Source organism: Sneathiella glossodoripedis JCM 23214 (assembly GCF_000616095.1).
GTDB classification, from domain to species: Bacteria; Pseudomonadota; Alphaproteobacteria; order Sneathiellales; family Sneathiellaceae; genus Sneathiella; species Sneathiella glossodoripedis.
The window spans coordinates 230,685-288,355 of the sequence record NZ_BAMS01000001.1; the positions used below are offsets into that span (position 1 = coordinate 230,685).

Annotated in this window: 57 protein-coding genes and 7 pseudogenes (2 of these 64 cut by a window edge); 31 read left to right on the plus strand and 33 right to left on the minus strand. The window is 46.2% G+C overall.

Features of this window, described 5'->3' with window-relative positions:
- The 19 genes and pseudogenes from JCM23214_RS01135 to fumC form a co-directional block, all read left to right on the plus strand.
- On the plus strand, positions 1 to 247 hold the 3' end of the coding sequence (locus JCM23214_RS01135) for an amidohydrolase (RefSeq protein ID WP_051548070.1). The gene continues 1,343 nt to the left of window position 1, outside the view; 247 of the gene's 1,590 nt are visible here — the last part of the coding sequence; its start codon lies off the left edge, out of view; its stop codon occupies positions 245 to 247.
- Positions 244 to 600, plus strand: a complete 357-nt coding sequence (locus JCM23214_RS18480; RefSeq protein WP_025897074.1) for a CobW family GTP-binding protein — start codon at positions 244 to 246, stop codon at positions 598 to 600. The genes JCM23214_RS01135 and JCM23214_RS18480 overlap by 4 nt, the downstream gene beginning before the upstream one ends.
- A gap of 38 nt (positions 601 to 638) precedes the next feature.
- On the plus strand, positions 639 to 1,193 hold the full coding sequence (locus tag JCM23214_RS21895; RefSeq protein ID WP_148301734.1) for a GTP-binding protein: 555 nt from the start codon (positions 639 to 641) through the stop codon (positions 1,191 to 1,193).
- A gap of 170 nt (positions 1,194 to 1,363) precedes the next feature.
- The gene (locus JCM23214_RS01150; RefSeq protein WP_025897077.1) at positions 1,364 to 1,954 is read left to right on the plus strand and encodes an ANTAR domain-containing response regulator; all 591 of its coding nucleotides are present in this window, start codon (positions 1,364 to 1,366) and stop codon (positions 1,952 to 1,954) included.
- A 58-nt stretch (positions 1,955 to 2,012) separates the two neighbouring features.
- Positions 2,013 to 3,211, plus strand: a pseudogene (locus JCM23214_RS18485) (CmpA/NrtA family ABC transporter substrate-binding protein).
- A gap of 326 nt (positions 3,212 to 3,537) precedes the next feature.
- The gene (locus JCM23214_RS01160; RefSeq protein WP_439646370.1) at positions 3,538 to 4,899 is read left to right on the plus strand and encodes a CmpA/NrtA family ABC transporter substrate-binding protein; all 1,362 of its coding nucleotides are present in this window, start codon (positions 3,538 to 3,540) and stop codon (positions 4,897 to 4,899) included.
- A 58-nt stretch (positions 4,900 to 4,957) separates the two neighbouring features.
- The gene (locus tag JCM23214_RS01165; protein WP_025897081.1) at positions 4,958 to 6,037 is read left to right on the plus strand and encodes an ABC transporter permease; all 1,080 of its coding nucleotides are present in this window, start codon (positions 4,958 to 4,960) and stop codon (positions 6,035 to 6,037) included.
- Positions 6,038 to 6,046: 9 nt separating this feature from the next.
- Positions 6,047 to 7,819, plus strand: coding sequence for an ABC transporter ATP-binding protein (locus JCM23214_RS01170; RefSeq protein ID WP_025897084.1), 1,773 nt, complete (start codon positions 6,047 to 6,049; stop codon positions 7,817 to 7,819).
- The gene (gene nirB, locus JCM23214_RS01175; RefSeq protein WP_025897085.1) at positions 7,816 to 10,263 is read left to right on the plus strand and encodes a nitrite reductase large subunit NirB; all 2,448 of its coding nucleotides are present in this window, start codon (positions 7,816 to 7,818) and stop codon (positions 10,261 to 10,263) included. The genes JCM23214_RS01170 and nirB overlap by 4 nt, the downstream gene beginning before the upstream one ends.
- Positions 10,260 to 10,604: a nitrite reductase small subunit NirD gene (gene nirD / locus JCM23214_RS01180; protein WP_025897087.1), complete on the plus strand. Its 345-nt coding sequence runs from the start codon at positions 10,260 to 10,262 to the stop codon at positions 10,602 to 10,604. Before nirB ends, nirD begins: the two co-directional genes overlap by 4 nt.
- Positions 10,601 to 13,258 (plus strand): nitrate reductase, encoded by a 2,658-nt coding sequence (locus tag JCM23214_RS01185; protein ID WP_025897088.1) that lies wholly within the window; start codon positions 10,601 to 10,603, stop codon positions 13,256 to 13,258. Before nirD ends, JCM23214_RS01185 begins: the two co-directional genes overlap by 4 nt.
- A gap of 250 nt (positions 13,259 to 13,508) precedes the next feature.
- Positions 13,509 to 14,012: a YHS domain-containing (seleno)protein gene (locus JCM23214_RS01190; RefSeq protein WP_025897089.1), complete on the plus strand. Its 504-nt coding sequence runs from the start codon at positions 13,509 to 13,511 to the stop codon at positions 14,010 to 14,012.
- A 78-nt stretch (positions 14,013 to 14,090) separates the two neighbouring features.
- A complete protein-coding gene (locus tag JCM23214_RS01195; RefSeq protein ID WP_025897090.1) occupies positions 14,091 to 14,387 on the plus strand; it encodes a BufA1 family periplasmic bufferin-type metallophore in 297 nt (98 codons plus the stop codon).
- A gap of 2 nt (positions 14,388 to 14,389) precedes the next feature.
- Positions 14,390 to 15,280 (plus strand): MNIO family bufferin maturase, encoded by an 891-nt coding sequence (gene bufB / locus JCM23214_RS01200; RefSeq protein ID WP_199899191.1) that lies wholly within the window; start codon positions 14,390 to 14,392, stop codon positions 15,278 to 15,280.
- Positions 15,280 to 16,020, plus strand: a complete 741-nt coding sequence (locus JCM23214_RS18490) for an HvfC/BufC family peptide modification chaperone (protein WP_025897092.1) — start codon at positions 15,280 to 15,282, stop codon at positions 16,018 to 16,020. Before bufB ends, JCM23214_RS18490 begins: the two co-directional genes overlap by 1 nt.
- Positions 16,017 to 16,499, plus strand: coding sequence for a DoxX family protein (locus JCM23214_RS01210; RefSeq protein WP_025897093.1), 483 nt, complete (start codon positions 16,017 to 16,019; stop codon positions 16,497 to 16,499). Before JCM23214_RS18490 ends, JCM23214_RS01210 begins: the two co-directional genes overlap by 4 nt.
- Positions 16,500 to 16,629: 130 nt before the next feature.
- Positions 16,630 to 17,079: a cache domain-containing protein gene (locus JCM23214_RS01215; protein ID WP_025897095.1), complete on the plus strand. Its 450-nt coding sequence runs from the start codon at positions 16,630 to 16,632 to the stop codon at positions 17,077 to 17,079.
- Between the two features lie 217 nt (positions 17,080 to 17,296).
- A complete protein-coding gene (locus JCM23214_RS01220) occupies positions 17,297 to 17,698 on the plus strand; it encodes a DCC1-like thiol-disulfide oxidoreductase family protein (RefSeq protein ID WP_025897096.1) in 402 nt (133 codons plus the stop codon).
- A 130-nt stretch (positions 17,699 to 17,828) separates the two neighbouring features.
- Positions 17,829 to 19,226 (plus strand): class II fumarate hydratase, encoded by a 1,398-nt coding sequence (gene fumC / locus JCM23214_RS01225; protein ID WP_025897097.1) that lies wholly within the window; start codon positions 17,829 to 17,831, stop codon positions 19,224 to 19,226.
- Positions 19,227 to 19,248: 22 nt separating this feature from the next.
- On the opposite strand, the pseudogene JCM23214_RS23645 reads toward fumC, so the two are convergent.
- The 5 genes and pseudogenes from JCM23214_RS23645 to JCM23214_RS01250 form a co-directional block, all read right to left on the minus strand.
- Positions 19,249 to 21,698, minus strand: a pseudogene (locus tag JCM23214_RS23645) (GcvT family protein).
- Positions 21,699 to 21,709: 11 nt separating this feature from the next.
- Positions 21,710 to 22,585 (minus strand): choline/ethanolamine kinase family protein, encoded by an 876-nt coding sequence (locus JCM23214_RS01235; protein WP_199899194.1) that lies wholly within the window; start codon positions 22,583 to 22,585, stop codon positions 21,710 to 21,712.
- A 9-nt stretch (positions 22,586 to 22,594) separates the two neighbouring features.
- Positions 22,595 to 24,616, minus strand: coding sequence for an ABC transporter permease (locus JCM23214_RS01240; RefSeq protein WP_025897099.1), 2,022 nt, complete (start codon positions 24,614 to 24,616; stop codon positions 22,595 to 22,597).
- Entirely contained in the window at positions 24,613 to 25,641 is a 1,029-nt protein-coding gene (locus JCM23214_RS01245; protein ID WP_025897100.1) for a quaternary amine ABC transporter ATP-binding protein, read from the minus strand. Before JCM23214_RS01245 ends, JCM23214_RS01240 begins: the two co-directional genes overlap by 4 nt.
- A gap of 64 nt (positions 25,642 to 25,705) precedes the next feature.
- Entirely contained in the window at positions 25,706 to 26,650 is a 945-nt protein-coding gene (locus tag JCM23214_RS01250; RefSeq protein WP_025897101.1) for an ABC transporter substrate-binding protein, read from the minus strand.
- A 191-nt stretch (positions 26,651 to 26,841) separates the two neighbouring features.
- On the opposite strand from JCM23214_RS01250, the gene JCM23214_RS01255 reads away from it, so the two are divergent.
- Complete coding sequence (locus JCM23214_RS01255) at positions 26,842 to 27,639, plus strand: DeoR/GlpR family DNA-binding transcription regulator (RefSeq protein ID WP_199899195.1); 798 nt, start codon at positions 26,842 to 26,844, stop codon at positions 27,637 to 27,639.
- Positions 27,640 to 27,753: 114 nt separating this feature from the next.
- On the opposite strand, the gene JCM23214_RS01260 is transcribed toward JCM23214_RS01255, so the two are convergent.
- The 5 genes and pseudogenes from JCM23214_RS01260 to JCM23214_RS23650 form a co-directional block, all read right to left on the minus strand.
- Positions 27,754 to 28,770, minus strand: a complete 1,017-nt coding sequence (locus JCM23214_RS01260) for an ABC transporter ATP-binding protein (protein WP_025897104.1) — start codon at positions 28,768 to 28,770, stop codon at positions 27,754 to 27,756.
- Positions 28,767 to 29,744 carry an ABC transporter ATP-binding protein gene (locus JCM23214_RS01265; protein WP_025897106.1) on the minus strand — a complete coding sequence of 326 codons (978 nt, stop codon included), beginning with the start codon at positions 29,742 to 29,744 and terminating at the stop codon, positions 28,767 to 28,769. Before JCM23214_RS01265 ends, JCM23214_RS01260 begins: the two co-directional genes overlap by 4 nt.
- A pseudogene (locus JCM23214_RS18500) lies at positions 29,741 to 30,620 on the minus strand (ABC transporter permease). Before JCM23214_RS18500 ends, JCM23214_RS01265 begins: the two are co-directional and overlap by 4 nt.
- Positions 30,620 to 31,591 carry an ABC transporter permease gene (locus tag JCM23214_RS01275; RefSeq protein WP_025897107.1) on the minus strand — a complete coding sequence of 324 codons (972 nt, stop codon included), beginning with the start codon at positions 31,589 to 31,591 and terminating at the stop codon, positions 30,620 to 30,622. The pseudogene JCM23214_RS18500 and the gene JCM23214_RS01275 overlap by 1 nt, the downstream one beginning before the upstream one ends.
- Positions 31,592 to 31,648: 57 nt before the next feature.
- Positions 31,649 to 33,237: pseudogene (locus tag JCM23214_RS23650) on the minus strand (ABC transporter substrate-binding protein).
- A gap of 202 nt (positions 33,238 to 33,439) precedes the next feature.
- Between JCM23214_RS23650 and JCM23214_RS01285 the strand changes: the two are divergent.
- The 8 genes from JCM23214_RS01285 (at position 33,440) to JCM23214_RS01315 (ending at position 38,645) form a co-directional block, all read left to right on the plus strand.
- Entirely contained in the window at positions 33,440 to 33,928 is a 489-nt protein-coding gene (locus JCM23214_RS01285; RefSeq protein WP_199899198.1) for a MarR family winged helix-turn-helix transcriptional regulator, read from the plus strand.
- Between the two features lie 9 nt (positions 33,929 to 33,937).
- Positions 33,938 to 34,579, plus strand: a complete 642-nt coding sequence (locus JCM23214_RS18510) for a creatininase family protein (protein WP_199899199.1) — start codon at positions 33,938 to 33,940, stop codon at positions 34,577 to 34,579.
- A gap of 73 nt (positions 34,580 to 34,652) precedes the next feature.
- A complete protein-coding gene (locus tag JCM23214_RS23660) occupies positions 34,653 to 35,039 on the plus strand; it encodes a ketopantoate reductase family protein (RefSeq protein ID WP_025897110.1) in 387 nt (128 codons plus the stop codon).
- The gene (locus tag JCM23214_RS23665; protein ID WP_025897112.1) at positions 35,024 to 35,443 is read left to right on the plus strand and encodes a ketopantoate reductase family protein; all 420 of its coding nucleotides are present in this window, start codon (positions 35,024 to 35,026) and stop codon (positions 35,441 to 35,443) included. Before JCM23214_RS23660 ends, JCM23214_RS23665 begins: the two co-directional genes overlap by 16 nt.
- A gap of 38 nt (positions 35,444 to 35,481) precedes the next feature.
- The gene (locus JCM23214_RS26375) at positions 35,482 to 35,688 is read left to right on the plus strand and encodes a ketopantoate reductase family protein (protein WP_369405884.1); all 207 of its coding nucleotides are present in this window, start codon (positions 35,482 to 35,484) and stop codon (positions 35,686 to 35,688) included.
- Between the two features lies 1 nt (position 35,689).
- Positions 35,690 to 36,427 carry an SDR family NAD(P)-dependent oxidoreductase gene (locus tag JCM23214_RS01305; RefSeq protein ID WP_199899200.1) on the plus strand — a complete coding sequence of 246 codons (738 nt, stop codon included), beginning with the start codon at positions 35,690 to 35,692 and terminating at the stop codon, positions 36,425 to 36,427.
- On the plus strand, positions 36,424 to 37,821 hold the full coding sequence (locus JCM23214_RS01310; protein ID WP_025897114.1) for a dipeptidase: 1,398 nt from the start codon (positions 36,424 to 36,426) through the stop codon (positions 37,819 to 37,821). Before JCM23214_RS01305 ends, JCM23214_RS01310 begins: the two co-directional genes overlap by 4 nt.
- A gap of 2 nt (positions 37,822 to 37,823) precedes the next feature.
- The gene (locus tag JCM23214_RS01315; protein ID WP_025897116.1) at positions 37,824 to 38,645 is read left to right on the plus strand and encodes a DMT family transporter; all 822 of its coding nucleotides are present in this window, start codon (positions 37,824 to 37,826) and stop codon (positions 38,643 to 38,645) included.
- 87 nt (positions 38,646 to 38,732) lie between these two features.
- On the opposite strand, the pseudogene JCM23214_RS23675 reads toward JCM23214_RS01315, so the two are convergent.
- The 7 genes and pseudogenes from JCM23214_RS23675 to JCM23214_RS01345 all read right to left on the minus strand — a co-directional run bounded on the left by JCM23214_RS23675 (position 38,733) and on the right by JCM23214_RS01345 (position 44,181).
- Positions 38,733 to 39,229: pseudogene (locus JCM23214_RS23675) on the minus strand (fumarylacetoacetate hydrolase family protein).
- Positions 39,169 to 39,522: a DUF2437 domain-containing protein gene (locus JCM23214_RS23680; RefSeq protein WP_199899202.1), complete on the minus strand. Its 354-nt coding sequence runs from the start codon at positions 39,520 to 39,522 to the stop codon at positions 39,169 to 39,171. The pseudogene JCM23214_RS23675 and the gene JCM23214_RS23680 overlap by 61 nt, the downstream one beginning before the upstream one ends.
- A gap of 136 nt (positions 39,523 to 39,658) precedes the next feature.
- Positions 39,659 to 40,917, minus strand: a pseudogene (locus JCM23214_RS18525) (TRAP transporter large permease).
- A complete protein-coding gene (locus JCM23214_RS01330) occupies positions 40,914 to 41,453 on the minus strand; it encodes a TRAP transporter small permease (protein ID WP_025897117.1) in 540 nt (179 codons plus the stop codon). The pseudogene JCM23214_RS18525 and the gene JCM23214_RS01330 overlap by 4 nt, the downstream one beginning before the upstream one ends.
- A gap of 60 nt (positions 41,454 to 41,513) precedes the next feature.
- Positions 41,514 to 42,497: a TRAP transporter substrate-binding protein gene (locus JCM23214_RS01335; protein ID WP_025897119.1), complete on the minus strand. Its 984-nt coding sequence runs from the start codon at positions 42,495 to 42,497 to the stop codon at positions 41,514 to 41,516.
- Positions 42,498 to 42,533: 36 nt separating this feature from the next.
- Positions 42,534 to 43,097: a 3-hydroxyanthranilate 3,4-dioxygenase gene (locus tag JCM23214_RS01340; RefSeq protein ID WP_025897120.1), complete on the minus strand. Its 564-nt coding sequence runs from the start codon at positions 43,095 to 43,097 to the stop codon at positions 42,534 to 42,536.
- Positions 43,098 to 43,227: 130 nt separating this feature from the next.
- On the minus strand, positions 43,228 to 44,181 hold the full coding sequence (locus JCM23214_RS01345; protein WP_025897121.1) for a dihydrodipicolinate synthase family protein: 954 nt from the start codon (positions 44,179 to 44,181) through the stop codon (positions 43,228 to 43,230).
- A gap of 171 nt (positions 44,182 to 44,352) precedes the next feature.
- Here JCM23214_RS01345 and JCM23214_RS01350 point away from each other — a divergent pair, with 171 nt between their 5' ends.
- From JCM23214_RS01350 to JCM23214_RS18530, 3 genes and pseudogenes are all read left to right on the plus strand, one after another.
- Positions 44,353 to 45,135 (plus strand): aspartate dehydrogenase, encoded by a 783-nt coding sequence (locus JCM23214_RS01350; RefSeq protein WP_025897122.1) that lies wholly within the window; start codon positions 44,353 to 44,355, stop codon positions 45,133 to 45,135.
- A gap of 10 nt (positions 45,136 to 45,145) precedes the next feature.
- Positions 45,146 to 46,126, plus strand: a complete 981-nt coding sequence (locus JCM23214_RS01355; RefSeq protein WP_025897123.1) for a LysR substrate-binding domain-containing protein — start codon at positions 45,146 to 45,148, stop codon at positions 46,124 to 46,126.
- A gap of 112 nt (positions 46,127 to 46,238) precedes the next feature.
- A pseudogene (locus JCM23214_RS18530) lies at positions 46,239 to 47,674 on the plus strand (NAD-dependent succinate-semialdehyde dehydrogenase).
- A gap of 287 nt (positions 47,675 to 47,961) precedes the next feature.
- Here the strand turns inward: JCM23214_RS18530 and JCM23214_RS01365 are convergent.
- The 16 genes from JCM23214_RS01365 to JCM23214_RS01460 all read right to left on the minus strand — a co-directional run.
- On the minus strand, positions 47,962 to 48,762 hold the full coding sequence (locus JCM23214_RS01365; RefSeq protein ID WP_148301735.1) for a hypothetical protein: 801 nt from the start codon (positions 48,760 to 48,762) through the stop codon (positions 47,962 to 47,964).
- Between the two features lie 123 nt (positions 48,763 to 48,885).
- The gene (locus JCM23214_RS01370; RefSeq protein ID WP_025897126.1) at positions 48,886 to 49,194 is read right to left on the minus strand and encodes a hypothetical protein; all 309 of its coding nucleotides are present in this window, start codon (positions 49,192 to 49,194) and stop codon (positions 48,886 to 48,888) included.
- 1 nt (position 49,195) lies between these two features.
- Positions 49,196 to 49,426 (minus strand): toxin-activating lysine-acyltransferase, encoded by a 231-nt coding sequence (locus JCM23214_RS01375; RefSeq protein WP_025897127.1) that lies wholly within the window; start codon positions 49,424 to 49,426, stop codon positions 49,196 to 49,198.
- Positions 49,427 to 49,996: a hypothetical protein gene (locus JCM23214_RS01380; RefSeq protein ID WP_025897128.1), complete on the minus strand. Its 570-nt coding sequence runs from the start codon at positions 49,994 to 49,996 to the stop codon at positions 49,427 to 49,429.
- Positions 49,997 to 50,119: 123 nt separating this feature from the next.
- Entirely contained in the window at positions 50,120 to 50,773 is a 654-nt protein-coding gene (locus tag JCM23214_RS01385) for a hypothetical protein (protein ID WP_025897129.1), read from the minus strand.
- 4 nt (positions 50,774 to 50,777) lie between these two features.
- A complete protein-coding gene (locus JCM23214_RS01390; RefSeq protein ID WP_267879365.1) occupies positions 50,778 to 51,011 on the minus strand; it encodes a toxin-activating lysine-acyltransferase in 234 nt (77 codons plus the stop codon).
- Positions 51,012 to 51,589: 578 nt separating this feature from the next.
- A complete protein-coding gene (gene yiaA, locus JCM23214_RS18535; protein ID WP_025897131.1) occupies positions 51,590 to 52,069 on the minus strand; it encodes an inner membrane protein YiaA in 480 nt (159 codons plus the stop codon).
- Between the two features lie 54 nt (positions 52,070 to 52,123).
- Positions 52,124 to 52,858, minus strand: coding sequence for an esterase/lipase family protein (locus JCM23214_RS18540; protein WP_025897132.1), 735 nt, complete (start codon positions 52,856 to 52,858; stop codon positions 52,124 to 52,126).
- Positions 52,859 to 52,877: 19 nt separating this feature from the next.
- Positions 52,878 to 53,615, minus strand: coding sequence for a sterol desaturase family protein (locus JCM23214_RS01410; protein WP_025897133.1), 738 nt, complete (start codon positions 53,613 to 53,615; stop codon positions 52,878 to 52,880).
- An 85-nt stretch (positions 53,616 to 53,700) separates the two neighbouring features.
- Positions 53,701 to 55,011, minus strand: a complete 1,311-nt coding sequence (locus JCM23214_RS01415) for an MFS transporter (RefSeq protein WP_025897134.1) — start codon at positions 55,009 to 55,011, stop codon at positions 53,701 to 53,703.
- A 20-nt stretch (positions 55,012 to 55,031) separates the two neighbouring features.
- Entirely contained in the window at positions 55,032 to 55,487 is a 456-nt protein-coding gene (locus JCM23214_RS01420; protein ID WP_084264491.1) for a lysophospholipid acyltransferase family protein, read from the minus strand.
- A gap of 258 nt (positions 55,488 to 55,745) precedes the next feature.
- Complete coding sequence (locus JCM23214_RS01430; protein WP_025897137.1) at positions 55,746 to 56,327, minus strand: TetR/AcrR family transcriptional regulator; 582 nt, start codon at positions 56,325 to 56,327, stop codon at positions 55,746 to 55,748.
- A gap of 10 nt (positions 56,328 to 56,337) precedes the next feature.
- Positions 56,338 to 56,526 (minus strand): hypothetical protein, encoded by a 189-nt coding sequence (locus tag JCM23214_RS01435; RefSeq protein ID WP_025897139.1) that lies wholly within the window; start codon positions 56,524 to 56,526, stop codon positions 56,338 to 56,340.
- Positions 56,519 to 56,830, minus strand: coding sequence for a hypothetical protein (locus JCM23214_RS01440; protein ID WP_025897141.1), 312 nt, complete (start codon positions 56,828 to 56,830; stop codon positions 56,519 to 56,521). The genes JCM23214_RS01435 and JCM23214_RS01440 overlap by 8 nt, the downstream gene beginning before the upstream one ends.
- 538 nt (positions 56,831 to 57,368) lie before the next feature.
- Positions 57,369 to 57,593, minus strand: coding sequence for a hypothetical protein (locus JCM23214_RS01455; protein WP_025897145.1), 225 nt, complete (start codon positions 57,591 to 57,593; stop codon positions 57,369 to 57,371).
- Between the two features lie 36 nt (positions 57,594 to 57,629).
- Positions 57,630 to 57,671, minus strand: the 3' end of a protein-coding gene (locus tag JCM23214_RS01460; RefSeq protein ID WP_084264493.1) for a DUF2145 domain-containing protein. Its footprint extends 783 nt past the window's final position; the window shows 42 of its 825 coding nt (coding positions 784-825); the start codon falls outside the window, past its right edge — the gene reads right to left on this strand; the stop codon is at positions 57,630 to 57,632.

The window sequence follows — 57,671 nt, forward strand, 5'->3', positions numbered from 1 at the left end:
TCAGACGGAATCCGGTCGAACGTTAGGTGAGTATGAAAAAATCTCTGTTGGCGAAGCTCTGTACGCAATTACAATGGGCGCCGCTCAAACCCTGCAGGTCGATGATCGGGTTGGATCAATTGAAATTGGCAAATGGGCGGATTTTTCAATTCTGGAAGACGACCCAGAGTCGGTGGACCCTATGAAATTGAAAGATATTCCAATTTGGGGAACAGTAGTCGCAGGCAGAAAGTTCAAAATTCAATGAGTGAGAGCAAACACCCACTTCCAGTGACTGTAATTTCCGGGTTCCTTGGAAGTGGAAAAACGACTTTGGTAAACAGATTACTCAAATCCACGACAAATGAGCGTCTTCTCGTCTTGGTAAATGATTTTGGAGATATCGCAATTGACCAAGATCTGATTATGGCTGAAGAAGATGGCATGATTTCTCTGGCCAATGGATGTGTCTGCTGTAGCATGGGCGGGGAATTATATGAAGCGTTTGACAGAATTCTCTCAATCTCTCCACCACCTGATCATCTGGTAATTGAGGCGAGCGGCGTGGCAGAGCCTCAAAAATTGCCAATTTTGCTCGAGCTGAACCAGATCTGGAATTAAGAACCATCCTCACCGTTGCAGATGTGCTGAACCTTAAAGTGACCTTGAAAGACCCACATATAAAGGATGTCGTGATTAATCAATTTCAAGCATCCGACCTCATTTTAATGAGCAAATCACAACTTTCAGATAAAGAAAAGCAGCAAAGAACATTGAACCTGATCAATGAGATTGCGCCAGAAAAACCGGTAGTGGACTTGGCCGATACCCCAAATGTGAAAGAGCTGCTACTGAACTTTTATCCTACAACAGATCGATCCAGTGATAATTGCGACCATCATGATCACCACCAAATTTTCCGGTCTTGGTCCATAAAATTTGATACATCCCTGGCAACCGCCGATGTAAAAACTCTTTTCAGCCAGCTACCAAGTCAAATTTTGCGAGCAAAAGGTTTATTCAGATGCCGTAACGATGGCCTACTTTATGAAATACACCGCGTGGGCGTTCGTGTGGACATTCAGAGAAAGATAGAAAATGAAAATTCCGGCGACGCCGCAAAATTTGTCATCATCGGTTTAAATCAGTCCGATTTCGAGAAAACGACCAATATCTTGAAAGCAATCTTCAAAAGCTGTCACGTCAACCCTTAACCCTGCGAAGCGGCAGCATTTGATATATTTATTCTGAGACCTCTCGCAATTATTCGAGATTGATCTGGCTGCATAAACGCATACAACAAAATCCGGTATAGTCAGACGCTAACATAAAATTGATAAATTATTGCGTTGCACAATTTATTTTGCAAATGCACAATATCAACATGTCGGCGAAAGATATAAAAATACTGGTAATTGACGAAAACCGCGTACGGGCTACCATCATTCAGGATGGCCTGAATGAAGCTGGTCATTCCAGTGTCACCGTTCTTTCAGAAATTAAAGGGGTCGCAAGCCAGATTGAAACTCTGGATCCGGACGTGATTATAATCGATCTGGAAAACCCCAATCGCGATATGCTGGAAGCGATGTTTGCGTTATCCAAAAGCGTCAAGCGACCAATCGCAATGTTTGTAGACAATTCTGATCAGCAATCCATTGAAGCCGCTGTAGAGGCGGGGGTTTCCTCGTACATCGTTGATGGACTGCGCCAAGACCGGGTGAAACCGATCATGGATATGGCGATCACTCGTTATCGTGCTTTTTCCAAAATGGAACGTGAGTTGGAGATTGCAAGAAACGAACTTGCAGAGCGCAAAACCATTGATCGCGCTAAATCCATTTTGATGCGATCAAAAGGCATTAGTGAGGAGCAGGCCTACAGCCTTATGCGCACAGCTGCGATGAACCGCAGTCAGAAAATCTATGAAATTGCCGATAGTATAATAATGGCGTCCTCACTGCTGCAGGAATAGGAGACAATTAATGGAAACCTCAAACCCAGTGACTGTTTGCGCAGGTTTTCTTGCTCTGATGGATGCGGCCATTCTTATCACTGCAAAAGAAAAGGGCTTTGCACTTAACGAAGGCATTGACCTTCAATTGGTCAAAGAAAGTTCCTGGGCCAACATAAGAGACCGTATGGCAATCGGGCATTTTGACGTAGCCATATGCTCGCGCCTATGCCAATTGCATCCGCGCTGGATTTAATGCCCCTTCCCCTAAAAATACTGGCACCAATGGCACTAGGGTTAGGCGGAAATGCCGTAACACTTGCAAGCTCTTTGGCAAAAGAATTATCCAGCCCAATTCCCGTCGCAGAGCTAACTGCAAAAGAAGCTGGAGACGGCCTTCTTCGCTTGATCAAGAAACGCAATACTCAGGGAAAACGCCGTTTGATATTTGGTGTTGTTCACCCTTTTTCCGGTCATAACTACGAACTCAGATACTGGCTGTCAGCCTGCGGCATCCAACCCGACAGGGATGTAGAAATAGTTGTTATACCACCATCTTTAATGCCGGACGCCTTAGCATCGGGTATGTTGGATGGGTTTTGTGTGGGAGAACCCTGGAACAGTGTCGCAATTGAAAACGGTACTGGCGTTCTTTTGACAACAAAGTCCAGAATATGGCGAAATAGTCCAGAAAAAGTATTGGGCGTAAACGAAACATTCGCCACTGAAAATCCGGTTATCTTAAATGCGTTGATCCGTGCGCTTTATAAAGCAGCAACATGGTGCAATAACACTGAAAATACAAAAGCACTGGCGGAACTGCTGTCATCCAAAAACTATATTGGCGTACCTGCGGAAATAATCGAAAATTCGCTGCAAGGAAAATTTAAAACTGCAGCGGGAAATTTCACCCTGATTGAGGATTTCTTTATTCCTCATAACCGGGCCGCCACCTTCCCCTGGTTAAGCCATGCCTTGTGGTTTTACAGCCAGATGGTCCGCTGGGGCCATGTAAAATGGTCTTCAAAACATCTGAAACAAATTCACTCCTGTTACAGACCAGACTTATATCGTTCTGCGCTCTCGAACCTGCAGGCACCTTTGCCATCTGCAAACTCTAAAGTAGAAGGCGCTCTTAAAGAGGAGCAGTTCGTCGGTTCAATGCAGGGTCAGCTTGCTTTGGGGCCTGACGGCTTTTTCGATGGGGAGATATTTGATCCAGACGATCTTGAAGACTACATCAAACGTCAAATTTCCATTCACGAAGCCCATCCCTGAATATTGCGGCGCACAAAAATTATGCAGCTGCTCAACAAATAAGCCGATCGAGCTCATCTTCTAAAATCGATAAAAAATCGTAACCATTTGAAAATATAAATAAATTTAAAATATCAACATTTGGCACACTGTTTGCAAAATTAGCTTCATGGATATTTAAGTGCCCAAGGATGGGTACACCGGCAAAGCTGCCATGCTGCTTCGCAGATCAATGACGATCAGGCGAGGACGCATTGCAGTTTTTTTTTGGTCAATCTTGAACACGGGAAATCAACATGAAGCTCAAGAATAGTGCGCTAAAATATACAAGACGCGTCATTTTGGCGATGAGTGCAACCCTTCTGATGTCATCCACAACTTTTTCAGTCTCCAGCGCAGAATTTCTGGATGTGGAAAAAGACGAACTGAAGTTTGGTTTTATCAAATTGACCGACATGGCTCCTCTCGCCATCGCTTATGAAAAAGGTTATTTTGAAGATGAAGGCCTCTTTGTAACTCTAGAACCCCAAGCCAATTGGAAAGTCCTGCTGGACCGCGTTATAACCGGTGAACTGGACGGCGCTCACATGTTGGCAGGCCAGCCTCTCGCTGCCACTATCGGTTTTGGTACCAAGGCCCATATTGTCACGCCGTTTTCCATGGATCTGAATGGAAACGGAATTACTGTCTCCAACGAAATCTGGCAGATGATGAGAGAGCATATTCCATCAGGGCCAGATGGCAAACCCGTTCACCCCATAAAGGCCGACGCACTTAAGCCTGTAGTTGAAAAATTCAAAGCTGAAGGCAAGCCGTTCAACATGGGTATGGTCTTCCCAGTTTCTACCCATAATTATGAACTGAGATACTGGCTTGCTTCGGGCGGCATCCATCCAGGTTTTTACAGCCCGGAGAATGTGTCAGGTCAGATTAAAGCCGATGCTTTACTGTCAGTAACACCGCCACCGCAAATGCCTGCAACTATGGAAGCCGGTACAATTTACGGATATTGCGTTGGCGAACCTTGGAACCAGCAGGCTGTATTTAAAGGCATAGGCGTTCCCGTTATCACTGATTATGAAATCTGGAAAAACAATCCTGAAAAGGTTTTCGGATTAACGAAAGAGTTCACCGAAAAAAACCCAAACACGACACTTGCTTTAACCAAAGCTTTGATCCGCGCGGCAAAGTGGCTCGATGAAAATGATAACGCCAACCGAATGGAGGCTGTCGAAATTCTTTCCCGTTCAGAATATGTGGGTGCAGATCGCGAAGTTATTGCCAATTCCATGACCGGAACATTTGAATACGAAAAAGGCGATAAACGCGAAGTTCCTGATTTCAACGTATTTTATCGTCACTTTGCAACATACCCTTATTATTCGGATGCTGTCTGGTACCTAACTCAAATGCGCAGATGGGGCCAAATCAGCGATCATAAAAGCGATGAATGGTATGACGAAGTCGCTCGATCAGTTTATCGCCCAGACATTTATCTGAAAGCTGCGAAACTCCTCGTCGATGAAGGTTATGTGCAAACATCTGATTTCCCATGGGAGACGGACGGCTATCGGGAGCCTACACCTGCATCGGATATCATCGATGGCATTCCTTATGACGGCAAAAAACCGAATGCCTATATCGACTCACTCAAAATCGGCCTCAAATCAAAGCAAGTGATCAAGGGTGACACCCTGATCGAAGGATAGGTTGGAGAGCGTGATCGTTCTGAACGGTCACGCACCCAACAATTTAAGGATCTATGACATGACCAATAGTTCTGAAGCTATTTCAATTGAAGACGTCAGCCGCAAAAGGGAAAAACTGTTTTCACTTATCAACAGTTCGTCAAGCTGGCTAAATGCACTTGGGTTTTCGTGGCTGGTTCCACTACTGAAAATGCTGGCTGGAGACAACCGTCAGGAACAGATCACAGAGCTTAGAAAAATTCTTCTATTTCCTCTTTTAGGAATCACCATATTTCTCGTAGCTTGGGCAGTTTTGGCGCCCCGTGTACAAACCTCACTGGGAGCTATACCCGGCCCCTCTCAGGTTTGGGAGCAAACCCACAACCTCTGGCAGGACCATATCAGAGAACGCCAGAAAGCGGATGCTTTCTATGAACGTCAGGACAAACGTAACGCCAAATTAGTCGCCGCAGGCAAGGCCGACAAGGTCAAAGAACGTCAATATACCGGCGCACCGACTTACATTGACCAGATATTTACCTCCCTCGGGACCGTCGGTCTTGGATTTATTATTGCGACTATATTTGCGGTTCCCCTTGGTATCGCTTCAGGTCTTTCAAAGGCTGTAAATGGCGCCATCAATCCGTTGATACAGATTTTCAAGCCCGTATCTCCACTAGCATGGCTTCCCATTGTCACCATGGTAGTTTCCGCACTTTATATTGAACCATGGGACTGGCTGCCCAAATCCATGATGGTATCGGCTGTAACTGTAACGCTGTGTTCACTTTGGCCAACTCTCATCAATACAGCTTTAGGAGTTGCGTCAATTGACAAGGATCTGATGAATGTCAGCCGGGTCCTTCAGTTACCAACCGCAAAAACCATTACCAAGCTGGTTTTGCCCTCATCTCTGCCACTTATTTTTACAGGTCTTCGTCTTTCATTGGGTGTTGGCTGGATGGTGTTGATCGCCGCTGAAATGCTGGCCCAAAACCCCGGACTTGGAAAGTTTGTCTGGGATGAATTTCAGAACGGTTCATCACAATCACTTGCCAAAATCATAGTGGCAGTGCTGACCATCGGCATTATCGGCTTCATTCTGGATCGCATCATGTATGCGCTACAGACAGCTTTTACATTCTCTTCAACCCGATAGGCGAACATCATGTCATTTTTGGAAATCTCAGGAATGTCAAAGCATTATGGCGAGGGTGATAACCGAACCGAAGTTCTGCATGACGTCAATCTAAAAGTTGAGGAAGGTGAGTTTATTGCCATTGTCGGATATTCGGGGTCAGGTAAAACAACCTTGATATCTACGCTAGCGGGCCTTGTTACACCGGACTCAGGCGGAGTTCTGTTTCGCGGCAAGCACGTAACAGGGCCAGGTCCGGAACGGGGCCTTGTATTTCAGTCTTATTCACTCATGCCTTGGCTAACTGTTGAAGGAAATATCTCACTCGCAGTTGATGCAGTTCACAAATCCAAATCGCGTGCCGAAAGGTCTTCAATTACACAAACCTATATTGAAATGGTCGGCCTTTCTCATGCGAAAGACCGAAGGCCAGCGGAACTTTCCGGCGGAATGAGACAACGGGTATCCGTGGCGAGAGCCCTCGCCATGCAGCCGGAAGTCCTGTTGATGGACGAGCCGCTATCTGCACTGGATGCACTGACCCGAGCCAAACTGCAGGACGAGTTTGCCGAAATTTCCCAGAAGGAGAAAAAAACCATCATCCTGATCACCAACGATGTGGATGAGGCAATTTTACTGGCGGATCGCGTCATCGCCCTAACACCGGCTCCAAATGCGACGCTGGGTCAGGAGTTCAAAGTAAACCTTACCCGGCCACGGGATCGCGCTGAAATCAATAGCGATCAGGAATTCATACGGCTAAGGGGCGAGATCACTCAATACCTAATGGAAATGGGGACAGAACGCGGAAAAAACACAGAGCGCGAAATCAATTTGCCAGATATCATTCCAATTTCCAGACGGGAAAAAATACCCGCTGCCTATAAAAGAGCTGCCCAAACAGTGCGTGACAATCGCTATCTGGAACTCAGTCAGGTCAAGAAAGTCTATCCAACTCCCAAAGGTCCGCTGACAGTCGTCGATGGATTTGATCTAAAGATGAATAAGGGTGAGTTCATCACCCTGATCGGCCATTCTGGCTGCGGTAAGTCTACAGTCCTTTCCATGGTATCTGGCCTCAATTCGATATCCGAAGGAGGCATTATTCTGGATGGAACGCACATTGAAGGTGCTGGACCAGACCGAGCGGTTGTTTTTCAAGCACCCTCCCTTCTTCCATGGCTCACCGCATATGAAAATGTATGTCTTGGCGTCGATAAGGTCTATCCAGATGCAGACAAATCAGAACGCAGGGACGTTGTGGAATATTACCTCTCGAAAGTTGGCCTTGCGGACTCCATGGACAAGCTTGCAGGCGATCTATCCAACGGAATGAAGCAACGGGTTGGAATTGCGCGTGCCTTTTCACTTTCACCTAAGCTTTTACTTTTAGATGAACCATTTGGAATGCTTGACAGCCTGACCCGTTGGGAATTGCAGGATGTCCTGATGGACGTATGGAAAAGAACTCGGGTCACTGCAATCTGCGTCACCCACGATGTTGACGAAGCCATTTTATTGGCGGACCGGGTTGTAATGATGTCAAACGGTCCCAATGCGAAGATTGGCAACATTATGGAAGTCAATCTTCCACGCCCTCGATCCCGAAAAGCACTACTGGAGCACCCAGACTATTACGCTTATCGCGAGGAGCTTCTGGAATTTCTGGACGCTTATGAGGGTGGTGCAAATCCGACCCGCCAGCAACTGGAAGGAATCACACGAAAACGCCAGGAAAGAGTTGCGCGACAATCGCAACCATCCAAGCGCACTGAGTTCATACCTGCAGGACGTGCATCATGAAGAAAAAACTAGCCATAATTGGTAATGGAATGGCCCCCGGCAGAATGCTGGAACATTTGTTTGAAGCTGATAGAGATGCTTATGAGGTAACCATATTCAATGCCGAACCCAGAGTGAATTACAATCGCCTCATGCTTTCGCCTGTGCTCTCGGGTGATAAAACATATGAAGATATCATCACACATGATGATGACTGGTATGCGAAGAACGGCATTACATTGCACAAAGCGACAAGGATCACTGAAATTAATCGGGGGCAAAAAACAGTTTCGGCGGAAAATGGGTGTATAGCGAGCTATGACAAACTGGTAATTGCCACTGGCTCCAACCCTTTTGTCATACCAGTAGCAGGTCACGACTTAGACGGGGTAATGGTTTACCGCGACTTGGACGACGTGGAAAAAATGTTGAATGTCGCCAAAGAAGGTGGCCAAGCAGTTGTTATCGGTGGTGGCCTGCTCGGTCTTGAAGCTGCTGCTGGCCTCAAAGAGCAGGGAATGGATGTAACCGTTCTACATTTGATGCCCAACCTTATGGAGCGACAACTGGATGAAGCCGCGGGCTATCTGCTTGAACAAGCAATCATTGATCGCGGAATTAATGTCATCACCAATGCGAATACGAAAGAAATAATCGGAAAAGATAACAAAGTTCAAGCGGTCAAGCTGGAAGACGGCACCCTGATTGACGCGAAAATTGTTGTGATGGCCGTTGGTATTCGACCGTCCATCGAACTGGCGCTGAATTCTGAACTGGATTGCGCGCGTGGAATTCTCGTCGATGACAACATGCGCACTTCTGATCCCGATATATATGCCCTTGGAGAGTGCGTCGAACATCGTGGCCAGTGTTACGGGTTAGTGGCACCTTTGTATGACATGGCAAAATCACTGGCATCCGATCTATTGCAGACCCCACGACCCTATAAAGGCTCCCAAACTGCTACGAAACTTAAAGTCAGTGGCATCGACTTGTATTCTGCGGGAGACTTTGCTGATGCACCGGAACGCGAAGAAATTGTATTGCGCGATGGCAATGCAGGTATCTACAAGCGTCTGGTAATTCAGAACAACAAGATATTAGGTGCTGTACTCTACGGAGATACAGCGGACGGCTCCTGGTTCTTTGATCTATTGAAAAAAGAGACTGATATTTCCCAAATGCGCGATACGCTGATATTTGGGCAAGCTTATCAGGGAGGTACCCCCCTGGACCCTACGGAAGCCGTTGCAGCCTTACCAGATGATGCGGAAATCTGCGGTTGTAACGGCGTTTGCAAATCCACGGTCATCTCTGCCATCTCCGACAAAGGATTAACATCTCTTGATGATGTTCGGGCCCATACAAAAGCTTCCGCATCTTGCGGGACATGTACAAATCTTGTTGAAAGCCTTCTGCAGCTGACGGCAGGAGATGCCTATAATCCCGCCGCAATTACACCACTTTGCTCCTGCACCGAACTTGGTCACGCAGATGTAAGAGCAAACATTCGGCTGAAGCAGTTAAAGTCCATTCCACAAGTCATGCAGGTTCTGGAATGGAAAACTTCCTGCGGATGCGCCAAATGTCGACCAGCACTCAATTATTACCTGCTCGCCGAGTGGGCATCAGAGTATGAAGACGACAATCAATCGCGTTTCATTAATGAGCGGGTTCATGCAAATATCCAGAAAAATGGAACCTATTCCGTCGTTCCCAGAATGTGGGGTGGGCTTACAAATGCACAGGAATTACGCGCAATTGCTGACGCAGCTGACAAATATAATATTTCTACGATAAAGGTGACGGGAGGGCAACGAATTGACCTTTTGGGTGTCCAAAAGGAAGACCTTCCTCATATTTGGGCAGATCTTGGCAAAGTAGGGTTTGTCTCCGGTCATGCCTACGCCAAAGGATTGCGGACCGTTAAAACCTGTGTCGGGGCTGACTGGTGCAGATTTGGAACACAGGACTCTACAGGGCTGGGGGTCAAGCTTGAAAAATTCCTGTGGGGATCGTGGACACCGGCAAAGGTTAAACTCGCAGTATCCGGTTGTCCAAGAAACTGTGCAGAAGCAACCTGCAAAGATGTTGGTGTTATATGCGTTGATTCCGGCTATGAAATTCATTTCGCAGGGGCCGCCGGGCTCGACATTTTAGGAACAGAAGTTCTTGGGTTGGTAAAAACTGAAGAAGAAGTACTCGAACATGTAGCAGCATTAATCCAGATGTATCGCGAACAGGGTCATTATCTTGAACGTATCTACAAGTGGGCGCGCCGGATTGGACATGATGCAATTCGAAAGAAAATCATGGAAGATGCACCTGAACGCAAAGCATTGCTTGAGCGCTTCATTCATTCCCAAAAATATACTCAAACCGATCCCTGGTCAGAACGCGTATCGGGTAAAGACAAGCACGAATTCAAGCCCCTCAAACTGGTGGAAATGGAGGCTGCGGAATGATCGATGGTACAAAAAGCTGGATTGAAGTCGGCTCAATTTCAGAAATTCCAATTCGAGGAGCCAGATGCGTCAAAATCGGGGATCTGACAATCGCACTTTTTAGAACAGCTGAAAATAAAATCTTTGCAATGGAGGACAAATGCCCTCACAAAAATGGGCCCCTTAGCCAAGGGATCGTTCACGGCGATTGTGTCACATGCCCACTTCATAACTGGATCATCTCTCTGGAAACAGGAGAGGCCCAAGGCGCAGATAAAGGCTCTACGCTTACCTTTCCAACGCAGATAAATGATGGAGTTATATCCATCTCTCTGCTCGCGCGAAAAGAGGTGGCCGCGTGAACCAACTGACCGAGTGTAAAACCACTTGCCCGTATTGTGGGGTAGGATGCGGTATCATCGCCAAAAGTGGTCAAAATGGTTTAGTATCCGTTGAAGGGGATCCAGAGCATCCAGCCAATTTTGGCAAACTTTGTTCCAAAGGGTCAGCACTCGCGGAAACAATGACGCCGGAAAACCGTTTGCTTGAGCCTATTGTCAACAAACAAACAGCAACATGGGATATCGCCCTTACACTGATCAGTGAGAAAATTAAAGATGCGCTTTCGCACTTTGGACGCGATTCCGTCGCATTCTACGTGTCCGGCCAGTTGCTGACCGAAGATTATTATGTTGCCAACAAACTGATGAAGGGCTTCATCGGGTCGGCCAACATTGATACCAACTCTCGTCTTTGTATGGCATCTAGTGTGGCTGGTCATAAACGTGCTTTCGGTAGCGATACAGTGCCAGTCTCATACGAAGATCTGGAGAGCGCGGACCTCGTGGTCCTGGTTGGGAGTAACCTAGCCTGGTGCCATCCAATTTTATACCAGCGCCTTGCTGCCGCCAAAGAACTGCGCCCAGACCTTAAGGTTGTCGTTATAGATCCTCGTCAGACCGCGACAACCGAGCTTGCGGATCTTCATCTTCCCATTGATCCCGATGGTGATGTCTCCCTTTTCATCGGATTAATTAACCACCTGATCAATTCAGGGGTTTGTGATACAGAATTTATTGAAAATCACACAGATGGATTTGAAAAAGCCTGCGTACAAAATCAACGCCTGACAATCGAGGAGGTTTCTCCGCAATGTGGGCTTGAGCCAAAGCTGATAAAGGCCTTTTTCGATCTTTTTCAAAAAACGGACAAGACAGTTACAATATATAGTCAGGGCGTCAATCAATCCCGCACTGGAACTGACAAAGTTAATGCCATCCTGAACTGTCACCTGATTACCGGACGTATTGGTAAACCCGGTTGCGGGCCTTTTTCAATCACCGGTCAGCCCAATGCCATGGGCGGACGAGAGGTTGGCGGCCTCGCGAACATGCTGGCAGCCCATATGGAACTGGATAACCCTGACCACAGGCAAATCGTTCAGACATTTTGGAATTCCCCTTATTTGCCTGAAAAACAAGGTCTAAAGGCGGTGGAAATGTTTGATGCTGTGGATCGCGGCGAGATTAAAGTGCTTTGGATCATGGCTACAAATCCGGTTGATAGCCTGCCAGAATCAGAATTTGTAAAAAAAGCGTTGGCGAAATGCCCCTTTGTTATCGTCTCTGACATTTACAGTAATACGGACACCAATCAGTATGCTCATGTTCTACTGCCGTCCGCTGGTTGGGGAGAAAAAGACGGAACCGTAACGAATTCTGAGCGGCGCATTTCCAGGCAGCGACAGTTTCTTACCCTGCCCGGCTGTGCCAAACCCGACTGGTGGCAGTTGGCAAAAGTGGGGCAATTACTTGGGTATCGCGAGGCTTTTACCTATTCATCTGTTGCCGAAATCTACCGGGAACATGCAGCGCTATCTGCTCAGGACAACAATGGGACCAGAGATTTTAACATAGGCGCCCACAGCCAGCTTACTAATAAAGAATACGATAATCTTACACCAGTGCGGTGGCCTGTCAAATCATCGACCATTGGCGATACAGCCCGATTTTTTGAAGATGGAAAGTTTTTTACTTCCAACACCAGAGCAAAAATCCTTTGTATTTCCGTGCCTGAAAAAAAACGTTTGAAAAACCAGTTTCACTTAAATTCTGGCCGCATCAGAGATCAATGGCATACGATGACGCGAACAGGAAGATCTGCTCGCCTTTCAGCTCATTTATCTGAACCGTTTGCGGAGATAAATCCTTTGGACGCCGAAATTCTGAAAATTTCTGTTGGTGATATTCTGGAGCTAAGCAATGAGTATGGTTGTGTAAAAGTGCGTGCACTCATTACTTCTCGCCAAAAGAGTGGGCATCTGTTCGTTCCAATACATTGGACAGATCAACATGCATCAAACGCCCGAATAAATAGCCTACTCCCCAAAGTTACCGACCCTTACTCCGGGCAGCCTGCGCTAAAAAACGCTCGGGTTTCAGCAACAAAATACAACGCGGACTTATATTTCTTTCTAATCTCCCAGAACAGACCCTCACTTCCGAAAAATGCATACTGGTCCTGCGTTGAAACCGAGGGAGGATGGCGGACTGAGTATGCCGGCCCTGCTGACCTTCTGGAAGACTTTGAGAGGCAAAAGGAGTTATTTAATCTGCAACCTCACAGCAAACCAATGATCTATGAAGATAAAACACATGGGCAAATTCGCATTGCCTGGTTATCGGAAAATAAAATTGACGCAGTTATATATGCCGCAAATGAACCCGTTCACGTCTCCAGAAGTTGGGTTTGCTCAAAACTTACAGAAAACTTCAATGACCCTCTGACACGTCATCGTCTGATCGCAGGGCGTGCGCCTGGTGATGAGCCCGAAAAAGGGGCGATCATTTGTTCCTGCTTTGGTGTTGGCACTACTGAAATCGTTACATCCATTCGAGCGGGTTGTCGTGACGTCAATGCCGTTGGAAACAAGACGAAAGCCGGGACAAATTGTGGTTCCTGCCGATCTGAAATTGCCACATTGATTCAGCAAAATTCACTGCTTGCGGCTCAATAAAAGAAATTCCGAGAACTTCTCAAACATGCTCAGTACAGTTGGGAGGGTTTCCAAAACCCTGAGCGTATGACTAACTAACTTACTGATCTGTTACTCGAATTCATTTCCTAAATTACTGAATAATTATAGAAAAATAAAATTTAGATTTAAAATTATCCAATTTTCTTATTTTTAACATTGACCGATCGGTAAACCATTCCTATCTAAGGTTTACTGATCTGTTAATATTGTCAAAATTGGAGATTTTAAGATGAAGAAACTGACCAGACGTTCCGCACTTACCGCTATTGGACTTACCTTGGCCGCAGTAACTGTAACTCTTGCAACACCCAGTTATGCTGTAGTTGAAACAGCCACATCCGCTGTAAATACCGACGAACAGTTTCTTGCTCTGCAAGGCTATGACCCTGTCGCATATTTCAAATCCGGCGCCCCACAAAAAGGAAAGAAAAAATATGCTGTTCACCACACTGGGGGCATCTACTATTTCGCAACCGCAGATAATTTGAAAACCTTTGTTTCTGACCCGGAACGGTTTCTGCCTCAATATGGTGGATTTTGCGCCATGGGAATGGCACTTGGCAAAAAACTCGATGGCGATCCAAATGTCTGGAAAATTGTGGATGGAAAACTCTATCTCAATGTGAACAAAGACGTCTCTGTCGCATGGCAACGGAATATAGAAGCTAACATCGAGACGGCCGATGATAACTGGCCTGAGCTCAAAAACCGGACGCCAGCTTCACTAAACTAGTCTTGCTCTTGATCACCGCGGGTTCGACTTTCAGACGACCGCACAAAATCAAACTTATTGCTTAGAAAGGAGATCATTATGTCGATCAAGAAGACGGTTTATCTATCTGCAGCACTCGCCACTGTTGCAGCTGGTATAGTTACTACAGACTCCGCATCAGCCAGAACCCCAAAAGAGAAATGCTTCGGTATATCCCTTGCTGGTTACAACGACTGTGCCGCGGGTCCCGGAACATCCTGCGCGGGCAGTTCAAAGAAAGATTATCAAGGAAACGCATGGAAGCTGGTACCCAAAGGGACCTGCGTAACCATTGAATCCCCATCCTCGCCCACCGGCTACGGCCAACTCAAGGAATTTCAGGAAGTGAGGAAATAGCTATGTGCGGCAGACCTTTGCAATTGGGCACAATGACGTCCGCCAGAACGGTCCAATCAAGTCTGCCTCATGGTATCGGGGTGGGTTTGAAGCGTGAGTATCTTGCGGAGCTTCACTCCCACCCCGATCAAATCAGTTTTTTGGAAATACACGCGGAAAACTTCATGGAAAGTGGACCACAGCTCGAAATGCTCAAGGAAATATCAAAGGTTTGGCCCATTTCAGTGCATGGTGTCGCCCTCTCTCTTGGCGGCAATGATCCCCTTAATTCTGATCATCTTAACAAACTAAAATATCTACTTGATTCCATACATGCCGCCAGTTTTTCCGAGCATATCGCCTGGTCAAACCATGACGGCATTTACTTCAATGATCTGCTACCAATCCCGTACAATGACTGCAGCTTACATAATCTGGCGAACCGCATTGATCAGGTTCAGCAGTTTTTAGGCAGAAGTATCCTGATCGAGAACCCGGCAAGCTATATTCGGTTTCGATCAGATACTCGATATGAAGCGGATTTTATTGCTGAACTGGTTAATCTAACATCCTGCGGCCTGCTTCTTGACGTAAATAATCTCTATGTGTCCGCCAAAAACCATGGCTGGAATACAAACGAATGGCTGTCTCAAATCCCCTGCAATGCTATAGGAGAAATTCACTTAGCTGGTCATGAAATGGCCAAGGATAATAATGGTTATTCCTATCTTCTGGACACACATGGAGTAGAAGTCACCAGAGATGTCTGGTTGTTATATTGTGATCTCCTCCTGAAAACCGGCCCTTGCCCCACTTTGATCGAGCGCGACAACAACATCCCGCCACTCGATACGGTTTTGAAAGAAGTCACCTTTGCTCAGATACTATTAGATGCAGCGAAGGATATTTCCTGATGTCAGACACTTTTGCCAGAGCTTTGCTAAACCCAAATGCATCAGCACCAGAAGACGTTCTTGATGCCGGTGGGCGCTTTGAAACATATAGAAGCAATTATTTTTCGCGGTTAATTATCGTGCTTAATGAGCAATTCCCTGTAACCGCCCGGTTGGTTGGGTCAGAGTTTTTTGAGGCAACGGTGCAAGAATACGCACTCAGCTCGCCTCCAACCTCCCCTTTTCTCGCGCAATACGGGGAAAAATTTCCAGAGTTTCTTAAAAATTTTGAACCCGCTAACAAATTACCCTACCTGCCCGATACGGCTCGGTTGGAATGGCTGCGGGTAACTGCTTTAGGTAAATCTACTCACTTGGTCTTTCGGATATCCACGGAAAGGGACTTAAAAAAAGCCATCCTTTTTCCCATTAAACTGGCTCCCGGAGCTTCAGTTTTAAAATCAGAATATCCAGTGGGATCCATCTGGAAGCACCATCAGTTGAAATCACCGAAACCCATCAGCTCATGGCACAACGAAACAGTTCTAATCTGGCGAATGAATGACAGAGTCCATCAAATGATAATTTCCGGTGAAGAAGAGGTGCTTGTGTCCACTGAAAATGGCGAGCCTTTCATCAATCATTTGCAAACCATTCAAGACGAAAACCAGATCACCGCGTTAATCGAAACTTTCGTCAAATTTATCAACCTAGGAATACTCGCGCCCTGTGTCCCAGAAAACGGAGAAATCAAGCCATGAGAAACACAACTTTTATTTACACAGCCACTGCTTTTTTCATCTCTTTAATGTCCAGAATTCCTGATAACTTCGTCAAAATTTCACTGCGCCTCGGTCTGGCGGGTATATTCTGGGTATCCGCACGCACAAAAGTCACCGACCTGCTTACTGTGAGTGACAATACGTATTTCCTATTTGAAGAAGAGTATAATCTCCCATTTATTTCAGCCGAGATACTGGCACCAATCGCAACCTATGCAGAACACATCTTGCCGTTGATGCTAGCGATCGGGTTCGCTACCCGTTTTGCAGCAGCCGGACTATTTGTCATCACACTCGTCATACAGATTTTTGTCTATCCCGACGCGTTTCTCTCAACTCACCTTGGCTGGATGGCGATGTCTTTTTCAATCATGCGGTACGGCCCCGGTCACTGGTCACTGGATCACTTGATTGCGTCACGCACTCAGACACCGGTTCGTGCCAAAGTCATTTATTAGACAATCTACAAATCATGTAGCCTGAGATTTGTATCCTCATACCAGTTTGCTCTTATATTTTTGTTAATCACTATTACAGTATCCTATGCGCAGGAGACAATAATAGCGAATTGAAGCATAGGAGTATAAAGTGTTTAAAAAGCTATCTGTAATTCTTGCGTTTGGAGCTTTTCTATTTTCGGGCGTTGCGCATGCCAATGAAAAAGAAGTTGTTACGCAAATGATGAACGAAGCAATCGCTCACTACAATGAAGTGGGCCAAGAGCAAGCATTCAAAGATTTTGCGGTAAAAGGTGGAAAATTCAACAAAGGTGAGTACTATATTTTCGTAACAGAAATGCAAAACTTCAACCTGATTTTTCATGGTGCAAACGAAAAACTGGTTGGTAAAAACCTTGGCGGACTGAAAGACACTGACGGAAAATTGTTTGTGATGGAAATGCGGGAAATCGCAAGCGGCCCTGGTGAAGGATGGGTCAGCTACAAATGGCCAAACCCAGAAACTAAAAAAATCGCTCAAAAGCACACCTTGGTTAAACGTATTGGTGATGTATACTTCGCCATCGGTTACTCAGAATAAAAATCCAAAATTGCACGCTTTAGATTTTTCATAAAGCGTGCAAAACCATCCCCCCCAATAACAATCCACGCTCATTCAATGCTTGGCCTTATTTGCTTACCGGGCAATTTTGCCTCACATTTAACATCACCAAACATTTCATTGTGTTTTAGGCTGTATGAAAAAGTTCATTGCTCTTTAATCGGAATGGTAATTTCTATTGAATGAACAACCCAGCATGAACAATTCAAATGACGTATGGTTCGTATATGATGGCGCCTGTCCTATTTGCAGCTTAGCCGCCAATAGATTTGCAATTGTTCAAACCGTCGGCGATTTAAAAATTCTGGATGCCAGAACCAACGAAAACCACCCTGTCCTTCAAGAAATCAAAGCAAAACAGTTGGACCTTGATACCAGCATGGTAATTAAAATGGGTCAAAAATTCTATCAGGGCCCAGAAGCACTGCATTTGATGGCAATGCTTGGAACAAACAGAAGATGGTTTAACAGGCTGACCTATTTGTTATTCAGGCACCGAACCTTATCCAAATTTTCATATCCAATATTACGGCTCCTGCGCAATATATTGATCCGATTAAGGAGACAGGGGAAAATACGAAACCTCGAAATTGATTAGGCGAGCATGACCAAATAGATATACGGCAAATTATTAAGGGAATCCCGCTGAACTTACCCTATATCCTATTGCGGATGCGGGTCAAAAAAAGCCAGCTATTAGGCGGTAAAAATTTACACAGAGGAATACTATGTCGCGATCAGTTCGAATTGAATCAGATTCTTTTGGTGAACTTGAAGTCCCTGACGATAAATATTACGGAGCGCAAACCGCACGCTCGCTGATGAACTTCCCTATTGGTGAAGAAACCATGCCTCGTCCCCTCATCCATGCCCTCGGTATTGTCAAACAGGCTGCTGCTCGCGTTAACAGGACGCAAGGCAGATTGGATAGAAAGATCGCAGAAGCGATTGAAAAAGCAGCGGGCGAAGTCATCTCAGGCAAACTGGATCATCACTTCCCGCTTTCACTCTGGCAAACGGGTTCAGGCACCCAATCCAACATGAATGTAAACGAAGTGATAGCTAATCGCGCAATAGAAATTCTGGGCGGGAAGATAGGGTCAAAAGATCCGATCCACCCAAATGATCATTGCAACATGGGGCAGTCTTCCAATGATACTTTTCCAACAGCCATGCATATTTGTGCAGCCCGCGAAATCAAACATTCTCTGTTGCCTGCGCTAGCACATTTAAAAAAAGCACTCGATAGCAAGGCTGAAGATTGGGCCGACCTCATTAAAATTGGCCGGACACATACACAGGATGCAACTCCACTAACACTCGGACAGGAATTTAGTGGATATGCCGCCCAAATCGGCTCAGGTATTCGCCGTGTCGAAGAGTCACTCACGGGTCTATATGAACTTGCACAAGGTGGGACAGCTGTTGGCACCGGAATGAATACTAAAATTGGTTTTGATCAACTATTTGCATCGGAAGTATCGCATATCACGGGGCTACCTTTCAAAACAGCGCCAAACAAATTTGAAGCACTAGCAGCGAACGACGCATATGTCCACGCGCATGGCGCGCTTAATACAGTTGCAGTATCACTCTTTAAAATCGCCAACGACATTCGCTTTTTAGGGTCCGGGCCCCGCTCGGGCCTTGGTGAACTTTCCTTGCCAGAAAATGAGCCCGGTTCTTCCATTATGCCCGGCAAAGTAAACCCCACCCAATGTGAAGCCTTAACAATGGTCTGCGCTCAGGTTCATGGCAACCAAGCAACACTATCTTTTGCCGGTAGTCAGGGGCATTTTGAATTGAATGTCTACAAGCCGGTGATGGCACATGCGATGCTGCAATCCATTAGGCTTTTGTCTGACGCCGCGATAAGTTTTGCCGATCGCTGCATTGTGGGAATTACGGCGAACGAAGATAACATCAAGAAACTGATGGAACGCTCCTTAATGCTTGTCACCGCACTTGCACCGGCGATTGGCTACGACCGGGCTACTGAAATTGCAAAACTGGCGCACAAGAACGGAACAACCCTGCGCGAGGAAGCCTTAAATCTCGGATACATCAGCGCAGAAGAATTCGACACACTTGTGCGTCCGGAACTCATGATTGGTCCAAATGAATAAATCCACCCGAACTATTCGGTTGCTAACACTTCACTTTTAGCATTTTCGGATCGTATAATGGTTGCATATGAATATTGGCGGGTACACGCTGTGTGGCAACCTCCAGCTCATATTCACCTTGCAAAACAAATGAGCGATCAATTGTTTCAGAATGGCGAACATATCCATAGCCAATGGATTTGCCAATGGTATACCCATAGCCACCACTAGAGAGCCAGCCCACTCTTTCTCCATCTCGATAAATCGTTTCTCTTCCCAGCAGGATGATTTCAGGATCATCAACTGTAAAACAGGCCATCATCTTTTTTACACCACCTGCTTTTTGCGCCAACATGGCTTCCCTACCTAAGAAATCCACATTTTTTGCAAGCTTTACAGCCCAGCCAAGGCCGGCTTCAAACGGTGTGTGGTCAGGACCGATATCGCTACCCCAAGCCCGATACCCTTTTTCAAGACGCAAGCTTTCTATCGCTCGATACCCTGCCAGCCGCATATCAAACTCCTCACCCGCTCTTCGCAGCAAGGAATACACCGTTGTTGCATACTCAACCGGCAAATGCAGTTCCCAACCCAACTCACCGACATAAGTCACCCGCAAAGCGTAGACTGGGCACCCTCCGATGCCGATTGTTTTGATCTTTCCAAACCCAATGGCTTCATTCGACACGTCGTCACGCGTGACTTTCTGTAATATCTTACGCGCATTTGGTCCCATCAGGGACAGTACGGCATTACTGGACGTGATATCAAAAAGCTGTGCGTTGCAGTCTGCGGGGATATTTCGCTCAATCCAATTAAAATCATGTGTCGCAAAGCCTGTTCCGGTGACTATGTAGTATTCATCTTCCGCCACCCTTGCGACAGTCAAATCGCATTCAATTCCGCCATGAGCATTTAACATCTGGGTATAAATCAATGAACCAACAGGTTTAGCACGTCGTTAGCCGCAATCCAGCTAAGTGCAGCTTCGGCATCTGGTCCTTTCATGGAAAACTTCGCGAAAGAAGTCTGATCAAAAAGCGCTGCTGTCTCTCTGGTAGCGCGATGCTCACGTCCAACAGCATCAAACCAGTTTTGTCGCCCAAAGCTGTATTCGTCTCTTGCCGCTTCACCAGAGTTCAAATCAGCAAACCAGTTGGGACGCTCCCAACCCAGTTTTTCTCCAAAACAAGCCCCTTCTGCTTTTAATTGCTCATAGAGCGGCGATTTACGGCAGGGACGCCCGCTGGAATGTTCCTCATGTGGCCAGGCCATCGTGTAATGTTTGCCATACGCTTCAAGCGTTCGGGTTCTTACCCAATCCGTATCGAAATGAGGTCGTCCAAATCGGCGTATATCTACAGGCCAGAGGTCCATGTGAGGCTCACCCCGATGAACCCACTCGGCAAGCGCCATGCCAGCACCTCCGCCGGCAGCAATTCCGAATGCATTAAAGCCTGCACCAACAAAAAAATTCTTGAGCTCGGGTGCCTCACCAAGAATAAAATTGCCATCAGGAGTAAAGCTTTCTGGCCCGTTGATCAATTCCTTAATCCCGGCGGTTTCAAGCGCAGGCACCCGGCCGAGCACCAACTCCATCAATTGCTCAAAATGATCAAATTTGGAGTCGAGCAATGTATAGTGAAATCCCTTTGGTATGCCATCTATTGCCCAAGGGATTGGATTGGGTTCATACCCACCAACAACCAATCCTCCGACCTCTTCCTTATAATAGGTCAGTCGATCCGGATCTCTTAATGTAGGAAGGTTTGCAGTTACTCCATCGATTTGTTCCGTGACCATATACTGATGCTCAACAGATACTAACGGTACATTGACACCAACAGTGGCTGCCAGATCACGTGTCCACTGACCAGCGCAACAAATCACGACTTCACATTCTATTCGCCCCTGTTCTGTTTCGACCGCCTTGACTTTGCCGTTCTCTGTTTCAATAGAGATTACTTTGGTGTCTTCTAAAATACGCGCACCAGCCATCCGCGCGCCCTTCGCGAGGGCTTGCGTTATATCAGATGGGTTCGCTTGACCATCCGTTGGCAGAAATGCGGCACCAACCACATCTCCGATATCCATCAATGGCCACAGGTCCTGAGCTTCCTTTGGTGTCAATAATTGCATATCAAGTCCAAAGGAATGGGCAGTTGTTGCCTGCCTTTTGACTTCAGTCCATCGCTCATCATTACATGCCAGACGCAAGCCGCCATTCATTTTCCATCCGGTCGACAAACCCGTTTCTGCCTCTAACATGTTGTATAAATCGACTGAGTATCCCAAAAGCTGAGTAATATTGGCGTTTGAGCGAAGCTGACCTACAAGCCCTGCAGCGTGAAAAGTTGTGCCTGACGTCAGTTTCTTTCGCTCAAGTAGGACTGTGTCACTCCAACCGAGTTTAGCAAGATGATATGCGGTGGAGCATCCAATGATACCACCCCCGATAATGACAGCTTTGGCAGTTTTGGGGAAATCAGACATTAATAGAATCCTCAGGACTGGAGAAACAGGTCATATGCCCGCCTAAATGCAGCGAGGTTTTCCTGCGTATAAGCGGCATAATCAAAATCGATTTCAGAGTGAATTTCCGACACCATACTCCACATCGTTTCACGCAGAAGCGATGCGCATTTCATAGCTTGATATTGATGGAGTAGATGAGAAGTACATTTTTGCTCGAAATACGTCTCCAGCATCCAAACCTCTTGGGAATGCTGGAGGCCGTTATTAGAAGCAAAGCCTCCCAAATCAAATAGCGGGGAATTGAATCCTGCATAATCCCAGTCAATTAACCACAATTGCTCACCATCATCCAAAAAATTAGACGGAAGCAAGTCATTGTGACCATATACGATATAACCGGGTTGGGCGGCCGTTTCGAGACTGCGCGCTGCGCTGAGTAGATCATCCAAAAGCGGGATATGTTTGCTATTACCCGCCTTTAAGTTAGCCGCGTAGTCACGAATTACATGGAACACCCAGAAAATGAGTGACGGACCTTTCAGATATCTGGGTATATCCTGATGACAGGACTTGATGAGTGGCAGAACCCGCTCCAGCATCTGCTGCTCTTGAATATCCTCAGCCGTTAAAGTACGCCCTTCGATATATTGCAATACAAGTATGCCCGGCTCGGAATAAATAACCCGAGGAGACAAACCAGCTTCAAAAGCTGCTTCGCTGGCGGAAAGCTCATTAAAGCGCATGACATGATGGACTAGAATATCCTCACCGACACGAATGACAAACTTCCCAGCCTCACCCTTGGCAAGGTAGTTCATATTTGTAATCCCGCCTTCCAACGCGGAAATTGAAACGGATCCTGTCCATATCGGCAAAGCATGTAATTTGTCTATTAATTCTGACATATTCACTCCCTAACTTTCGTAGCCGTATCTCTGCTTTGCCCTGTTTGCTCCCGCAGCTACAAAACGATCGGCAAGTATCGCAATGAACGCGATTGCGAGCCCTGCGACCAACCCTCTTCCAGTATCCGCTTTGGTAAGAGCGATATATACCTCCTGACCCAAATCCCTTGTCCCAACCAACGCTGTAATAACCAGCATTGACAGAGCAAGCATGATCGTCTGGTTCAGTCCCAACAGTATTTCCGGCAAGGCCAACGGAACGCGGATACGCCTGAGCAATTGAAACGGCGTACAACCGGACACAATTCCGGCTTCAATCAACTGAGGATTAATTGACCTTACGCCTTGTGCGGCATATCGAACAGCTGGTGCAATCGCATAAAGGACAACCGCGATCATCGCGGAGAAATCCCCAACCCTGAACAACATCACAACGGGAATAAGGTAGACAAAGCTTGGGAGCGTCTGAAGCGTATCAATAATACCACTGACAATACGGTCCACTCGAGAATTAAGAGCAGAAAGAATTCCGACAGGGATGCCAATAACGCAGGCGATTAAGACCGAAATTCCGCACAGATAAACCGTGGTCATTGCCTTTGCCCAAAGACCGTTCACAATAATAAAAGCAGTAAGCAGGAATGCCAGAAGACAAACCTTCCAACCACCGACTCGCCAGCCAATCAGAGAAACTGCAAGCAAACCCCATATCCAGGGAATACCACCCAAAAATCGCTTAACAGGTACAAGAAAAACAGAAAGCAACGTTGTCTTAATCGCTTCTAACTGGTCAAAAAAGTTCACATTGATTGTTCGAATGACATCTTCCCAAATGGCACCTGTCGTCAGTTCATACGCCTCCGGGAAAGTCTGCATTTGCGGAACGAAAGATCCAATGGCAAAAATCGCCCCTCCTGAGAGAAGAACAATTAAAGTTCTTGGATAATTCATAATCCGGAGAGTGGTAGAATTCCCAGCATACAGCGGCCTGTCCGGAGATCTTTGCAGAGCAAATGCCTGACTCACACGATCCAGTGCAATGGCCAAGACGACAATGGCAACGCCCGCTTCCAATCCGCCGCCGATATCAAGTCTGCGCAATGATGCCAGCACGTCATAACCCAGCCCCCCTGCCCCAATCATTGAAGCGATTATAACCATATTTAGCGACAGCATTATTACTTGATTGACACCTACCATTAGTGTTGGTTTTGCGCTCGGTATAAGTACCTTCCAAAGCGTCTGCCGGGGTGTACAGCCGGCCATAAGACTGAATTCCTTCAATTCAGTGGGGACAGATTTGAGTGCTAGAGTGGTGATGCGGACCATAGGTGGCATCGCATATATGATCGTTGCAACCAATGCTGAAACTGGGCCGAACCCAAAAAGAAAAAGGATGGGAACCAAATAGGCAAATACGGGAATGGTCTGCATCAGGTCCAGCAGCGGCCTTAAAGCCAGCTCGACAATCCACCATTTATAGGCCGCTATTCCAAGTAATATACCGCCCCAAACACCAATAGGAACTGCAATAGCGATGGAGGCTAATGTCACCATTGAACTGTCCCATTGCCCAAACACGGCAAGATATAAAAATGCGATGCCAACCAGACTGGACAACCACCAATCCTTCGCATAATGACCAATTGCCATTACGAGTATAATCACAAACACCCAGCTTAGAGCTGGAAACACCAGAACAGCATCCTGACCAACACCTTGATAAAATCCGCTCGCGAATAACGACAGAACAAGCTGATAGGGTTGCTCCAGAAGCCAGGTGATACTTCTTGTTGCTTCCGTAACCGTAAACAAACCGAAATGGGCGTCCTCGACCAACCATGACATGGCGGCCGAAATTTCACCTTTCATCGGAATCCGCCAGGCTGCAGGAAATTTTATGAGCCATTTGGCGTCAACAGCTTTTGCCAGATCCCGGCCGTAAGTGGACAGCACCCAACTGACTAGCAGCAACGTAGTCCAGAACCAGAAATTTCGGCTTTGAGCAAGCTGTTGGGCGAGCTTTGTCATTGATCATCACTCCGACCGACCAAGACATTGATAACTTGTTGTGGAGTGATGGAGCCAACCACATTTCCTTCGCTTGAAAGAACAGAGAACGTCTCATTCGTCGTTACAACTTTTTCCGCGATTTTTTCAATACGTTCATCTGCAAAAACCTGATGTGAAGATCCGATTTTCTGCTCTGACATTACGGCACCGGCGCTAAGCACTTTCGAGCGGGGAATATGTTTTGTGAACTCTTTGACATAGTCATTTTCAGGATTGAGAACCAATTGCTCGGGCGTAGCTACCTGAATGACCTGACCATCTTTCATAATAGCAATTCTGTCTGCGAGCCTAACCGCCTCCTCAAAATCATGAGTGATAAAAACGATTGTCTTGTGCAGCAGGCTTTGTAACCTCAAGAATTCATCCTGCATTTCACGCCTGATCAACGGGTCCAATGCGGAAAATGGCTCGTCCAAAAACCAAAGTTCCGGCTCCACCGCTAACGAACGCGCTATACCAACTCGTTGCTGCTGCCCCCCGGAAAGCTCTCTTGGAAAATTATCCTCGCGACCTTTCAAGCCGACAAGTTCTATAACTTCACGTGCTATCTGCTCTCTTTGTGAACGTGACTTACCCTGAACTTCCAGAGGGAAAGCAACATTTTCAAGGACTGTCAGGTGCGGCAGTAACGCAAAGTGCTGAAATACCATTCCCATCTTATGTCGCCTGATTTCAATCATTTCCTTGGCGGAAGCCTTGAGAAGGTCAATGCCTTCAAAAATCAACTCCCCCGCTGTCGGCTCAATCAAGCGCGACAGGCAACGCACAAGCGTGGACTTGCCGGACCCCGACAATCCCATTATGACAAAGATCTCACCCTCTAGAATTTCAAGATTTGCATCTCGCACTGCACCAACAAGACCTGCGTCCTGTATCATCTCAAGTGTAGGTGCTTGTTCCGTGGCACCAGCCAGAAAATCCGGGCCCACCGCGCCAAATAATTTCCATACGTGACGGCAGGCCAGCTTTACAGGCTTGTCCATTGCAAACTCCAAACTTACGGGCATATTTTGCAGGCAGTAATACTACCTGCAACGTCCAATCAACTTACTGAGAAATCCAGTTTTTCCATCTGTCTTCGTTTTGAGACATCCAGCGTGAGACAACATCTTCTATTTTTTGATTTTCAAGGTCTACAGCGGTCACCATAGCTCCCATCTCTTCATTATTGATGTTGAAAGCCTTTATGATTTTATACGCACCTGGCCACTTATCTTTCAGACCTGCCCAGGAAACTTTCCAAATTGGCCCTCTTGGTTTTCCACAGTCATACGCCATATCCGGATTAATACCCTTGGACGGGTCCGTGTAGCACTCAGAAGAGTATTTCGGAAACTCTACCCATTCTCCTTCAAATTTGGCGGGCGCCCAGTGAGGAGCATAGACCCACAGCAAGATTGGAGCTTTTCGCTGATAGGCGGATTCCAGCTCAGCAAACAAAGCAGCATCTGTACCCGCGTGAACGACCTCGTAATCAAGCTCCAAGGCTTCAACCCGCTCGTCATCGAAACCACCCCAGGTTACTGGAGCTCCCAGATATCGGCCTTTTGGAGCCGTCTCGGCTGTGGAGAAAGCTTCAGCGCAATCATTTAGTGCCTTCCAATCAGGTAAGCCGGGACATTTTTCTTTCATATATGCAGGGTACCACCACTCCTCGATGGCCTGCATTCCCGTCTCTCCCAGATTTTCGACCTTGCCGGTTGCCGTGGCTTCATCCATGGCTTCACGACCAGTGGTTTCCCAGATTTCCATTGCAACGTGCAAATCTCCGGTTTTCAGGCCTGCAAATTGGGCGATATAATCAGCCTGAACATAATCAACGTTATATCCTGCTTTTTTAAGTACCTCGCCCATCAGGTTTGTGGTCAATAACTGGCCCGTCCAGTCATGCAAAGTTAATTTGATCGGATCTTTTGATTCAACATCCGCCCGAACAGTAGTGGAAGCTAACAGTGCAAGCCCTACCAGTCCTGCCATAAAAATTCTCTTCATCGGCTCTCTCCCAGTTATCCACCCCGACAAAATTTTTTATATTTTATTTACCTACTTTCAACTAAAAACAACATTTGTCAACATTGAATAGCAATTTTATGTTAATTTATGAGTGAATTTGTTGGTTATTGTTGTTTTACATCTAAACACTGATACAATATATGAACAGACGTGAAAATTACGGAGTTTACATGAACTCAGCTACCCAAATGGCTCAACCCATCCAGCCCGGCAATCATCGGGAAAAAGAAATCCTTGAACAACTAAGGCTGGAAGGTGGGAGCTGCCGTATTCAAGTACTCGCGGAAAGGCTAGGTGTTTCTGAAGAAACCATCAGGCGTAATGTAAAAGCACTCGCGGCAGTTGGGGCGGTACGCAAGGTTCATGGTGGCGTTTATCTGAGCGAAAGTCACATTGAACAGCCCTTTAACACCCGAATGGTAGAAAACGCGAAAGCAAAACAAAAAATTGCGCGAAAAATGGCTGAAATAATCAAGTCCGGCGACACTCTGTTTCTGGATGTCGGCTCCACCACCGCCTATATCGCAAATCATTTGCAAAATCATACAGATCTATTCGTCGTGACAAACTCCATCTCCGTTGCTCACGCACTGGCAGCGCGGAACAACAATCGCGTCTTCATGGCTGGAGGAGAATTACGTGGGCATGACGCAGGCGCATTCGGCCCTGAAGCATTTGAATTCATTCGCCAGTTTAAAGTGCAATACGCGATTTTATCCGTTGCCGCCATCAATGCGACAGATGGCTTTATGGTACACGATATTCATGAAGCTACATTTTCTAGAGAAATCAGCAAACGCTCCCGAATACGTATCGTTGCCGCCGATAGCGCCAAATTTAACGGAAACGCGCCTGTAATTCTAAACGATTTCACCAGCTTCGATATGCTGGTGACTGAAAAATCACCCGAGCACGAACTGAAACAGGCGCTCAAGAATAATGACGTAGAACTTGTCCTTAGTGACTGAACACCGGTGATCAACTTAGCGGCAAAATCCAGTTAACGTTCCCGTTAAGGGTGGCAAATTAAGCCTACCCTTAACTCGTTCATGAACGCTCTTAATAAGAATTTAGCTCTGAATTTATGCCTGTTTATTCGCTTTTTCAAAATCTGCCGGAATATAAAAACACGCAGCCTTTCGCTCGAAACCCACGGTTTCAAGAGGTGGATTAGTCTGATTGCATTTCTCACCCACATAAGGGCAACGAGGCGCAAAATAACACCCCGGAGGCGGAGAAAGAGGTGAAGGGATTTCGCCTTCAATTGCTTCAAATTGCACCAGCTCATCCTTATCAAGAACAAGCTTGGGCACAGAAGCTAGAAGCGCCTTGGTATACGGATGCGCCGGGTTTTCAAAAACTGCAGATGTCTCACCTTCTTCTACAATTTTTCCAAGATACATTACCGCGACCCTGTCACTTACATGGCGCACTACAGATAGGTCATGACTGATAAAAAGGCAGGTCAAATTTAAATCTTTGCGGAGCTGCAAAAACAGGTTGATGATCTGAGCCTGAATAGAAACATCAAGGGAGGCTACGGGCTCATCACAAATCAATAAATCCGGCTGCATAGCCAAAGCACGCGCGATCGCAATTCTTTGCCGCTGTCCACCTGAAAACTGATGGGGATAGCGATCCGTAAAATCAGGATCAAGACCAACCCTGGCAAACCAGTCCTTAACATATGCAATAGCATCAGCTTTCGAGACAAGATTATTGGCGATAGGTCCCTCAGCAACAGCCTCACCGACTTTCATCCGCGGATCGAGTGAGGCAAAAGGGTCCTGAAATACTGTTTGAATCCGGGTAGTCGTCTTTTTCCCATCCTTCATAACCGGCTTCTGATCCAGCAACACGGTTCCTTCGCTGGTTTCAAGAATACCAGCTGCCAATTTGCCAAGAGTTGATTTTCCGCAACCTGACTCACCAACAAGGCCAAGCGTTTGCCCCTCTTCCAGTTGAAAAGAAACGTTATTTACTGCTTTGACTGACCTAGTTTCTACACGCGCCCCCAGTTTGGAAGCAATCTTATCCCCTAAACTGATTTTAGGATGAAATTCCCGAGTTACCTGATCAACCTGAAAAAACAAACTCATCGAACGGCCTCTTCTTCCTGCATTGGATGATGGCAGCGCCACATTCTGTCAGCATTCGTCTCTGGTGTCGGATCCTGCACACAGACTTCCGAAGCTCGATCACATCTCGGTGCAAACGGGCAGCCGGGTGGGAGTGATAACAGTGACGGAGTTGTGCCAGAAATCTGAGTGAGCGGCTCCCCCGGTTTTGCCATTGCGGGCAAAGAGTCAATCAACCCTCTGGTATAAGGATGGCGCGGGTTTTTCAGAACCTGTGCAGTTGGACCTTCCTCAACGACCTTACCTGCATACATCACCAACAAACGCGTCGCCAAACTGGAAACGGTTGCCAAATCATGGCTGATCCAGATCATCGCTGTACCAGTCTCTCGCGCAAGTGAACGCATTTCGGAAAGTATCTGCGCTTGAATGGACACATCCAGTGCAGTTGTCGGTTCATCCGCCACAATAACACCGGGCGAATGAAGCAGCGTTATCGCGATCGCAACCCGCTGACGCATCCCGCCAGAGAACTCATGCGGATAACTATCCAGACGAGCTGCGGGATCAGGAATTCCCACCTTGGTCAACACATCAATACAACGAGATTCTATTTCCCTTTTGTTCATTCTGGCGTGCGCTTCCAGCGCCAGTGACATTTGCGTTCGGATCGTCAACAAAGGGTTCAACGTCGCAATCGGATCCTGAAAGATCATGGCGATGTTTTTGCCCCTTTTTGCGCGTAATTTCTTCTCTGGCAACCCCACCAGATTTTCACCATTTAACTGGATAGTACCACCGACAATCTGACCCGGTGCATCAACTAACCCCAGCAGCGAAAAGCCTGTAACGGTTTTACCTGAGCCTGATTCCCCTACAAGCCCGAGAATTTCACCTTTTTCCAGTGAAAAACTCACTCCGTCAACCGCCTTAACAACACCATCGCGCGTGAAAAAATGGGTTTTCAGTTCATTAACTTCGAGAACTTTGGTCATTTACGGAGCCTCGGATTAAACTGGTCTCTGATTTGATCTCCAACAATGTTGATCGCCACGATCAAAATAATAAGAGCAACGCCCGGATAAACCGAAATCCAATAACGACCGCTCATCATGTAGGGAAATCCGTTTGAAATGAGCATGCCAAGCTGGTTCAGTCACTGGCAACCCCAAGCCCAGAAAGCTCAACGTCGCCTCAAGTGATATTGCACTGGCTATTTGCACGGTGGCAACAACGATAAGAGGCGGCATACAGTTAGGTAATAAATGCTTAAAGGCCACTTGAAATCCGGATAGTGGCGTAGCGAGAGCCGCTTCTACATAATCTTTTTTTCGCTCACCTTTGGCGGCACCATATGCAGTCCGCGCAAAGTAGGCATATTGTGCGGCAACCAATGCGGCAATCAATTGAAACTTACCTTGGCCCAACAACGCAACCAATACCAAGGCCAGCAGGATGGCCGGGAACGAAAGTTGCAAATCGACAATTCTCATCAGAAAATTTTCGATCTTTCCGCCAACATATGCAGCGAATATGCCAACACTGGTTCCCAACACCAGCGCGATACAACCGGCAGCAATTCCGATCATAATGGATATCCGAAGACCATAAAAAATTGCGGATAGCAAATCCCTGCCCTGCGGATCTGTTCCCAGAAAGTGAACATAACCTCCGGATCCGATAAACCCTGGCGCCCTACGAGCATCCATCAAAGACAAGGTTTCAAGATCATATGGATTTTGAGGGACTATATATGGCGCAAATAAAGCCAGCACCATCAGTGCCAAGACAATCAACAGAGCAACGACAGCGAGCCTGTTTTCGCTAAACTCACGCCAAAAACGAAATAGAGGAGAGTGGGTGTTGGCCATTATTGTGCTCCCGCCCGAATACGTGGGTCAATCATTGCGAATACGAGATCCACAGTTAGGTTGATGAGAACAAACAACAGTGCGGTCAGGATCAGATAGGCAACCATCACAGGTCGATCCAACACGGTAATGCTGTCAATAATCAGTTTTCCAATTCCAGGCCACGAGAAAATTGTTTCCGTAACAACTGCAAATGCCAACGTGGAGCCAAGTTCCAAGCCAAACACAGTGATAATCGGAACTGAAATGAGTTTCATGAGATGACGACGTAATATTCGACCTTCTGAAATACCAGCGGCGCGCGCAAACTTTATTGTGTCAGTTAGCATGATTTCTCTAGTACCGGCTCTTGCCAGCCTGATCATCATTGCCAGTTTGAAGAAAGCCAGATTAAGTGCTGGAAGTAAGATGTGCGACAGCCCATCCAATGTCAGGAAACTCCAGTCCATCCCAAGAACAGTGACAACTTCACCGCGGCCACCTGCGGGCAACACTCCCAAATTCACAGCAAAAGTGAGAATAAGAATTAAGCCAACCCAGAAACTGGGCACGGAAAACCCTAACACCGAAAGCGCCATTATGGCTTTAGAGATAATACTGTTTGGGCGGTAACCCGCGTACACACCAAGTGTTACGCCAATAACTGTGGCTGATATTATCGAGATTAGAACCAGTTCCAGCGTAGCAGGTAACCTACCCGCAATTAATTCCAGAACGGGAAGATTGTAAATATATGAACGACCGAAATCACCCTGAATAAGGTTCGTTACAAATATGAAATACTGCTTCCATAGCGGTAAATCCAACCCCAGCTTCCGAATAACAGCCTGTCGAATTTCTTCTGTTGCTTCAGGTGGAATAATAATTTCAATCGGGTTCCCGATTGCATACACACCTACAAAAACAATTACTGACATGGCTACCATCACAAGAAAAGCCTGCAGTAATCGCTGGATCACAAAACCTAACATTCACAATACCTAGCTCAGGAATTCCAGGTGCCGACATCTGCCGGCACCCGTCATGTCTTAATTTTTTGGTTTAATGAAGAACGCCAGCGTGTCTTCATCAAAACGTGGCTGGAAGCTCAGCTTGCCAGCTTTTGCTGCCCAAACTGTCTGCAACTGTACCACAGGAATATATACACGGTCCTGCATGGTCAGAACCATCGCCTGCTCATACAAAGCTCGCCTTGCATCTGCATCCAGGGTTTTCGCTCCTTTTTGCAGTAACTCGTCAACTTTATCGTTTTTGTAAGCGACACGGTTGAACGCACCCAGTTTAACTTCCGGGTTTTTCGAATGAGCCAGCGAACCAAGTGTATAGGAAGCCTCACCAGTCAAAGTACCCCAACCGTTCATGAATACTGAATATTCCAGTCGTGATTGCGCAGGGAAATAAACCGTTTTTGAAATCGCATTGACGTTGGTCTTAATTCCAACCTGACTGAACATCTGTCCAAGACCCTGACAGATTGCGCCATCACCTGGCAGACGATCAGAAGTACAATAAAGGTCAATCTCAAAACCATCGGGATACCCAGCTTTCGCCAACAATTCTTTAGCCTTTGCAGCGTCATGCGCACGAGCAGGGATTTCATCGCTTGAGCCAAAGAACCCTGGAGGCATCATTTGATTGGCCGGCTTACCTAACCCTTCGAGTACAATTTCCACCATCGTTTCACGGTCAATGGCCAAATCAATGGCTTCACGAACCAACGGATCCTGAAGAGGGTTTTTCGCAAGCTTGGAGCCATCTTTTGCTCTTACGCGAGGAGTATCATCACGCTGATCAAGCTGCAGGTTCATGATATAGACACTGTCACCCGCAATTGCATCAACACTGCTGTCTCGTTGCAACGCCAGATAATCGACAGATGACACATAGTTAATGACGTCCACCTGTCCGGCCTTAAGTGCCGCTAAACGAGAGCTGTCATTTGGAATTTCTTTGCGAATAACTTTTTCCCAAGCGCCTTTGCCGCGCCAGTAATCGTCGAAACGCTCCAGAACAAGGTCGCCTTTAGGCTCCCAACTGACAAGTTTATAGGTCCTGTTCCTACAGCTGCAGGGCCACCATTAAAGCCTTTTGCTGCTGTTTCAGGGGTTGAATAATCCTTGGCAGCATCTGCACTTACGATAAACAAGCGCACAAAATCATATGGCAGTGTCGCTGCTGGACCATTCGTTTTGATATGAACAGTGTAGGGGTCGATGATTTCAACATCAGCAACACGACGAACATAAATTGTCGTTGTTGTCGGACCGCTTACAGCGGGAATACGCTCAATTGAGAATTTCACATCTTCCGCATCAAAATCTGATCCGTCATGAAACTTAACTCCTTCGCGGAGCTTAAATTCCCAAGTCACATCATCAATTGGCTTCCACGAAGTCGCAAGACCGGGTTCAATCTGCAGGTCATCGCCAGACCAAACCAGTGTATCAAAGATATGTTTTGCTGCTTCAGCATGACTTCCCAAAGCAGAATAATGAGGATCCAGAGATTCTGGTCCTCCCCGAACACCCATGGTAAGTGTCTGGGCGGCAACTACGCCAGTGCTCAGTGTTACACCAACGGCTACAGCCATTGATGCAATTAGTTTTTTTAACTTCATCGTTACCCCCTGTCGGAGTTAAGAAATGATTTTTAATTAATTCCAAATGGAACTTGTGCTCTTTACGATGTTATGAAATATATGATATGTCAAGTTCTATATGGAACTAATTGAGTTATTGAACGAGGAACAAAACTCAATGCCTGCTAAACAAAATTATATATCCCCGCGTCATTCCGGCGGTGTGTCGGGGATGAATCAAATGACCGAAGCGAAGTTGTGGCGTAACCCCTGCCCCTTTTCCTTTCGCATGAACTATCTGGCGATGCGTTACAACACGCCCTGCTACGATTGGGTTCAAAAAACCGAAGGCCTTAGCCGCATTGAGTATGTGGTTATATACTCACTGGCCTTGTGTGAAGGGGGCCAGGCCAAAGACATTGCTATTTCCTCTGGTTTTCCAAAAAACAGCCTTTCCCGCGCTATGACAAAGCTGGAAAAAGCTGGCTTGATTACACGTAGAACAGACAGCCAGGACAAGCGAAACCAGCCTCTGTACCTCACAGAAGAAGGCTGGGCACTCTTTAATCGTACCCTACCTGTATTTGAACGCCGCGAACAAGAATTGCTGAACGGGTTAAATGAAGAAGAAGTAAAGACGCTGTCTAATCTGATGGCAAAAGTCGTTCTCAATTCTGTCAACTTATCAGATGACATATCTGCAGAAATTAACCCGTCTAACACGGAGTAAAAAACTACCATGATGATTTCCGAAATGAACTGGATGGACGTGGAACAATACGTCACCAAAGATAAACGTTGCATTTTACCAATTGGATCGACAGAGCAACATGCTCAGCTCTCTCTTTGTGTGGATGTGATCCTTGCAGAACGTGTTTCCAAAGAAGCCGCTGAACCTCTTGGTGTTCCTGTTTTTCCCGTTATTCCATACGGGCTGACACCATACTTTTCTGCCTATCCAGGTACGGTTTCGCTCCGCGTCGAAACATTAATGGCCTTAATGAGAGACGTCATCGGGTCACTTCGCAGATCAGGCTTTCAAAACATTCTTCTGGTCAATGGCCATGGAGGCAATAACCCGATCGGCGCATTGGGTCAGGAATTAATGGCTGAATACGGAGATATCTCTGTTAGGCTCCATAACTGGTGGGCAGCACCAAAAACAATGGCCGCAGTTAAAGAAGTTCATCCAATTGGAAGTCATGCAAACTGGATGGAAAATTTCCCTTGGACGCGGCTTGCGCATGCACCAGCACCAAAAGGGGAAAAGCCCGCACCAGACATGGAAAAAATTAAAGCGTCGACCCCCGCTGAAGCTAAAGACCTGTTAGGTGACGGAAACTTTGGAGGCCCCTGCAAATGCCGGATGAAGATATCATGAAAGTATGGAATGCAGGGGTTCAGGAAACTAGAGAAGCGCTTGAAGGCCCCTGGCCTGATTGGAGCGCCAAATAATGGCAAATAAACCTATTCTGATTTGGGGTGCCGGTGCCATCGGAGGCATACTCGGAGCTTATTGGGCACGCGCTGGCCAGGACGTGGTAATGGTCGACATTGACGAATCTCACGTAAAGGTCTGTAGCACTGAAGGTATTTTAATCGAAGGGCCTGCAACTGACGGTGAATTTCGACAAAAAATTCCTACTTTCACCCCTAAAAGCCTGAGCGGCACATTTGATGTAATTGTGCTGGCCGTAAAAGCACAGGCAACGAAAACTGCTCTTTCGCAGTTACTCCCCCATTTATCTGATGATGGCTTTATTCTTTCCGCTCAAAATGGCTTGAATGAACGGCTTATCGCAATATGGCCGGAGCTGAAAGGACCATGGGCGCCTTTGTAAATTATGGAAGCGATTGGCAGGAGCCCGGTCGAATTCTCTATGGCAATCGCGGGGCCGTTGTTGTTGGTGAACTGGACGGATCAATTCGCCCGCGGACCAAGCAAATGCACGCGTTGATGCAACAGTTTGAACCAGAAGCCATCTTGACCCACAACATTTGGGGTTATCTGTGGGGTAAACTTGGCTATGGCGCCATGCTGTTTGCAACGGCACTGACGCCTGACAGCATGTCTGCAAATTTTGCAAATCCGGAAAGGTCACCAGCACTTGTCAATCTCGCCCGCGAAGTGATGGCGGTTGCATTGGCCGAAAATGTGACGCCCCTTGCTTCAATGGATTTACGCCAGAAAGTTACTTTCCCGACAGTCCAAACTCTGAAGCAGAAAAATCCATCTCTGCGCTAGTTGAATTTACTGCCAATACTGCGAAAACACATTCAGGTATTTGGCGTGATCTTGCAATTCGTAAACGCAAAACAGAAGTAGACCCTCAGATCGGTATTATCACCGAAATAGCTGCAGAGCACGGGATCAAAACGCCTCTACTTACAAGACTGGTGGAACTGATACACGATATTGAGGATGGTAAGCGCGAGCAGTCCGCCGAAACTTTTAATGAACTTTTGAATGCGATGGAGCAGGAAATCTGAGATGACGATAGCTTTAGTTACTGGTGTTTCAGGTGGTATTGGGGCCGCTATCGCAAAACAGCTTGCACAAGACGGCCTAGAGGTAGTTGTTACAGATCGACCCGGGAGTGCATTCTCTTCCGCCAAAGCAGCTCTTCAAATGCCCGGCTATCCAGCTGATCTTGGCAGCAAAACAGAAGTTCAAGCACTCTGTGATGAAATCAGCCAACAATATGGACCCGTGCAGGTACTGGTTAATGCAGCCGGCGGTGTTTGCCAGCAGGTACATCAACCTTTGGAGACGGTAACCGAGGAAGATTGGAGGGTTCTGTTTTCAGCAAACACTGACAGCGCCTTTTTTCTTGCTCAAGCGTTTGCCCCGCAAATGAAAAAGCTGGGTAGTGGACGTATTGTTACCATTAGCAGCGGCGCTGGTTTGCGCCCAAGCCTTACGGGCATTCAGGCCTATACCGCTTCGAAACATGCACTGGTTGGCCTGACTAAGCAACTTGCACTGGAACTTGGTCCATTTGGAATTACGGTAAATTCAATTGCACCTGGCTTTGTACTATCCAACGAAGCCACTCGCAAACAATGGGAAAGTTACGGTGAAGCCGGCCAAAAACAATTGGTGGAAAACATACATATGCGCAGGCTCGGCTCCCCCGAAGATATCGCAAATGCGGCATCTTTCTTATGCAGCGAAGCATCAGATTGGATTAGCGGTCAAATTCTTTGCGTTGACGGAGGTCATCGATGAGTTCAGTAGCTCCTGTTGAGCATCACGATCGTGATGCATTTCTAAAACTTCTTAAAAATTATCTTGCATGTCAATCAGTCAGCACTGACCCTGCCTATCGTGAAGAAATGGCAAAAACGCGAGAGTTCCTCAGTAAACTGATTAAGGATATTGGTTTTACGAATGTGAGAGAACTGGACGGAGGTGTCGGCGGACACAACGCGCTCTACGGTGAATGGCTGGAAAAGCCCGGCAAACCAACACTGCTCATATATGGCCACTATGACGTTCAGCCCCCTGATCCGCTCGATCAATGGCTCTCCGAACCCTTTGACATGCAAGAACGAGACGGCAAACTGTATGCTCGCGGAATTTCTGATGACAAAGGGCCCACTTTGATCGCACTGGAAGCTCTGCGCTGTCACATGGCTGCAAATAATGAGTTGCCCTTTAATGTAAAAATCCTCTTGGAAGGAGAAGAGGAAACTGGCTCTCCTTCGCTACCGAATATCCTGTCACAGAATAAAGAGCTGTTATCGGCGGACGCGATATTATCCGCTGATGGTGCCAGATGGCGAGCTGATCTCACTGCCATAAATGTCGGATCCCGCGGCAACGGTGGTTTTGAAATATCCATCAAAACAGCAGATCTCGATCTACATTCGGGACGATATGGCGGAGCGGTGCCCAATGCACTACATGAAATGGCCCGGATTGTAGCCAGCCTGCATGACGAGGATAACCGCGTTACAATACCTGGATTTTATGATGACGTGATCATGCCAGATGCCCAAACCGAAGCGGATCTACATTCCATAAACTTTGATGGACAGGGCTGGACAGCCAATATCGGTTCCATTGAATTTGGTGAAAAAGGGTATACCACATTGCAGAGATTGTGGGACCGTCCAACATTGGAAGTAAATGGTCTTTGGGGCGGGTATCAGGGTGCTGGCAGCAAAACTGTTATACCCAATCAGGCCCATGCGAAAATTACCATGCGATTGGTTCCCGGTCAGGATCCAGAGAAAATCCGAGAAGCGGCAAAAGAATATATTAAGCGCTTATGCCCGGAAGGCGTAGAGCTGACCATCACTGGTGATCGTGGCTGGACAAAAGCCTATGCGGTTCCTCCCGCTCATCCGCTGTTACTTGCCGCTGAAAAAGCGCTTGAGGATACGCTCGGTGACAAACCGCTTAGAGTTCGTGTCGGAGCTACCCTACCGCTCTCAGATTTGGTGCGAAACACTTTAGGTATCGATACCGTCATGTTTTCGTTTTCGACCGCAGATGAGCAGTTTCACGCCCCAAATGAATTTCTTCGTGTATCCGCAATCGATGAAGGCGTAGCCGCGTGGATTAAATTATTGGAACTTGTCGGTGAACAGTCTCCGCAAGCGTATAAAAACCTGTAATCATGCAAGCAGGGCCGGTTAACAACCTGAAAGGCGCCATACTTCTAACTCTGGCGGCCGTTGTATTTACAGGCGAAGTCATTGCTGTCCGGTTCTTGGGAACCTCTGCCAGCGATGGACAGATAGTGTTTGCCAGGGCATTTGTGCAATTTGCCATGGTTGCACTTTGGATATTGCTGACCAGTCCTCACTTAATAAAAACGTCACGGCCCGGACTTCATATTATTCGTGGGATCACAAGCCTCATATGCTGGTTTTTTTACTATAAGAGTTTTCAGTTGCTGGATATGGCTCTTGCAACAACGCTGACATTTACGACCTCCCTGATCGTCGTTGCCTTGGCGGCCCCATTGTTAAAAGAAGCTGTCTCTGCTCGCCGGTGGTTTTATACAGCGCTTGGATTTATAGGAGTGGCGATTGCCAGCAATGTAATCGGCAGCTCCAGCACCCAATTTGATTTCAGTATCGCATTTGGCCTTCTTGCAGCAATAGCGGCTGCAGCTTTGGTGTTTCAAAATCGCGTTCTTTCCAAAACGGAACATACAGCAACGATTATGTTTTACATTGGCCTGATAACAACCGTAGGGGCAACTCCAGGGTTATTGCTTGATCATCAACCGCTGCAAGGAAACGCCCTCTTGTTGCTCCTTATTTCCGGCTGCCTTGGAACAATCGGCATGATCCTGACGGTCGAGGCGTACAGGGTTGCCGAAGTATCGGCGATGGCTCCTTTCCCTTATCTCAGGATAGTGTTTGCAATATTGGCAGGACTATTTCTCTTTGGCGAAAGTCCAACCTGGCAAACAATGCTCGGAAGTGGCTGATCATAGCCTCGGCGCTTGCTGTGCAACGCGCAGAACCAAAACGCAAAGGTTTATCCTCCCCATTCAGATAATGCGGGCTGTTCGCTCCTAACTGGCATCCTCTAGTCGAATGACCGGATTGCGAAGGGTTCCAATACCACTTAGCTCTACTTCGACAACATCACCGTCCTGCAGGTTAGGCGACTCCCCTTCTGTCCCCATCCAGATTACATCACCGGGATATAGGGTCAGGTATTTTGTCATGTGAACCAGATAGGGAACAATGCCTGTTATCATGTCATTGGTCTGAAAACAAATTTGTTCCTGCCCGTTTAATCGGACCGTGGTCGTCATTCCCTCCAGATCCACATCTGTTTCAATCCACGGCCCCATGGGCTTGAATGTATCCGTATTCTTGGAGCGCCACATTGTCTTGTCAGATTTCTGCCAGCTCCGCTCGGAGATATCATTCCCGATAGTATAACCAAAAACCACATCCATGCTGTCTCAGGGGTCAGATGCTTTCCCTGCTTACCGATCACAACTACAAGTTCACCTTCATAATGAACCTGATCAGTTGCATCCGAAGGATAATGATCGGGCACTCATGTGCTATCAGTGCATTATTTGCCCGATATCCAATATCAGGAGCGCCGGGCGCACTGGCATCCATCCCGACTGCCACCGACATTTTCTCAAGATGAGTTTTATAATTTAAGCCCGCTGCATAAAAGGTACGGGGCACAACAGGAATATCCAGTTCAACTTCGTCCAGATCAAAAACAGCACCCGTTTGTTCCGCCCCTGAAAAAATCGAGCCTTGCAGCTCATAAATCTTCAAACCTTCAACCAGACCATGAACCGTTTCATCACCTTTTCTGAACCGGACAAAACGCATACTAAAACCTCAGCTTATTAATATTACTACGCAGTTGAGCAGCGCATCGAATATGTGGCTACTCTCTTTAAAGGGTCGAATAATAACGGCCTATAACGTGATTGATAGGGTCTGAGATTAAAATAATGAATACAGCCTAATTCCAAAAGGTTGATATGGAAGGGAACCTGCTGAGCAGGACGAGAACAAGTGCAACCGCCAGCAAAAAAGGCCATAGAGATTTTAGAATCTGTCCCGGAGTGGCACCGCTCATAGAGGAGGCAATATACAATCCAACGCCTACCGGTGGTGTCAAAAGGCCAAGCGCCAGATTAAGACAGATCACCACACCGAATTGGTAGGCACTTATGCCAAAATCACCCATCGCGATAGGTAATAGAATGGGAGTAATCAGAATGACTGCCGCAATTCCATCAATTATCATCCCGACAATCAATAAAATAGCGTTCACGATCAACAGAAATATAAACGGATCTTTGGTGATTTCCGTTATAAAGACGGCCAGCTTCTGAGGTAACGCCTCATAAATGATGACCCAGCCAAACACGTTCGCAGCAGCGATCATAAAAATTATCATCGACGCATTAACAGCTGTTCTTCGAAACAGCTTAAACATATTCTTGGGTTCCAGCTCCTTATAAACCAGCCATCCAACCAGGAATGCAATCATAAAAGCGACCGACGCAGACTCTGTTGGAGTGGCAATGCCCAGTAAGATACCCCCAATAATTGCGATAGGAATCAACAGAGCAGGAATGCAATAACCGATTGCAGAAAAAGCTTCTTTTCGGCTGAACCAGTCACCGCGCGGGAAACCTTGAACAATACCAATGATCGTAATGACTATGGCAAACCCAATAACCAGCATCAGGCCGGGGAATATACCTGCCAGAAACATTTCCCCTATGGGGATTTGCGCTAAAACACCAAAAATAACAAACATCATAGAAGGAGGAATAACTGGTGCCAACAGACCGCCTGCCGCAGTAGTAGCTGCTGCGAACCCTTTATCGAAACCTTCTTTCTCCATTTCGGGAGTCATGGCACGTGCCATGACCGCAATTTGAGCTGTTGCCGATCCAATGATAGCCGCCATGAACATATTCGCGAGCAGGTTTATATAGCAAGCCCTCCACTAAAGCCGCCGACGAAAACCCTCGCTGCGTTAATGAGACGTTTGGTCATGCCGCCTTCGTTCATAATTTCACCTGTGAGCATGAACAATGGTATGGCTAGTAGTCCGTAATTTTCAATACCGGAAAACATCTTTTGCGCGAAACTGTCAAACAGGACCGTATTATCACTTTCCCAGATATACCAGATAGCGGTAAGTGCAAGAACAAGGGCTACGGGAACACCAATCAGAAGTTTGAAGAGAAAAACAATTGGTGTCATAGCGCAGCCTCCAAACTCGTTTTCGCTGGCTTGAGCAAATTAGCTGTACTGTGAAGTGTTGCCCCCAGTGCAAAGACCCACATGGCCAACCAGATCCAGAATTTCTTGATCCCAAGGGTCGTTGTCGGTTCCGCATAAATGAAATTAAAAGTGAACTCCTGAAAAACCGTTGTGTCAAATCCGGCCTGTGCCAATTCAACTGGCGAATACCATATCCAGCAGAACCAAAGCATAAGCAGTGCAAAGATGAAAATAATGAGATCTACAAGTTTTATGGTAATCAGCCGGAGACGATCCTTTAGCACATCCGTAAAAATAGTAACGGCCACAGCCTGACCATAGTGAAGAGCAGCTGACGCCCCTAGAAACGTCATCCAGGCCATAGCGTAGATTGCCAGCTCGTCCACCCAGAAAAGCGCTGTACCAAGGCTTCGCGTCACAACATTCAGCAGGATAAGACCGGTGATGGTGGCGGCAAGGAAACCAGCGATGGTCAATTCAATATTAGCCCACCGAGCAGAAATACGACTTATCATCCAACACCCCACCTAGAACCGAGGGCCAATCAAAGCCCTCGGGATACATTTACAATACTATTATTCGGCTGTATCGGCCGCAACCTTGCGAAGAGGCCCAAGTGATGGCGATTTTTTGGCCCAGGCTGCGTTCCACTGATCAACGGCCGAAGTAAAGAAAGATTTGTCCACTGCTACAAATTTCTTGCCTGTATCACGGATCTGATTGAGCCAGCCCTGTTCCTTCGCGATATATGTATCAATTGTACTGTCAACATGTTTGGCCATCAAATTGCTGATAACCGCACGATCTTCTTCAGAAAGTCCCTTCCAAACACGCGCAGATACAAGGCCGACCATCGGAAACATCATGTGATTGGACTGAACAACTGTATCCGCATGTTCATAATATTTCAAAACCCAGATCAATTCCGCATCCATATCAATGGCATCTACCTGACCGTTGGCAAGGGCGTCATAAACGGCTGGCAAAGGCATGGGAGTAGGTGCGGCACCGACAGCATTATAGAAATCCAGGATCGGCTCAAATGGTGTAATTCGAAGTTTATTACCAACAAGATCTTTGGCTGAGCTGACTTCACCACGACTTACGATCTGACGCAGACCTGCCATGCCATAACCAAGCCCAACCACCCCTACTTTGGCGGGCAATTGGTCAAGCATTTTTTGAGCTGTTTCGCTTCGAAGGATACGTCCGGCATGAGAAATATCATTGGCAAGATACGGAGCATAAAAAGCACCAAAATCTTTTGCGCGATTTGAGACTTCGGCCACTGTCATGAAAGCCATATCCAAAGCACCTGTCTGCAATTGTTGCAGCATTTCAGCTTCGTTGCCCAATTGGCGTGCAGGGAAAACTGTAACACTGTGCGCGCCATTGCTCTCTTTCGCCAATTCTTCGCCAAACGCATTTGCCGCTTTTGTCCAGATATGCGGCGGCGGTGTAATTAATCCCAGCCGAAAATCTTTGGCTGAAACTGCTGATGCTGACATTGTGGCAGCCGCGATTATGGCGCCGCCTATTAATTTCCCTATTAGCTTCATTTTGTTCCCCTTCATTATCTTGAATTTTCCCCGCAGTTAAATCTGAACCCAGCCCGCAGGTGGTTTGCCTTTTCCTGGATGGACAACGCCGCAATTTGGGCAGGTCCTTGCGTCCATATCTTCATGGAAAGCGTCATAGATCTTTGGCAGCTGTGTTACGATGCCTTCTGGATCAGCCAGGCTGACTTCGGCCCGATGAACCAGACTGCCGCATTCAAAGCAGTACCATTCAAATCCTTCTCTCATACCCGGCTGACGCGGAGCCTCAACAACGATGCCAATTGAACCTTCCTGTGGTCTTTGCGGTGCATGACGGGTATGCGGGGGCAGCATAAACACCTCACCTTCGCGAACGATCACATCAAAAATTTCACCGTTTTCGGCAATCTTCAGCATCATGTCGCCCTTCACCTGGTAAAACCACTCATTGACCGGATCGTCATGAAAATCCATGCGCGTATTGGGACCGCCAACCACCATAACAATCATGTCTGCATCAGCATGCAAAAGCTGGTTATTGACGGGTGGCCGCAACTTATCAGCATTGTCTTCCACCCACTTTTCAAAGTTGAAAGGTTTCAAGGTTGGGTGAATGGCCATTGCTAATAACTCCTGTGGTAAATGATGCCTTGTCCTTGCAGCAGGTTTCTGACGTAAACTCTAGGGGAAGCGAGACTTAAGAAATATGGAATTCTAGGAAACTTGATATCCATATTCCTGATACCAAAACTTACAATTGCAAGCCGCAATCCTCAAACGCAGCACTTGTCGCAGCCTTTTCCCCTTCAGTTAATTCAAGCATAGGATGCCGCACACGCCCGCCAACTTGCCCCAGCAGCTCCTGCCAGAATTTTCCATGTGCAGTTGGTTTTCCGCCAGGTTTTGTTGATTTGATGGCTTCTCTTACGGGATTTAAACTGTCGCGCACCCGGCGCGCCTGTTCAAATTTTCCAGCGAATGCAAGTTCGGTATATTCATGCATACGCCTGTCATTCTTGGTTTGAATTTGGTAGGGCGGCGATGAGCATAGATAGAGCTGCCAGCCCAGCTCTTCGATATTATCCAGCCATTCCTCTTCATTTGAGGTTGAAACCAGGATTTTGTCACCGACAAGTTCCGTCAGTTTTACATACATATCTCGCGGAACTGAATATTTGATGGCCATTATATTTGGCAGATCTGCAATACGTGCGCAGGTCTCCGGTGCCATCAGATATCCACTATCCGGGTGACTCCACATGGCAATGCCGATATCAAGGCGATCACAGAGATATTTGTAATAATTATAAAGAACCTCATCGCGGTCATGGCAGAAACTCAACATTGGCGCATGAACCACAACATAATCAGCTCCGCAGGACTGAGCGTGGTAACCCAACTCAAGCACGGTATCCACATTCTGATCGGAAATGGACATAATCGTGCCTGCTGTCTCGCCGCACTCTTGCGCCGCAATGGTCATATTGCGTTTTCGCTCTTCCAAAGACATTGACCAGAATTCACCCTGTTTGCCGGCAATAAACAAACCCTGAATTCCCAGATCATCAATCCAGTGCCGAATGTTCCGCCTTAATCCATCTTCATCTAACGACATGTCATCTTTGAAAGGATTGAGTGCAGCCGCCCAGATACCCCGCATTGCCTCTCGAGAATATTCTTTGGCTTCATTCTTGGCATATTTCATAAACACCGCTCCACTTAAAACAGATGCATTTCATATCGGTCGGAAAATCAGGTTCAGTAAAATTGCCTCCTTCCTAAAAACCAACCTTAATCGCCCTAATCAGGTATTCAATAATTTTATAGCAGTGGCGCTATAATTTACGATAGCTTGTAGCAAAGAACAGGAGGCGTTATGAAAATTGGTATAATCGGAGATGGCGCAATAGGACGATATGTGTCCCAAAAGCTAACGGAAAAAGCGTTGACCCCTTCAGTGCGATTGGTCCGGCCTGCTCGGTTGAAAGCGGCAAAAGATTGTAAAATACCGCAAGTTGGACATGTAGGAGACCTGCCGGGTGATATTTCTCTCATGATTGATTGCGCAGGTCACAGCGCTTTGCTCGAACATGGGCCATCTATTCTAAAGCGCGGCATTTCATTGATTTCCGTCTCGTTGGGCGCTCTTGCTGACAAAGAACTGGAGCAGCGTCTGACAGTCACTGCCAAAGAAGGGGGTGCACAATTGCATCTGGCAACTGGAGCCATTGGTGCCTTGGACTGCCTTCAGGCCGCACGGGTCGGTGGATTATCATCAGTAACCTATGTGGGACGGAAGCCACCCAAGGGATGGCAAGGGTCAAAAGCTGAAGAGACACTGGATTTATCAAATCTGGAGGAGCCCGCTGTTCATTTCCATGGTTCAGCACGGGATGCCGCAATGAATTATCCGAAAAATGCGAATGTCGCAGCAGCAGTTGCAATTGCAGGGATTGGCTTTGATGAAACGGCAGTTCAACTGATTGCCGATCCATCGGTTACAGCGAATATTCACGAGATTAATGCGGTTGGTGAATTTGGGCAATTTCACTTTCGAATTGAAGGCAAGGCATTACCGGATAATCCGAAAAGCTCAGCACTTGCGGCCATGAGTGTTATCTCCTCGATTGAGCGGCGGAATTCCCTTATCACAATATAGGAGGCACTGAATGACAGTTCGTCAAACGAAAATAGTCGAGCGCGCCCTCACACGGTTAAAGCTTCGGCAATTGCGATTGCTGATAGCGGTAGGACAACACGGGAACATCCAGAATGCTGCTCGCGACCTTGGGATTTCCCAACCAGCTGCGACAAAAATGATTCAGGATCTGGAACTGGATTTTGAGGTCAAATTGTTTGATCGAACAAACAGGGGTGTGGTTCCAACTGTTTTTGGCGAAACGCTTACCCGGCACGGAAAACTGATTTTTGCACAAGTTTCCAACGCTGCTCAGGAACTTGACGATCTAAACGAGGGCAATAGCGGCCGCGTTGTCGTGGGAACTTTACTGGCAGCATCCCCTACACTACTTCCTTTCGCAGTAAAAAAACTACTGGCGGATCGACCCAACGTAACGATCAAAATTGTTGAAGGAACAAATGAGGTTTTGATGCCAGCGTTATTGTCGGGCGAGATTGATATGGTGGTCGGCCGTCTATCAAGTCATCGCTACCGTGCCAAACTGCAGCAGGAAAAGTTTTTTGACGAACGCATTGTCGCGGTTTCAGGCACCCATCACCCTCTTGCCAAAGTGCCCAATATTACATTTGACCAATTACGACCTTTTGACTGGATCCTGCCTCCGGTTGAAACCACATTGCGCAGACAAATCGATCAATATTTTATCCGTCAGGATCAGTATACACCGAGTGTGGCGATTGAGTCCGTCTCGTATCTTGCGAACCGGTCCCTCCTGCGCTCTCATAACTATATTGGTTTGATGCCCGCGCATGTCGCATCGATTGATGTTGAAGAAGGATTGCTTGCACAACTGGATTGGGTGGTTCCTTTCGGGGCCGGGCCAGTGGGCGTTTCTCACCGGGGTGCACAATATCTATCCCCAGCAAGCTCCATGTTTCTGAACGCATTGAGGGCTGTGGCGCATGAAGCGCATAACACACAATCATCCGCCAGCTATCACGTAAAGTGATATCAGTATTTGCCCAATTCAGTTGAAGGAATGTCCATGACATTGTGAATTAGGCGAAACGATCTGAAGCACTCGGAGAACAACAGGTTTTGTGATGAAAAATGAGGCAGAAATGAACAGCTATCCAGAAATTGGTCTCTATATTGACGGAAAATGGCGGAAAACTGTAAAAGATGCACCCATTTTAAATCCCGCGACAGAAGAGGAAATTGGTCGGCTTCCCATTGCGGACATTTCAGATCTGGAAGATGCCCTTCAGGCGGCACGCAAAGGCTTCGACATCTGGCGTCAAACGCCACCTCGTAAACGCTCTGATATTATTTTAAAAGCCGCCGCCTTGATGCGCGAGCGTCAGGAGGAAATCGCACAATCAATTACTGCTGAGCACGGCAAACCTCTTGCGCAGGCCCGTTTGGAAGTTATTCGTGGCTGCGAGTTTTTTGAATGGGATGCAGCAGAGGCCATGCGCCTTTACGGACGGGTTATCCCCTCGGCACCGGGACAGAAAATCTCTGTACATCATTATCCCATTGGAATTGTTGCAGCCTTCTCCCCATGGAATTTTCCCATGAGTCAGCCTGCGCGTAAAATCGCTGGGGCCCTTGCTTCGGGCTGTTCTGTGATTTTAAAAGCAGCTGAAGAAACACCTGCTGGTGTCGTTCATATTGTCAAAGCCTTTGAAGACGCGGGATTACCAGCCGGCGTTCTCAATCTTGTATTTGGCATTCCAGCTGAAATATCTGCATTTCTGATCCCACAACCGGACATCCGATTGGTGGCCCTTACCGGCTCAACGATTGTGGGCCGGCAACTGACAGAACTTGCCGCACAGAGCGATACAAGGGTCCTCATGGAGCTGGGCGGACATGCACCCGTTATTGTTTGTGAAGATACCAATATTGAGCAGGCAGCAAGAAGCAGCGCAATTCGCAAATATAGAAATTCTGGTCAGGTCTGTACGTCACCCACTCGCTTTTTTGTGCATGAAAGTATCTATGACGCCTTCTTGGAGAATTTTTTGGCCTGTGCCCAAGGAATTAAAATGGGTAACGGCACAGAGGAAGGTATAGATATGGGGCCCGTTGCCAATCACAGACGCATACCCACCCTTAAAGCTTTGGTGGAAGATGCGTTTGAAAAAGGAGCAGATCTTCTTCTTGGGGGACACCGCCGGGACGGTGCTGGTTATTTCTTTGAACCGACTGTCCTTGCCAATGTTCCGGACAATGCGCGTGTAATGCAGGAAGAACCATTTGGCCCGATCGCAATTATCAACCCGTTCAAATCGCTTGATGAAGCAATTAAAAAAGCCAATTCAGTACCTATGGCCTTGCAGGATATGCCTTTACAAATCGTGCTGACTATATCGATCAACTCACCGACAACATCGAAGTCGGAAATTTCTCTATCAATACCTTAGAAGCCTCCCTGCCTGAAACGCCATTTGGTGGCGTAAAATCCAGTGGCTACGGCCGCGAAGGCGGCTCGGAAGGATTGGACAATTATTTAACGATAAAAAATGTCTGGCATTCCATAAATATCAGCTAACCGCGAAAGCCGTGTCAGCAATTAATGCCCAAGAACGATGTGTAGTCAGCTACAGCAAACTTCATGCATCTAGATCTGGCATGTTTCGAATTGGCACTGGTTCCCTAAGCAACGTTTTTCGGCTAACCAAACAATTATTCAACAGATTTTTTTGAAATATTGACTAATGTTTTGCACTTACGCTCCTCCTAAGACCAAGGATAGAGTGCAAAGCATTCTCAATGTAAATTTTCTCGAATTTTTAGCTCTGTTTAAACTTGGTAATCTGACTTACCAATGGGAAAGTATCATTCATCTAACAAATCCAATTTTGAAGGAAAAACTTTAAGGTCTATCGCGCGAAAACTGACAACGATATTCTTGCTCGGTAGATAGAGAGTTAGGTTGGGAACTAAATCATAGATAGCTCCTTCAACTCTTATCTGATTAGGAAGCAGATCAGCATATCCTCGAATGCTGTTTGGGCAGCCGTCATTGTTTTCTGAACAAGGTATTCTGTACCATTTAGTTAATTCAATACTGTCGATTTCGAATTCCCAGATATTCTCCGCGGTCAATGGCAACCAAGTCTTGAAAAAGTTATAGAGAATTATTTTATCTGCACTTAGATCATATTGATTATAAAATTTCTCAACATCTACATGGGTGTCAGTCACATACGACAGTTTACTGGGAATTTCTTTCAGAAGGTCATCGGGAATTAAAACTGGCTCGGTCGCTCCGTGGATCAATGAAATGAGTCTTTCATTTTGTCCCCACTGCTGTTCAAAATAAATCAACGCGGCAAGGCCCGCAAAAAGCCTAAAACCAGCACCCATATTATATTCAGGCAAAGTACCCCTGAGATTTTGCCCGATATAAATTTCTTGGTTCTTAAATTCATAGAATTTAATATCGTCTTTATAAGTCGATATCTGTTCATTTGGGATCTTTTTTCTGTAGGATTGGATCGTCATATCTCTTGGATCAAATCCGAGTTTTTCAGAATTTATTGCAAAATTTATTGGGTTTACAGATGAAAAATTTTTACTGATGACAAGCTTTGGGTCTGCAGCGTTATCCAAATAGACAAAGGACGCTTCTTCCACTGTTTCTCGCAAGTTATTCAGACCGTTCAAATAGTGACAAATATCGTATTGCTTTGAAAAGAACACTCCCCCGTCATCTAATTTAATGTAGATGAAATCCAGATTAGATCGCCATGTAAACCGTCAATTGGTTTGAGAACTAAAACTCGCATCCTGATAGCATCTAATATTTTTACCGCCGGTATAGGTTTTACCTCTATATGCAAGGTTTAATTCAGATCGATATGTTTGACTGCCTTCCTGTGGCCATAGTGCACCGGGTCGGTAGGTATCATCATACAACTCCGGGTGTTCTATTTTTCGATCATCTCTGGCCCACTTATAATAAATTTCACGACTAAACTGATGATCAAAAAGAGCATCGAACAAGTAAAATGCACCAAATAAAATTAGCCAAATAGAAAATACGAGAACAAAACCGAGACGCTTCACATCACCACTCCACGACAGCCATGCCCTTGCCGTCGGGGACGGGTTGGAGGGTATTGATTTTTCTGTCTTTGAAGACTTTTTCTTTAAGCTCTTTGGTAGCTTCCTGTTGTCCGCCGAAGAGGACGATCAGGTCCACCAACCAAAGACGATCTCCAAAACCCCAGTCAGTGAGCCCCAATTTTCGAATACCCTGCATTATACGCCCCTCCGCCTTTGAATAATGCTCCCCCATCTACTCGCCCCCCTGCGAAAGCCGAAACCAACTAGCAGCTACAAGTAATGCGTTATAGAGGCTTACATACGCCAAAAAATACAAAACAAAATCGAGCATTGACCCTAGCGCTCCCCCGCTGAAAACATAAAGTTCACTAATGCCTCTTACAAACCAACGACGACCATCGAGATCAGGAAACAACCATGTTAAACAGAAAAAAAATAGAACGCTCATTAAATGCAATACAAGCATGCGATGATGAGCAATTGAGCTATCAAAAAGGAGCTTAGAAGTGCCACACTTAACCAGACTGCGGCCTCGAATTTTAAGAAAAGAGGTGACCAGAAACACCAATAAAACAAGGACCAATCCAGAAATGACTTGAAACCTATTTACACTATTCAAGATAGAACTATGACGCATGCAATCACAAGCAGCTGTGCAATTACATAAATCAGAGTATCTATCAATGAAATAAAGCAGTTCATCGACCACTTCTCTTACAAACAAGAATTCTGATACTTCGATGTAAACACCTAAAGAGTACGCAACATTCACAAACAAATAACAAAGGCCAAAAAGTACCATTACCTCACCACTCCACGACAGCCATGCCCTTGCCGACGGGGGCGGGTTGGGGGGTTTTCATTTTTTTGTGAAACGGTCAGGTTTCTTGTAGGCTTATTTACAGACAACTCTGAATTGAATATGTTATCCATTATCCACCCTTTTCCTACGCGCTTGTTCTATTTGACCTCGAGTGACAATTTCGTCAATAAAACCAATCACACCCTCAAAATTGTTTTCCCAATTTATTAGTCCCGTAGAGGCGAAAGTAAATTTTACATACAAGCCTTTACGAATTAGCTTTCCAAAACAAACTGAATAATTTGCAAGATTATAAGGATCTACAGTGCACTCAATAAATACGGCTGAATGATAAGGCCGAGTAGGAAAGTAATAAACTTTCTCACTCACTCCACGCCCTTTAAAAGAGTATGCGATTAACCCCAGCTGCGCATGTTCTCTAAGCGATTGGCTTCGTTTTTTTTTATCAAGCATGCTCTTATAGTTTTCTTCACTCATAGCCTCTCTAATGGAAACTATGAGCATTTCATCTTCATATGCTTGCTTTTGATAAAAATAATTCCAGGTACTAAATCCAGGCGATACAACATACGTTTTTAGAAAATCAGTTTTGTTGTTCTCACTAGTAGCCAATTTAAATGCGTATTTCGGAAGAAATATCGGAATATTACCCACTACAAAATACTGATCCTCCTCTAACCAACTTTGTAGAGTGCAATAGGCTGGAAATGCCCCAAGAAGTGCCAAAAAAATCAAAATTTTATAGACAGCCTTCATTTACTTACTCACCACTCCACGACAGCCATGCCCTTGCCGTCAGGGGCGGGTTGGAGGGTTTTGATTTTTTGTCTTTGAAGACTTTTTCTTTAAGTTCTTTGGCGGCTTCCTGTTGCCCACCGAAGGGGACGATCAGGTCCATCAGCCTAAGGCGATGGCCAGAACCCCACTCGGCGAGCCTCAAATTTCGAATACCCTGCATTATACGCCCCTCCGCCTCTTCGACAGGTAAGCCCAACTAACGAAGCCTAATGGCACTGAACACTATGCCAGAAACAGAATGCCGGCCGATACTTCAATCAGCGGAAACAGGCTTTTACCGATGTGCCCATAGCTGATTTTTTCGTTTACTATAAATTTGTCCACCAGCACCGGCAAGCGCAAAAGTTGTTCAACGCACCATCTAATTCATGCGGTTCCGCCTACTCATGTTCACGAATTTTTTGCTTTTTTGCACAGGTCCGGCTCTCCACCCCCAACTCTTGTCACAGCGAGCGTCACCATTGGTATCATTTTGGTGTTGATTTTACGGATAGTCACCGCTTGAGCATTTTCCGCAACAGATTGATTTCACACGGATTTGGGCGAAAAAATGGTGCCGCTGGCGTGCCCTGAACATGAGGCCTACCCCTTACGAATGCAAACGGATATCAATAAATTCAATAGCTTAGATTGACTAAAAAGTGGGGATCAAGTCCCCACTATCAGGGACATCAAAACTATAAAGTTGGCGAATATCTATCAGCGTCATTAATCGAGCTCATATCAAAGATCTCATTTAGTTGAGAGCTCTACCACTCGATTGCATCTTTTTCATCATTTCTCCTCTATATTTGAAGTTGTCGCCCCTTGTTCTTCGTACAAATGATCAAATTCAGACTCTTCCGACACTGGTGCAGCCAAGCTAAATGCCAGAAGATCACGCGTATTTTTCTGCACAGCGATGGCTGCAAAAAGGCTCAAGGTAAAGCCCATCAAGAAAAACCCCTTCTCATTCAATTGCATCTCAGCGTTCCACAAGCCGATCAGCAGAAGAACTACAGACGAGCCTAAAGCCACCCATGACAAATTGTAATAGACACCAGTAACAGGAATTCCTTCTGCTTTGTCCCTGACGGTTTTTTGTAGTGATACCGCTGAATACAATCCAAACATCAAGCAGATGAGATAGTATCCTTTTTCATTCAACTGTAACGGTGCATTATATAGCCCAAGTAAATAGGCAATCACACCAACACCCAGTGCTGCCCAAGAGGCTCCGACAAACGCGGAGCTTGGCTTAGAGATTACATTCATTTTGACCCTCCATTTTCCAAAAAATTTTCTCTTTAAGGTGATTGTACCGGTTCATTAATTGGCAAAGCTTCCGTTCTGCAAAAAGGACGCAATATTTTCTGAAGCTGCCTTTGAATACCGAATGGTTACATGTGTGGCCTGAACCGAGGTAAAATCAGTCATTCCTTCCATCCACATATGAGAAAGCGGCACAACACCATCATCTCTACCTGGCAACAAATATGCTGCGACAGGATTAAAAGTGATATCCCCACCGATGATCCCGACTTCGTAATCGGGTTTGGGTAATCTCGCAAGCCAACTATCCGGGCCTGTATGCAACTCCGCTGCGGTTGGCCCAAGAATATCTCTTGCGGATTGAAATTGATTGGCAAAATCGACGAGTGGACTTCCAGAATTTGGAGGAGACAGCATGACTACTCGTCCCAAACCCGACATCTCATTTTCTCCAAAATAAGCACGAACCAGTGGACCACCTAACGAATGTGTTACAAAGTGGATTGATTTTAAGTTAGCGTATTTGATTGTGCATTTGCCTATCTCTTTTCCGAGATCTTCTATCAATTTAACCAGACCAAGTTCACGTGATCGATAATCAACCCTACAGGTTTTATATCCCATATTTTGCAACCTATCGTCGATCAACCACATGGAAGCGCTACTCCGGCCCAAGCCGTGAACTAGAATAACCAATTCCTTCTTCTGACTATTGGCTGCAGCATCGTTAATGCTTTGTCCCAATAGTCCAGCGACACAAAAAAATACCGCAATAAAAACAGATTTGAACATCGGATTTCCGTTTCTATGCCTAATTTAATTCACTTTGAATTTCTTTATGAACGTCTCTGTAGCGAAGCATACTCGGCAGTTTTTCCTCTAATTCAGCGTCAAACCCACATTTGTCGTTCCATGAGTTTGGGTTTTCATAGGTACCGAACAGCATGTCCCACCAGACGATATCGCCATAGTTATTCCTGTGACGATCTTTCTGGTGGTGGATACGATGCATTTCAGGGCGCTGAAAAAAGTATCCAATCCACTGAGGGGTTTTAACGTTGGTGTGATAAAAAAACTCACCAATCGCTGTACAAAATGTGTAAACAGCAGCAGCTTCAATAGAAAGACCCAAAAATGTGTATACCAACAAGCTACCAATGAGTGAGTTTACAATCATTTCACCAGGGTGCTTGTAAAACGACGTGATGACTTCCAAACGCTGTGGACTGTGGTGAATTTGATGAAAGGCCATCCACAGAAAATCACTCTCATGACGTACGCGATGCCACCAGTAAAATACGAAGGTTGCGATAAAATATGCAAGAAAACCACCAGCTAACGGATTTAAAACCTCTCCAATCTGCAATAGCGAAACTGAAGACATCCACTTTTCCCAGCTTATTCCAGCGAGTAAAACCACACCTATCTGTACCAGATTGATCAGCACGACCCTCAAAGGCCAGGTCTTGATTTTGGGCAACTTCCAACCCGGAATAACTCTTTCCAATATGAAACACATCACAAATATACTGAAAATGGTGTACAGCATAATTCACCTCTTGATTTGCTCATCAGGCAAAGATCGCCTGTGGCGGTCAAACCGCAGAAAAGAAAAATTATTTAAAATCAGTAGTTTAGGTTATTTTTCGCCTCATAAAGAGTCGTTTGAGAACGCAATCATCCACTTTGGTCGAAACATAAAAAACAGATACTAGGCTGAAGAAACTAAGCACAAGGATCACAGTGACATAACTGCTGCCAAGAGCAAATAACCCCATCAAAGCAACGGAAGCCAATACCATTGCTAAAGAGTTCACGATATTAAGACCGGCAATGATGCGCGCATGGTGCTCCTTATCGCCACGCTCCTGTATCAAGGCATATAAAGGCACAACGAATATACCGGCACAGATGGAAAGAAAACTGAAATCGATAAAGACACGTAGACCACCTACAGATAGGAAAGTCATATAATCAATGGCTTTTAGCGGTGTAACAAACTCATTCACTGTAAATGCGAGATCTACAAGAAATGCTGTCATGATTAGCAGAGCGAGAGAACTAAACTTTGCACTCACTTCACCCTTCAGTATTTTGTTACACATCAAGGATCCAATACCAATACCGATTGAGAAAGCACATAACAGCATGGTAAAGACTGTTTCATCGCCATTAAACATATCACTCACCAGCGATGGGAGCAGCGTCAGCAAAGCCGCGCCAATCAACCAAAACCAGGAAATCGCCATTACGGACAGAAAAACAGCTCTGGTTTTCCTGCAATGCTGAATAATTTCCCAACTGGTTTTAACAAAATTGGCACTTAACTTGATATTAGCATCACCGATACCCGCTTTTGGAATACGTAAACTGGCGAGCCAGCCTAAAAGAGCGACTGAAACAATTACAACAGTTACAGCGAGTTCCCCTTGATCTCGTAGGATCAGCAAGCTACCCCCAATGGTACCGCCAAGGATTGCAAGAAAAGTCGCAGCATCAATTAGCGCATTACCTCCTACAAGCTCATTCTCTTCCAGATGTTCTGGCAAAATCCCATACTTCAAAGGACCGAAGAACGCGCTTTGAGTACCCATCAAAAACAGAATTGCCATCAAACCCCACGGATTTCCAACGAAAAACGCTACAGCCCCTAATGTCATAATGATAATCTCGGCGATCTTGATCCGGCGAATAAGCAGAGATTTTTCATACTTGTCAGCAATCTGCCCGGCAAAAGCAGAAAACAGAAGAAAGGGCAGAATGAATATACCAGCGGCCAGCGTAACCATTAGTTTGCTATCCATTCCAGCTGCTTGGGTTAGCTTATATGTAAACAAAATAATCATCGCATTCTTGAACACGTTATCGTTAAAGGCGCCAAGTACCTGAACAACGAACAACGGAAGAAAGCGTTTCGTTCCTAACAATGAAAACTGTGTCGACATACCCTACCCCTGCTTTTCTATTATTTATATTCCAGCACCAATTGGTTGCTGCGACCCTCAATGGTTGATTTTAACTCTTCCATAAAAGGATCTTTCTCCTGGCCAGGCTGAATGGCTGGCAGAAATTCTATAACCGCCGGACCTGGTTTTTTGATAAAATCCCTTCGTGGCCAACGTAAACCTACATTGGTGGCAACCGGAATTACCGGAAGTGAAAAGTCATCATAAAGATGGTAAATTGCCTTCTTATACTCAGACGGTTCACCAATACGTACCAGCCGTCCTTCGGGATAAATCAAGATCGGGCGCTTAGAAGAAACTGCCTTGCTCGCGCGAATAGTAAGACTGTCACGTGTTTTAGCCCCTCCTTCACTATTCACCAGGATCATACGCATTTTCTTCATTGCCCGACCAATAATTGGGTATTTCCCAAGTTCCTGCATAGCAATGGTAACAACCCCGGCCACCTTAGCCATGATGCAATGCCGTCAATTTCTGACTGATGCTTTGCAGCCAGGAGATATGGCCCTTCTTTTGGCAGATGTTCCAGTCCCCTGAATTCAATTTTCGTACCGCCAATTATATCAAATAATGCTACGCATCCTTTCGCCCAGCTCTGCGCCGCACGGATCAAGAGCCGCCGGCCTGGCAAAAACAACAATGGCAATACAAGCACAGCAAATACTACTGTAAACACATAAAAACACAGATTAAATACAGATGAGCGAACCACTTTATTTTCCCCGCTTGACCAATACCGACCAAATTGCGTCCACAAAATGATCTGCATAGTCTGTCATTGTTTTTTCCAGTCGCCCATACAACTTAAAAGTTGCCGGTTGCATGACTATCCCTAGTGAAATCGCTGACAATAATTCCGGATCACCATTTGGGATATCTTTCTTTTCAATAGCTTCTTCGATAAAGCTCTGGATTACAACCACCGGATTACCTTCATCCTGCGCCACGCGATCCAAGAAATCATGCTGTGATAACATGCAATAGCTAAAGGCCTCCGGTGCGATATCTACAAGCTTGCAAAAAGCATAAACTGTTGCTTCCACTGTTTCACGAAAATCAGATGATTGGCGCCGCGCCGTTAGCAATGAGCTTGCAATATTTCCATAGTGATGTTCGAACAGCTTCCAGGCAAGCTCGTCTTTACTGCTGAAGTGACGATAAAGTGTACCTTCCGCAACACCCGCAGCTTCAGTGATCTCTTTAGTCGAGGTTGCATCAATACCCTTGGCATTGAACAACTCAAGCGCCGCAGCAAATAGCTTGTTTCTGGTTTTCACTTTACGGTCCTGCACCATTATTGTTATCCTATTCTTGAGCGATCATTGCCTGTTCATACAAAAAAAGGCTTTCCTCGATCTTTTCAATCATCTCCGCCGTTTTCAACTGAAATGCGCGTATTTCGCGTTCCAACTTCCAACGAACATATCTGATCGCTACCTGTTTGCCGGGTCCCGTTAAGTTCAGAAGAGATTCTTCAGTAAAACAGTTATGCATTGGACACTCCCAAAATGCCGCGGCTGGCAAATTCACGGGTAAATTTGCGAAGTGCATTCAAAGACCCGTTCACCTTATTAATCAACGTTTCAAACTCAGAACCGAGTTCACCCTTTACTTTTTCGTGCTGGGCCAGACCGAATGACGCCCTCTCCACTGCAAATATGTGTTTCAACTTCAACGCTTCATCATGGGCTTTCAAACTCTCACTGATCTCACCCCTACCAAAAGAAGCCTCAATCTGGGCAACACGGTTCTGGATCTCTTTCATCAAAACCCTGATACGCTCCAAATTTGCTTTCATTTTCCTCTCCTGTCTTATAGTGAGTGATTACTCACTTTTATATAGTGCGTATTTATCTGATGCAAGGGAAAATTTGAAAAAACTTAAAAAGGATTGCTTTAGAGAGCACACTTATAGAGTGTCAGGGGCTTAGACTTTAACCACTAATTGCTGGTTTGTATCGCATACAACCTCAACACGCTTCTCCTAAGAAAAGCAGGAAGTATATTTTGAATAAACTTTCACTGATTGAGGACACTCAATGGCAGAGGTGGATTATGGTTAGGAAGAAATTCCTAAAGAAAGCCCTGAAATCAATTCCGCATCAGAACCGTTTCCAAAAATTGTCATACGGCCCACCCTATTTGAATGGGAAACATACAGCCCAAACATAGATATCAGCTGAAATTGCGATAGGGGTCTACATATTCGATTACGGAGCATTAAAAATATCGATATTGAACCAGAGATCTTTTCCTTTGTCTGACTCACCGAAAAAAATTATCAAACGCTTCTTAATAGTCAAACTGATAATTCTATTCAAAGGCTCGAGGGGCACCTAGTCCGTCCCCATGTACCGACGGCTAAACTCACAAAGTAATCCTGACACGATTACTGACGTAAAGAACATTACTCCGATAACAATGGGGTTTTCCGGCAGGTTCAGAACAAAAAACAGGCCGCATTGCAGTCCTCCAATCACAGCCCCGAGGAAGAAGCCAGGGAAATAGTTCAGGACCATCTCCCCAAAAATTCGCATTAAGCCTTCAGAAATATGCTCCATCGACCCCTCCTCGCGTCAATAATTCTCCTTTATATATTATTGCGGCGACATTCTTACAATACCCGGTATTTCGTATAA

Excerpts from the sequence above, each read along its gene's own strand:
- JCM23214_RS18480 (WP_025897074.1), top strand. The coding sequence starts at position 244 with ATGAGTGAGAGCAAACACCCACTTCCAGTGACTGTAATTTCCGGGTTC.
- JCM23214_RS01150 (WP_025897077.1), top strand. The coding sequence starts at position 1,364 with ATGTCGGCGAAAGATATAAAAATACTGGTAATTGACGAAAACCGCGTA.
- JCM23214_RS01160 (WP_439646370.1), top strand. The coding sequence starts at position 3,538 with ATGAGTGCAACCCTTCTGATGTCATCCACAACTTTTTCAGTCTCCAGC.
- JCM23214_RS01165 (WP_025897081.1), top strand. The coding sequence starts at position 4,958 with ATGACCAATAGTTCTGAAGCTATTTCAATTGAAGACGTCAGCCGCAAA.
- JCM23214_RS01170 (WP_025897084.1), top strand. The coding sequence starts at position 6,047 with ATGTCATTTTTGGAAATCTCAGGAATGTCAAAGCATTATGGCGAGGGT.
- nirB (WP_025897085.1), top strand. The coding sequence starts at position 7,816 with ATGAAGAAAAAACTAGCCATAATTGGTAATGGAATGGCCCCCGGCAGA.
- nirD (WP_025897087.1), top strand. The coding sequence starts at position 10,260 with ATGATCGATGGTACAAAAAGCTGGATTGAAGTCGGCTCAATTTCAGAA.
- JCM23214_RS01190 (WP_025897089.1), top strand. The coding sequence starts at position 13,509 with ATGAAGAAACTGACCAGACGTTCCGCACTTACCGCTATTGGACTTACC.
- JCM23214_RS01195 (WP_025897090.1), top strand. The coding sequence starts at position 14,091 with ATGTCGATCAAGAAGACGGTTTATCTATCTGCAGCACTCGCCACTGTT.
- bufB (WP_199899191.1), top strand. The coding sequence starts at position 14,390 with ATGTGCGGCAGACCTTTGCAATTGGGCACAATGACGTCCGCCAGAACG.
- JCM23214_RS18490 (WP_025897092.1), top strand. The coding sequence starts at position 15,280 with ATGTCAGACACTTTTGCCAGAGCTTTGCTAAACCCAAATGCATCAGCA.
- JCM23214_RS01210 (WP_025897093.1), top strand. The coding sequence starts at position 16,017 with ATGAGAAACACAACTTTTATTTACACAGCCACTGCTTTTTTCATCTCT.
- JCM23214_RS01220 (WP_025897096.1), top strand. The coding sequence starts at position 17,297 with ATGAACAATTCAAATGACGTATGGTTCGTATATGATGGCGCCTGTCCT.
- fumC (WP_025897097.1), top strand. The coding sequence starts at position 17,829 with ATGTCGCGATCAGTTCGAATTGAATCAGATTCTTTTGGTGAACTTGAA.
- JCM23214_RS01235 (WP_199899194.1), bottom strand. The coding sequence starts at position 22,585 with ATGTCAGAATTAATAGACAAATTACATGCTTTGCCGATATGGACAGGA.
- JCM23214_RS01240 (WP_025897099.1), bottom strand. The coding sequence starts at position 24,616 with ATGACAAAGCTCGCCCAACAGCTTGCTCAAAGCCGAAATTTCTGGTTC.
- JCM23214_RS01245 (WP_025897100.1), bottom strand. The coding sequence starts at position 25,641 with ATGGACAAGCCTGTAAAGCTGGCCTGCCGTCACGTATGGAAATTATTT.
- JCM23214_RS01250 (WP_025897101.1), bottom strand. The coding sequence starts at position 26,650 with ATGAAGAGAATTTTTATGGCAGGACTGGTAGGGCTTGCACTGTTAGCT.
- JCM23214_RS01255 (WP_199899195.1), top strand. The coding sequence starts at position 26,842 with ATGAACTCAGCTACCCAAATGGCTCAACCCATCCAGCCCGGCAATCAT.
- JCM23214_RS01260 (WP_025897104.1), bottom strand. The coding sequence starts at position 28,770 with ATGAGTTTGTTTTTTCAGGTTGATCAGGTAACTCGGGAATTTCATCCT.
- JCM23214_RS01265 (WP_025897106.1), bottom strand. The coding sequence starts at position 29,744 with ATGACCAAAGTTCTCGAAGTTAATGAACTGAAAACCCATTTTTTCACG.
- JCM23214_RS01275 (WP_025897107.1), bottom strand. The coding sequence starts at position 31,591 with ATGTTAGGTTTTGTGATCCAGCGATTACTGCAGGCTTTTCTTGTGATG.
- JCM23214_RS01285 (WP_199899198.1), top strand. The coding sequence starts at position 33,440 with ATGACCGAAGCGAAGTTGTGGCGTAACCCCTGCCCCTTTTCCTTTCGC.
- JCM23214_RS18510 (WP_199899199.1), top strand. The coding sequence starts at position 33,938 with ATGATGATTTCCGAAATGAACTGGATGGACGTGGAACAATACGTCACC.
- JCM23214_RS23660 (WP_025897110.1), top strand. The coding sequence starts at position 34,653 with ATGGCAAATAAACCTATTCTGATTTGGGGTGCCGGTGCCATCGGAGGC.
- JCM23214_RS23665 (WP_025897112.1), top strand. The coding sequence starts at position 35,024 with ATGGGCGCCTTTGTAAATTATGGAAGCGATTGGCAGGAGCCCGGTCGA.
- JCM23214_RS01305 (WP_199899200.1), top strand. The coding sequence starts at position 35,690 with ATGACGATAGCTTTAGTTACTGGTGTTTCAGGTGGTATTGGGGCCGCT.
- JCM23214_RS01310 (WP_025897114.1), top strand. The coding sequence starts at position 36,424 with ATGAGTTCAGTAGCTCCTGTTGAGCATCACGATCGTGATGCATTTCTA.
- JCM23214_RS01315 (WP_025897116.1), top strand. The coding sequence starts at position 37,824 with ATGCAAGCAGGGCCGGTTAACAACCTGAAAGGCGCCATACTTCTAACT.
- JCM23214_RS23680 (WP_199899202.1), bottom strand. The coding sequence starts at position 39,522 with ATGCGTTTTGTCCGGTTCAGAAAAGGTGATGAAACGGTTCATGGTCTG.
- JCM23214_RS01330 (WP_025897117.1), bottom strand. The coding sequence starts at position 41,453 with ATGATAAGTCGTATTTCTGCTCGGTGGGCTAATATTGAATTGACCATC.
- JCM23214_RS01335 (WP_025897119.1), bottom strand. The coding sequence starts at position 42,497 with ATGAAGCTAATAGGGAAATTAATAGGCGGCGCCATAATCGCGGCTGCC.
- JCM23214_RS01340 (WP_025897120.1), bottom strand. The coding sequence starts at position 43,097 with ATGGCCATTCACCCAACCTTGAAACCTTTCAACTTTGAAAAGTGGGTG.
- JCM23214_RS01345 (WP_025897121.1), bottom strand. The coding sequence starts at position 44,181 with ATGAAATATGCCAAGAATGAAGCCAAAGAATATTCTCGAGAGGCAATG.
- JCM23214_RS01350 (WP_025897122.1), top strand. The coding sequence starts at position 44,353 with ATGAAAATTGGTATAATCGGAGATGGCGCAATAGGACGATATGTGTCC.
- JCM23214_RS01355 (WP_025897123.1), top strand. The coding sequence starts at position 45,146 with ATGACAGTTCGTCAAACGAAAATAGTCGAGCGCGCCCTCACACGGTTA.
- JCM23214_RS01375 (WP_025897127.1), bottom strand. The coding sequence starts at position 49,426 with ATGGGGGAGCATTATTCAAAGGCGGAGGGGCGTATAATGCAGGGTATT.
- JCM23214_RS01380 (WP_025897128.1), bottom strand. The coding sequence starts at position 49,996 with ATGGTACTTTTTGGCCTTTGTTATTTGTTTGTGAATGTTGCGTACTCT.
- JCM23214_RS01385 (WP_025897129.1), bottom strand. The coding sequence starts at position 50,773 with ATGAAGGCTGTCTATAAAATTTTGATTTTTTTGGCACTTCTTGGGGCA.
- yiaA (WP_025897131.1), bottom strand. The coding sequence starts at position 52,069 with ATGAATGTAATCTCTAAGCCAAGCTCCGCGTTTGTCGGAGCCTCTTGG.
- JCM23214_RS18540 (WP_025897132.1), bottom strand. The coding sequence starts at position 52,858 with ATGTTCAAATCTGTTTTTATTGCGGTATTTTTTTGTGTCGCTGGACTA.
- JCM23214_RS01410 (WP_025897133.1), bottom strand. The coding sequence starts at position 53,615 with ATGCTGTACACCATTTTCAGTATATTTGTGATGTGTTTCATATTGGAA.
- JCM23214_RS01415 (WP_025897134.1), bottom strand. The coding sequence starts at position 55,011 with ATGTCGACACAGTTTTCATTGTTAGGAACGAAACGCTTTCTTCCGTTG.
- JCM23214_RS01420 (WP_084264491.1), bottom strand. The coding sequence starts at position 55,487 with ATGGCTAAGGTGGCCGGGGTTGTTACCATTGCTATGCAGGAACTTGGG.
- JCM23214_RS01430 (WP_025897137.1), bottom strand. The coding sequence starts at position 56,327 with ATGGTGCAGGACCGTAAAGTGAAAACCAGAAACAAGCTATTTGCTGCG.
- JCM23214_RS01435 (WP_025897139.1), bottom strand. The coding sequence starts at position 56,526 with ATGCATAACTGTTTTACTGAAGAATCTCTTCTGAACTTAACGGGACCC.
- JCM23214_RS01440 (WP_025897141.1), bottom strand. The coding sequence starts at position 56,830 with ATGAAAGCAAATTTGGAGCGTATCAGGGTTTTGATGAAAGAGATCCAG.
- JCM23214_RS01455 (WP_025897145.1), bottom strand. The coding sequence starts at position 57,593 with ATGGAGCATATTTCTGAAGGCTTAATGCGAATTTTTGGGGAGATGGTC.